Annotated in this window: 52 protein-coding genes (2 of these 52 running past the window's edge); 13 read left to right on the top strand and 39 right to left on the bottom strand. The window is 38.7% G+C overall.

Annotated features, from left to right (window positions below):
* The 4 genes from recD2 to IGK91_RS01780 all read right to left on the bottom strand — a co-directional run.
* Positions 1 to 1,221, bottom strand: the beginning of a protein-coding gene (recD2, locus tag IGK91_RS01795) for an SF1B family DNA helicase RecD2 (protein WP_081123490.1). It extends 1,395 nt beyond the left edge of the window; 1,221 of the gene's 2,616 nt are visible here — the first part of the coding sequence; its start codon is at positions 1,219 to 1,221; its stop codon lies off the left edge, out of view.
* A gap of 19 nt (positions 1,222 to 1,240) precedes the next feature.
* Positions 1,241 to 1,897 (bottom strand): histidine phosphatase family protein, encoded by a 657-nt coding sequence (locus IGK91_RS01790; RefSeq protein ID WP_081123489.1) that lies wholly within the window; start codon positions 1,895 to 1,897, stop codon positions 1,241 to 1,243.
* Between the two features lie 263 nt (positions 1,898 to 2,160).
* On the bottom strand, positions 2,161 to 2,664 hold the full coding sequence (gene trmL, locus IGK91_RS01785; protein WP_010720164.1) for a tRNA (uridine(34)/cytosine(34)/5-carboxymethylaminomethyluridine(34)-2'-O)-methyltransferase TrmL: 504 nt from the start codon (positions 2,662 to 2,664) through the stop codon (positions 2,161 to 2,163).
* Positions 2,665 to 2,886: 222 nt separating this feature from the next.
* Positions 2,887 to 3,744, bottom strand: coding sequence for a methyltransferase domain-containing protein (locus IGK91_RS01780; RefSeq protein ID WP_010720165.1), 858 nt, complete (start codon positions 3,742 to 3,744; stop codon positions 2,887 to 2,889).
* A 140-nt stretch (positions 3,745 to 3,884) separates the two neighbouring features.
* Between IGK91_RS01780 and IGK91_RS01775 the strand changes: the two genes are divergently transcribed.
* Positions 3,885 to 4,523 (top strand): copper homeostasis protein CutC, encoded by a 639-nt coding sequence (locus IGK91_RS01775; RefSeq protein ID WP_010720166.1) that lies wholly within the window; start codon positions 3,885 to 3,887, stop codon positions 4,521 to 4,523.
* A gap of 104 nt (positions 4,524 to 4,627) precedes the next feature.
* Here IGK91_RS01775 and mgtE read toward each other — a convergent pair whose 3' ends face one another.
* From mgtE to IGK91_RS01755, 4 genes are read right to left on the bottom strand one after another with little or no spacing between them, the layout of a single operon-like run.
* Complete coding sequence (gene mgtE, locus IGK91_RS01770; RefSeq protein ID WP_010720167.1) at positions 4,628 to 5,989, bottom strand: magnesium transporter; 1,362 nt, start codon at positions 5,987 to 5,989, stop codon at positions 4,628 to 4,630.
* 17 nt (positions 5,990 to 6,006) lie between these two features.
* Complete coding sequence (locus IGK91_RS01765; RefSeq protein ID WP_010720168.1) at positions 6,007 to 6,906, bottom strand: RluA family pseudouridine synthase; 900 nt, start codon at positions 6,904 to 6,906, stop codon at positions 6,007 to 6,009.
* A gap of 1 nt (position 6,907) precedes the next feature.
* Positions 6,908 to 7,705: an NAD kinase gene (locus tag IGK91_RS01760; protein ID WP_181934177.1), complete on the bottom strand. Its 798-nt coding sequence runs from the start codon at positions 7,703 to 7,705 to the stop codon at positions 6,908 to 6,910.
* Complete coding sequence (locus tag IGK91_RS01755) at positions 7,683 to 8,384, bottom strand: GTP pyrophosphokinase (protein ID WP_034866094.1); 702 nt, start codon at positions 8,382 to 8,384, stop codon at positions 7,683 to 7,685. Before IGK91_RS01755 ends, IGK91_RS01760 begins: the two co-directional genes overlap by 23 nt.
* A 130-nt stretch (positions 8,385 to 8,514) precedes the next feature.
* Here IGK91_RS01755 and IGK91_RS01750 point away from each other — a divergent pair, with 130 nt between their 5' ends.
* Positions 8,515 to 9,090, top strand: coding sequence for a CYTH domain-containing protein (locus IGK91_RS01750; protein WP_025480558.1), 576 nt, complete (start codon positions 8,515 to 8,517; stop codon positions 9,088 to 9,090).
* A gap of 117 nt (positions 9,091 to 9,207) precedes the next feature.
* A complete protein-coding gene (locus IGK91_RS01745) occupies positions 9,208 to 9,879 on the top strand; it encodes a ClpXP adapter SpxH family protein (protein ID WP_034699468.1) in 672 nt (223 codons plus the stop codon).
* 283 nt (positions 9,880 to 10,162) lie between these two features.
* Here IGK91_RS01745 and IGK91_RS01740 read toward each other — a convergent pair whose 3' ends face one another.
* The 10 genes from IGK91_RS01740 to IGK91_RS01695 form a co-directional block, all read right to left on the bottom strand.
* A complete protein-coding gene (locus IGK91_RS01740) occupies positions 10,163 to 10,675 on the bottom strand; it encodes a type 1 glutamine amidotransferase domain-containing protein (RefSeq protein WP_010738518.1) in 513 nt (170 codons plus the stop codon).
* A gap of 116 nt (positions 10,676 to 10,791) precedes the next feature.
* Entirely contained in the window at positions 10,792 to 11,637 is an 846-nt protein-coding gene (gene pheA, locus IGK91_RS01735; protein WP_081123486.1) for a prephenate dehydratase, read from the bottom strand.
* Complete coding sequence (locus IGK91_RS01730; RefSeq protein WP_181934176.1) at positions 11,609 to 12,139, bottom strand: shikimate kinase; 531 nt, start codon at positions 12,137 to 12,139, stop codon at positions 11,609 to 11,611. The genes pheA and IGK91_RS01730 overlap by 29 nt, the downstream gene beginning before the upstream one ends.
* On the bottom strand, positions 12,136 to 13,422 hold the full coding sequence (gene aroA / locus IGK91_RS01725; RefSeq protein WP_010738521.1) for a 3-phosphoshikimate 1-carboxyvinyltransferase: 1,287 nt from the start codon (positions 13,420 to 13,422) through the stop codon (positions 12,136 to 12,138). Before aroA ends, IGK91_RS01730 begins: the two co-directional genes overlap by 4 nt.
* 4 nt (positions 13,423 to 13,426) lie before the next feature.
* Positions 13,427 to 14,506 carry a prephenate dehydrogenase gene (locus IGK91_RS01720; RefSeq protein ID WP_034866089.1) on the bottom strand — a complete coding sequence of 360 codons (1,080 nt, stop codon included), beginning with the start codon at positions 14,504 to 14,506 and terminating at the stop codon, positions 13,427 to 13,429.
* A 12-nt stretch (positions 14,507 to 14,518) separates the two neighbouring features.
* Positions 14,519 to 15,682 carry a chorismate synthase gene (aroC, locus tag IGK91_RS01715; RefSeq protein ID WP_010720178.1) on the bottom strand — a complete coding sequence of 388 codons (1,164 nt, stop codon included), beginning with the start codon at positions 15,680 to 15,682 and terminating at the stop codon, positions 14,519 to 14,521.
* A complete protein-coding gene (gene aroB / locus IGK91_RS01710) occupies positions 15,683 to 16,747 on the bottom strand; it encodes a 3-dehydroquinate synthase (RefSeq protein WP_181934175.1) in 1,065 nt (354 codons plus the stop codon).
* A 15-nt stretch (positions 16,748 to 16,762) separates the two neighbouring features.
* On the bottom strand, positions 16,763 to 17,782 hold the full coding sequence (aroF, locus tag IGK91_RS01705; protein WP_010738525.1) for a 3-deoxy-7-phosphoheptulonate synthase: 1,020 nt from the start codon (positions 17,780 to 17,782) through the stop codon (positions 16,763 to 16,765).
* A 638-nt stretch (positions 17,783 to 18,420) separates the two neighbouring features.
* Positions 18,421 to 19,725 (bottom strand): DUF438 domain-containing protein, encoded by a 1,305-nt coding sequence (locus tag IGK91_RS01700; RefSeq protein WP_081123483.1) that lies wholly within the window; start codon positions 19,723 to 19,725, stop codon positions 18,421 to 18,423.
* Positions 19,722 to 19,955, bottom strand: coding sequence for a DUF1858 domain-containing protein (locus IGK91_RS01695; RefSeq protein WP_010738527.1), 234 nt, complete (start codon positions 19,953 to 19,955; stop codon positions 19,722 to 19,724). The genes IGK91_RS01700 and IGK91_RS01695 overlap by 4 nt, the downstream gene beginning before the upstream one ends.
* 383 nt (positions 19,956 to 20,338) lie before the next feature.
* On the opposite strand from IGK91_RS01695, the gene IGK91_RS01690 reads away from it, so the two are divergent.
* Genes IGK91_RS01690 through IGK91_RS01680 form a run of 3 tightly spaced genes read left to right on the top strand, consistent with a single transcriptional unit; the run spans position 20,339 to position 22,492 of the window.
* Entirely contained in the window at positions 20,339 to 21,727 is a 1,389-nt protein-coding gene (locus tag IGK91_RS01690) for a Y-family DNA polymerase (protein ID WP_010738528.1), read from the top strand.
* On the top strand, positions 21,690 to 22,187 hold the full coding sequence (locus IGK91_RS01685) for a hypothetical protein (RefSeq protein WP_181934174.1): 498 nt from the start codon (positions 21,690 to 21,692) through the stop codon (positions 22,185 to 22,187). Before IGK91_RS01690 ends, IGK91_RS01685 begins: the two co-directional genes overlap by 38 nt.
* Before the next feature lie 59 nt (positions 22,188 to 22,246).
* Positions 22,247 to 22,492 carry a hypothetical protein gene (locus IGK91_RS01680; RefSeq protein WP_010720185.1) on the top strand — a complete coding sequence of 82 codons (246 nt, stop codon included), beginning with the start codon at positions 22,247 to 22,249 and terminating at the stop codon, positions 22,490 to 22,492.
* Positions 22,493 to 22,756: 264 nt separating this feature from the next.
* On the opposite strand, the gene IGK91_RS01675 is transcribed toward IGK91_RS01680, so the two are convergent.
* From IGK91_RS01675 to IGK91_RS01655, 5 genes are all read right to left on the bottom strand, one after another.
* Positions 22,757 to 24,337: a family 78 glycoside hydrolase catalytic domain gene (locus tag IGK91_RS01675; RefSeq protein WP_081123481.1), complete on the bottom strand. Its 1,581-nt coding sequence runs from the start codon at positions 24,335 to 24,337 to the stop codon at positions 22,757 to 22,759.
* 18 nt (positions 24,338 to 24,355) lie between these two features.
* Positions 24,356 to 25,687, bottom strand: a complete 1,332-nt coding sequence (locus tag IGK91_RS01670) for an MFS transporter (protein WP_181934173.1) — start codon at positions 25,685 to 25,687, stop codon at positions 24,356 to 24,358.
* Between the two features lie 302 nt (positions 25,688 to 25,989).
* On the bottom strand, positions 25,990 to 26,961 hold the full coding sequence (locus IGK91_RS01665) for an AraC family transcriptional regulator (protein WP_010738531.1): 972 nt from the start codon (positions 26,959 to 26,961) through the stop codon (positions 25,990 to 25,992).
* A 111-nt stretch (positions 26,962 to 27,072) separates the two neighbouring features.
* Positions 27,073 to 28,413 carry an MFS transporter gene (locus IGK91_RS01660; protein WP_010720189.1) on the bottom strand — a complete coding sequence of 447 codons (1,341 nt, stop codon included), beginning with the start codon at positions 28,411 to 28,413 and terminating at the stop codon, positions 27,073 to 27,075.
* 17 nt (positions 28,414 to 28,430) lie between these two features.
* Complete coding sequence (locus IGK91_RS01655; RefSeq protein WP_081123480.1) at positions 28,431 to 30,422, bottom strand: amylo-alpha-1,6-glucosidase; 1,992 nt, start codon at positions 30,420 to 30,422, stop codon at positions 28,431 to 28,433.
* A gap of 463 nt (positions 30,423 to 30,885) precedes the next feature.
* Between IGK91_RS01655 and IGK91_RS01650 the strand changes: the two genes are divergently transcribed.
* Positions 30,886 to 31,851 (top strand): AraC family transcriptional regulator, encoded by a 966-nt coding sequence (locus IGK91_RS01650; protein ID WP_034866085.1) that lies wholly within the window; start codon positions 30,886 to 30,888, stop codon positions 31,849 to 31,851.
* Between the two features lie 180 nt (positions 31,852 to 32,031).
* Here the strand turns inward: IGK91_RS01650 and IGK91_RS01645 are convergent, their stop codons facing one another.
* A complete protein-coding gene (locus IGK91_RS01645) occupies positions 32,032 to 33,411 on the bottom strand; it encodes an FAD-dependent oxidoreductase (RefSeq protein ID WP_010738534.1) in 1,380 nt (459 codons plus the stop codon).
* A gap of 459 nt (positions 33,412 to 33,870) precedes the next feature.
* Here IGK91_RS01645 and mazE point away from each other — a divergent pair, with 459 nt between their 5' ends.
* Positions 33,871 to 34,101: a type II toxin-antitoxin system PemI/MazE family antitoxin gene (mazE, locus tag IGK91_RS01640; protein ID WP_010738535.1), complete on the top strand. Its 231-nt coding sequence runs from the start codon at positions 33,871 to 33,873 to the stop codon at positions 34,099 to 34,101.
* On the top strand, positions 34,101 to 34,442 hold the full coding sequence (locus IGK91_RS01635) for a type II toxin-antitoxin system PemK/MazF family toxin (RefSeq protein ID WP_010738536.1): 342 nt from the start codon (positions 34,101 to 34,103) through the stop codon (positions 34,440 to 34,442). Before mazE ends, IGK91_RS01635 begins: the two co-directional genes overlap by 1 nt.
* Before the next feature lie 163 nt (positions 34,443 to 34,605).
* On the opposite strand, the gene IGK91_RS01630 is transcribed toward IGK91_RS01635, so the two are convergent.
* The 14 genes from IGK91_RS01630 to IGK91_RS01565 all read right to left on the bottom strand — a co-directional run bounded on the left by IGK91_RS01630 (position 34,606) and on the right by IGK91_RS01565 (position 52,342).
* Positions 34,606 to 35,772, bottom strand: coding sequence for a pyridoxal phosphate-dependent aminotransferase (locus IGK91_RS01630; RefSeq protein WP_081123479.1), 1,167 nt, complete (start codon positions 35,770 to 35,772; stop codon positions 34,606 to 34,608).
* A 29-nt stretch (positions 35,773 to 35,801) separates the two neighbouring features.
* Positions 35,802 to 36,911, bottom strand: coding sequence for a M20 family metallopeptidase (locus tag IGK91_RS01625; protein WP_164907387.1), 1,110 nt, complete (start codon positions 36,909 to 36,911; stop codon positions 35,802 to 35,804).
* Complete coding sequence (locus IGK91_RS01620; protein ID WP_010720195.1) at positions 36,871 to 38,220, bottom strand: aspartate kinase; 1,350 nt, start codon at positions 38,218 to 38,220, stop codon at positions 36,871 to 36,873. Before IGK91_RS01620 ends, IGK91_RS01625 begins: the two co-directional genes overlap by 41 nt.
* Complete coding sequence (locus IGK91_RS01615) at positions 38,217 to 39,218, bottom strand: aspartate-semialdehyde dehydrogenase (RefSeq protein WP_034866081.1); 1,002 nt, start codon at positions 39,216 to 39,218, stop codon at positions 38,217 to 38,219. Before IGK91_RS01615 ends, IGK91_RS01620 begins: the two co-directional genes overlap by 4 nt.
* Before the next feature lie 14 nt (positions 39,219 to 39,232).
* Positions 39,233 to 39,928 carry a 2,3,4,5-tetrahydropyridine-2,6-dicarboxylate N-acetyltransferase gene (dapD, locus tag IGK91_RS01610; RefSeq protein WP_081129630.1) on the bottom strand — a complete coding sequence of 232 codons (696 nt, stop codon included), beginning with the start codon at positions 39,926 to 39,928 and terminating at the stop codon, positions 39,233 to 39,235.
* A 14-nt stretch (positions 39,929 to 39,942) separates the two neighbouring features.
* Positions 39,943 to 40,650, bottom strand: coding sequence for a 4-hydroxy-tetrahydrodipicolinate reductase (dapB, locus tag IGK91_RS01605; RefSeq protein ID WP_081123476.1), 708 nt, complete (start codon positions 40,648 to 40,650; stop codon positions 39,943 to 39,945).
* A complete protein-coding gene (dapA, locus tag IGK91_RS01600; protein WP_010738542.1) occupies positions 40,647 to 41,528 on the bottom strand; it encodes a 4-hydroxy-tetrahydrodipicolinate synthase in 882 nt (293 codons plus the stop codon). Before dapA ends, dapB begins: the two co-directional genes overlap by 4 nt.
* Positions 41,521 to 42,327 carry a diaminopimelate epimerase gene (gene dapF, locus IGK91_RS01595; RefSeq protein WP_010738543.1) on the bottom strand — a complete coding sequence of 269 codons (807 nt, stop codon included), beginning with the start codon at positions 42,325 to 42,327 and terminating at the stop codon, positions 41,521 to 41,523. The genes dapA and dapF overlap by 8 nt, the downstream gene beginning before the upstream one ends.
* Positions 42,324 to 43,571 (bottom strand): diaminopimelate decarboxylase, encoded by a 1,248-nt coding sequence (lysA, locus tag IGK91_RS01590; protein ID WP_010738544.1) that lies wholly within the window; start codon positions 43,569 to 43,571, stop codon positions 42,324 to 42,326. The genes dapF and lysA overlap by 4 nt, the downstream gene beginning before the upstream one ends.
* Before the next feature lie 374 nt (positions 43,572 to 43,945).
* On the bottom strand, positions 43,946 to 44,593 hold the full coding sequence (gene trhA, locus IGK91_RS01585; protein ID WP_025480259.1) for a PAQR family membrane homeostasis protein TrhA: 648 nt from the start codon (positions 44,591 to 44,593) through the stop codon (positions 43,946 to 43,948).
* Positions 44,594 to 44,691: 98 nt separating this feature from the next.
* Positions 44,692 to 45,519, bottom strand: coding sequence for a class C sortase (locus IGK91_RS01580; protein ID WP_034866078.1), 828 nt, complete (start codon positions 45,517 to 45,519; stop codon positions 44,692 to 44,694).
* 33 nt (positions 45,520 to 45,552) lie between these two features.
* Positions 45,553 to 47,430: a SpaH/EbpB family LPXTG-anchored major pilin gene (locus IGK91_RS01575; protein ID WP_010738546.1), complete on the bottom strand. Its 1,878-nt coding sequence runs from the start codon at positions 47,428 to 47,430 to the stop codon at positions 45,553 to 45,555.
* Positions 47,427 to 48,836: a SpaH/EbpB family LPXTG-anchored major pilin gene (locus tag IGK91_RS01570; RefSeq protein ID WP_081123474.1), complete on the bottom strand. Its 1,410-nt coding sequence runs from the start codon at positions 48,834 to 48,836 to the stop codon at positions 47,427 to 47,429. Before IGK91_RS01570 ends, IGK91_RS01575 begins: the two co-directional genes overlap by 4 nt.
* A complete protein-coding gene (locus IGK91_RS01565; protein ID WP_430605319.1) occupies positions 48,836 to 52,342 on the bottom strand; it encodes a SpaA isopeptide-forming pilin-related protein in 3,507 nt (1,168 codons plus the stop codon). Before IGK91_RS01565 ends, IGK91_RS01570 begins: the two co-directional genes overlap by 1 nt.
* A 354-nt stretch (positions 52,343 to 52,696) precedes the next feature.
* Here IGK91_RS01565 and IGK91_RS01560 point away from each other — a divergent pair, with 354 nt between their 5' ends.
* Positions 52,697 to 54,187 carry a helix-turn-helix domain-containing protein gene (locus IGK91_RS01560; protein WP_081123472.1) on the top strand — a complete coding sequence of 497 codons (1,491 nt, stop codon included), beginning with the start codon at positions 52,697 to 52,699 and terminating at the stop codon, positions 54,185 to 54,187.
* A gap of 53 nt (positions 54,188 to 54,240) precedes the next feature.
* On the opposite strand, the gene efp is transcribed toward IGK91_RS01560, so the two are convergent.
* Positions 54,241 to 54,804, bottom strand: coding sequence for an elongation factor P (efp, locus tag IGK91_RS01555; RefSeq protein ID WP_010720208.1), 564 nt, complete (start codon positions 54,802 to 54,804; stop codon positions 54,241 to 54,243).
* Positions 54,805 to 55,161: 357 nt separating this feature from the next.
* Between efp and IGK91_RS01550 the strand changes: the two genes are divergently transcribed.
* The 3 genes from IGK91_RS01550 to IGK91_RS01540 form a co-directional block, all read left to right on the top strand.
* A complete protein-coding gene (locus tag IGK91_RS01550) occupies positions 55,162 to 56,079 on the top strand; it encodes a PLP-dependent cysteine synthase family protein (protein ID WP_010738550.1) in 918 nt (305 codons plus the stop codon).
* Between the two features lie 55 nt (positions 56,080 to 56,134).
* Complete coding sequence (locus IGK91_RS01545) at positions 56,135 to 57,283, top strand: cystathionine gamma-synthase (protein ID WP_010738551.1); 1,149 nt, start codon at positions 56,135 to 56,137, stop codon at positions 57,281 to 57,283.
* A gap of 163 nt (positions 57,284 to 57,446) precedes the next feature.
* Positions 57,447 to 57,671 carry the 5' portion of an S-ribosylhomocysteine lyase gene (locus IGK91_RS01540; protein ID WP_010720211.1) on the top strand. The gene runs 234 nt beyond the window's last position, so the window shows 225 of its 459 coding nt (coding positions 1-225); its start codon is at positions 57,447 to 57,449; the stop codon falls past the right edge of the window.

Raw genomic sequence — 57,671 nt, 5'->3', positions numbered from 1 at the left:
CATCCGTTTGGCTGCTCGACCAGTTGGTGCAGCCAGTAGAATCGGAAAAATTTCTTGGGTATATTTGTTTGGATCTAATTCTAAGCCATTTAATTCTGCAAACAAGTTGACGATCCCATTGATAACTGTTGTTTTCCCTGTGCCGGGACCCCCAGTTAAAATAAATAAAGGTGACCGGATTGCTTCCGAAATTGCTTTTTCTTGCGATTCTCCATATTGGATACCAATTATTTTTTCAATTCGCCGAATGTTTTTCTGCACTTTTTTTTCGTCATAGTTGATTTCTTTTTTCCGACTAAGTAACCGTTGGATCGAGTTACCGATCCCCCATTCTGAGAAATACAGACTATTTTCATAGAGATTGGTTTCTTCTTGTTGGATCTTACCTTCTTCCACAAGTTGAATAATGACCGTCGCCACTTGATCAGGTTGGATCTCGATTGGTCGACTGGTTTCCAAAATTTTGATTGTTTGATGAAGAAGCGTTTCAGCTGGTACATATGTATCGCCAGTTTGAACAGCATGTTGAAAAATCTGATGTAAAACTGCAGCTCGAATCCGTCTTGGTGAATCAGCCGCGATCCCTAATTGTTCTGCAAGATTATCTGCTCTTTTAAAGCCGATCCCTTCCACATCTTCGACTAACTGATAGGGATTTTCCTGGATGATATCTAAAGCTTCATTTTTATATGCTTGATAGATACTAAAAGCTAACTGACTACCAAAGCCATAACGATTCAAGCCCATGATCACTTGATCCATCCCATGGTTCAAACGAATCGTCTCAACGATCATATCTCTTTTGGCCTGATTCAAGCCTGCGATTTGTTCTAATACGGACGGCTCTTCGATGATTTTTTCAATCGCTTCTTCACCTAGTTGCTCCACGATCTTCTCAGCTGTTTTCTTGCCAATCCCAGGAAATTTTTCACTGGATAGATAACCCACGATCCCGTTGACTGTTGTTGGTTTCTCCTGCTCATAGCGTTCAACCTTTAACTGTCGCCCATATTTAGGATGATCGACTAATTCGCCGTAAAAACGATAAAGCTCATTTTCTTGGATCTCACCAAAGCTTCCAGTGACCACAATTTCTTTTTCACGATAGTCAGCTGTTGTTTCAGTGAGCCGAACCAACAGTACTTTATAAAAATTACTTGGATTTTGAAAAAAGATTGCGGCAACTGTACCAACAAAATAAGGCATTTCTTCTGGCTGCATCTTGCCGCCTCCTTTCCAATTAGAGTAATGGTTCTGGTTTTGTCTCTTTTCCTAAAAAGTCAATTTCGTTCCAAACTTTTAATTCATAAGACAACAAATTGTTGGGTTCTCCTGTTTCTAAAATCGTCAAACTACTATTATATAAGCCACCCATTTCTCTTAGTTGACTCAGTTTTTTTCCTGTCAACCATTGGATCGCCGCAGTTAATGATGCCCCATGCCCAACAAACAAGATCGGTCCATCATGTAAAGCAACGGCATCAGCCACAACTGTTTCAATACGAGTAATGGCACATTCGATCGCTTCTCCTTTAAAAGGTGTCGGATCATAACGATCTAAGTGGTTACGTAGATTGGGAAGGTTTTCCGGATATCGTTCGTACATTTCATCAATTGATTGACCTTCTAATTCTCCTAAACCCAATTCTCTTAATTTATCAGTATAAATAATTTCGACTGGATGCGCTAATTCCTGATTGATCCCTTCGGCTGTGTCACGGGCACGCTTAGCGGTACTTGAATAGATTGCTTTAAATGGTACATACTTCACTTTTTTACCAAATGCTTTGATTTCCTCATAGCTTTCAGGTAAAAGTGGTGAGTCGCCTTGGCTTCCTTGAAAACGGCGTTCGAGATTCCATTGTGTTTTTCCATGTCGGGTAAAATATAATTCCATTTATATCGGACTCCTTATAGGCTCATTTAGACAAAGATGATGCTACTATTTTATAAAATTTGTTCCTTAAAAACAAAGAACTCCTTCAATAAAAAGTCCTTGTGATTATTCGTATTGAATCAGAGCACTTGGAAAATGGCCTCTTGATAAACGGTATTTTCCAAGTTGATTCTGTGCATTAAGTCTAAACCAAGTAAAACATGAAAAGCTGTTTTTCTTTGTTTCTCCTTAATGCTTGAATCAGAGCACTTGAAAAATGACCTCTAGTCTAGTTTATCATTTTCATAATGGTGCGTTAACTCTAAATTAGGAAATCCTTGTTGGCGCAATGCTTCATAGACGATCATTGCAGCCGTATTTGAGAGATTCAATGAACGGACATGTTCGTCATTCATTGGGATTCTTAAACATTTTTCTTCATTTTCACGCATAAATTCTTCAGGTAATCCTGTTGTTTCCTTGCCGAATAAAAAGAAATGGTCTTCTCCATCAGCAAAATTTTCGTCACTATATACTTTATGGGCAAACTTCGATACCAAATGAAGTTTACGTTCCCCTAAATAAGCCATAAAAGCATCTAAATTTTGATGATAGGTAATATTGACATCGTTCCAATAATCCAATCCTGCACGTTTTAGATGTTTATCATCTGTTGAAAATCCTAACGGTTCAATCAAGTGCAAGGGCGTGTTGGTTGCTGCACAAGTTCGGGCAATGTTTCCAGTATTTGCTGGAATCAATGGTTCAAATAAAACGATATGGTTCATTAAGATCCATCCTCTCATCTATATGTTAACTAACTAGTAGTGATTTTGGCATAAAAAAAAAACGTATCAACTCGGTGTCAGTCACTGCGAGTCGTTACGTTAGTGAAGCTCTTCTCACTAACTTTTATCAGAACAGGAACCTGATAAAAACCAATGAAAAAACAACTTGTCGTTACTATATCATCAACAAACTCTTTTTGCAACCTTTAGAAATGAATAATTTCATTGCAATCGTTTTCTCTTATTTCCTTTTAATAATTCTACGTCAATTGTAATCTTTTTCAAAGGATTCTGGTACACACGCTCTTTGACGTCTTGACTGACTTGCCATTCGAGCGGAGACATCGCTAACAAATCTTGCCGATTTTTTTCTGGGATATCAAATTCGTAAGTAACACGCCGACGTTCAGTCAATTCTAGGGACTCCGCAAACTTAGCCACCACTCGTTCATTTGAATACTGTTGTTTCTCAGGCTGGTCTGGATAAAACGCTTGGCGTAATTCTTTTAAATAATCTTGTTGCGGAACGATTTTCAAGACTTCCCCATCATCGGTTAGCACACGTTGAAATTCTTTATAGTGAGAAGGCGAAAAAATATTTAGAATCGTAGTAAATGTTTGGTCTTCAAAAGGAAGATTGGTTAAATCTGCTACACACCAAAACGCCTCGACCGGCTGAGCAGTAGCCGCATAAACACCTTCTTTAGAAAGATCAAAACCTACGGCCTTTTTCAACGGTTGCAGTCGTGCTAATTCATTTAAAAAGCTTCCTTCGCCACAGCCAACATCTAAGACCTCTGATCCCTGCGATACTTGTTGTGCTAACAAGTCGATCACAGGCTGATACATCCCTGCTTGGATCATTCTACGTCTGGGATCAAACATACTCTGATCATATTCCGTTTTTACCCCATGAGATAAAAAGTAAAGCGTGCCTTTTTTGGATAAGTCGAAGCGATGGTTCTGATGACAAACCAAACCGTTCTCAGTGACTGCTACTCCAGCATGGCAAAGTGGGCATCGGAACAACTGTTGATTTCCCTTTAAAAATTGGCGACCTTGATCAATTTTTTTTAACATTTTTTTTGCTCATTTCTTGTTTTAATCGTTGAATATTGCTTTATTCCCTTTTCATCTTACCGTTAGAAGAAAACTTTAGCAACTACAAAAAATATGGTACAATTTTAGAAGAAGAAGGCGAATGATAAAGGAGCAGGCAAATGATCAAAGAATTTTGTGCAGAAAATTATACTTCCATTCCTCTAGCAATTGCTAAGGGAGCGAACCGGATCGAATTATGCGATAACTTAGCTGCTGGCGGAACCACACCTAGCACCGGAGTGATCGAAGAAGTTTTAAGCTATGCCAATGAAAAAGAAGTACCTGTAATGACAATTATCCGACCACGAGGTGGCGATTTTGTCTACAATGATATTGAATTAAAGATCATGCATACTGATTTAATCGAAGCAAAGAAATTAGGTACAGATGGCGTAGTTATAGGCTGTTTGACTCCTTCAAATTGGATTGATGAAGAGGCAATGGAATTATTGATCGAAACCTCAGAAGGTCTACAAATCACGTTCCACATGGCTTTTGATTGTATCCCGCAAGAACGGCAATTTGAAGCAATTGATTGGCTGGTTGAACACGGTGTAGACCGTATTTTAACTCATGGTGGAGATGCGAACGCACCAATTGAAGCCAATTTTGACCATTTAAAAAAATTGATTGCTTATGCTGACGGACGTCTGATCATCTTACCTGGTGGCAAGATCGATTACAAAAATGCAGAACATGTTGCCAAAGAACTAGGCGTGAATGAAGTTCATGGAACAAAGATCGTTTCATTCGACTAAATTTTTTCTAGTAATAATAAAAACGTAAGAAGCAAGTTGATTACTTTGCTCCTTACGTTTTTTATTTTTATCACAGACTTGTTGCACCATCTCAAAAGGAATGGCTACATAAAATACCCCATAAACAATGAAGCGATGTTGAAATAGATCAAGACACTAGTCAAATCACTCAAGGTGGTAATAAAAGGACCACTAGCCACGGCAGGATCAAACCCTAAGCGATCCATCAACATCGGAATCAAGCTTCCTGCCAAGTTGGCTACAGTAATCGCAAATAACATGGCAATCCCAATTACAAAGCCTAAAATAAAGTTATGCTTCCAAATTCCTACAATCAAAAAGATCGTCAAGCCAGTGATTGCCCCTGTCACAAGTCCTGTGAGTACTTCAGCTAGAATCAAACGGACAAAACCAGCATCTTTGTCGTCAGAAACAGCCAAACGGCGAACTGCAACCGCCAATGATTGGGTGCCAGCATTCCCCGCAGTTCCGGTGATCAACGAAATGAAGACGGCTAAAATACTTGCTTCACTCACCAGTTCTTCGTAATGGCTGATCAACGAAGCCGTAGACATCCCTAAAAATAATAAGGTGATCAACCAAGGAAGACGTCTAGCAGCTGACTTCACGGGATTTTCATTGATTTCCTCAACATTGACCCCTGCCAAACCAGAGTAATCACTTGCAGCCTCATCATCAATAACATCAATAATATCATCAACTGTTACGATCCCCAGTAGATGGTCATCGTAATCTGTTACGGGTAATGCTAGAAAGTCATAATCACGAAAGGTTTGCGCGACATCTTCTTGGTCATCCCCCACATGGACGGATAACACACGTTCGCTCATCAAGTCAGAGATCATTGCATCATCATCATTAACGATCAAATCCCGCAATGAAATAACTCCAACCAATTGTTCTTCTTGATTGACGACATAGATATAGTAAATGGTTTCAGCTACATCTGCTTCGTTTTTTAAGACATACATCGCAGAACGAACCGTTTGATTCGCCACGATCGAAACAAATTCTGTCGTCATGATCGCGCCAGCTGTTTCATCTTCATAGTGTAACAACTCTTTGATTTCACTAGCATCGTCAGTAGTCATTAAACTTAAATATTTAGCGACTTGTTTTTTATCTAAGGTATTTAGCAAATCTACCGCATTATCGGTATACATCTCTGAAAGCATTTCTGCAGCATAACTCGGACGCATCTCAGCTAAATACTCTTTCATATATTCATTGTCTTCTTCAATCACATCAAACATATCTGCCAATTCTTTAGGAGATAAGTAGGAATAGATCAGTTGACGATCCTCTTCGTTCAGAGATTGATAGAATTGCCCCTGCTCGTAAATATGCATTTCCAGGAAACTATTTCTAAATTCCTGTAGGTTATTTTCTCTTAAATCCTGTAGTAACTGGGCAAATCGTTCCTCTAGTTCTTGATTTTCATCCAACTCTATCTCACCTCACCCTAACTTTCAAAATGCTGGAGAACAGTCGCCATATCTTTAGCCAAAGGCTGTTTAAATTCCAATCGTTCCTGTGTAAAAGGATGATCAAAACGCAGGTCGTAACAATGTAAAGCTTGTCTTGCTATTCCAAGATCCATACGCCCACCATACATTTCATCTCCTAATAGCGCACAGCCAATTTCTGAAAAATGAACTCTGATTTGATGGGTTCTCCCCGTATGCAGTTGGATATCTACCAAAGCAACCTCTGCGGTGTTTTTCGTTAACCAATATTCGGTTTGTGCGCTTCGCCCAGCTGTCGAAACCATCCGTTTCAGTAAAGAAGATTGGTCTCTCGCAATTGGAAGGTCAATCCAGCCGTGGGGTGCCAATTTAGTTATTTCGCCACTCACAAGTGCTTGGTATTTCTTCACAAATCGTTTTTCTCGAAGCTGTACATCTAACTTTGCATGAGCAAAGCCATGTTTGGCAAACAACATCAACCCAGAAGTATCCCGATCTAGTCTTGTCACCACATGAATGACTTGATTTTCGTAACCTTGTCGTTTGTAATAAGCTTTTACTCGATTAGCCATCGTATAGTTTGGATGATATTGTGCTGGAATCGAAGAGACGCCAGCTGGTTTATTCACAACTAAAAGATGTTCATCTTCGTAAACGATCTCGATCGGTGTTTCATCTAAAAGCACCGTTTCATGTTCGCCTTCTGCTGGAATGACAATCGTTACCTTATCATTGTACGATAGAGAAAACAAGACATTTTCAGTTTGACCATTTACTTTGATCTCGCCACCTTGAAATTTGATTTTCGCTAACAAACCTTTAGAAATTCCTTTTTCTTTTAAAAAATATTTTATCTGCTGCGGATGATTTTTTTCATACGTCCACACAAATTCCATGTTATCCCTCACCAATAAAGGAATCTTTTACACGATGCCAAAAATGCATATGGCGATAAGAAGCAAAATGAATTCGCTCTTTTGCAATGCGATAATAGATGGAACGAATATTCGATTCCTTAATATCCAATTGGTCGACTGTAACAAGATAATCCTCTGTATTTTCTAATTTGATTTCCAGCCATTCGCCTTGTGCGATGACCATAGGCGAACCGAGTGTACGAAAGACTCGATTATTTAATGAAGCAATTTCAGTTAACTGAAAGGCATTGATACTCGGATGAATAACTGCCCCGCCGATACTTTTATTATAAGCGGTTGAACCTGTTGGCGTAGACACAGCCAATCCGTCCCCTCTGAAACTTTCAAACAATTCATTTTTGATATATACATCGGCAACCATCGTCCGATTTGATCGTTTAATCGTGGATTCATTCAAAGCCAAGAAATGTTTTGCCGGCTTATCATCTAAATAACTGATCTTTATATCGAGCAAAGGATAACTTACACTTTGTTCTTGATTGGTCTGTAAGCTATTGACTAATTCTTCCAATTCATAGTCACGCCAATCCGTATAAAAACCTAAGTGCCCTGTATGGACCCCTAAAAAACGAACTTCATTTAATAGATGGCTATACTTGTGAAAAGCGGACAATAACGTCCCATCACCACCTACGGAAATCACTAAATCGGGGCGTTGTCCGTCGATTTGAATAGCCGATTGTGTCAAAAGAGCTTTCAATCGTTCGGTAACTTCAATTGTTTTCGCTTCTTGGTTATGAACGATCGCTACTTTCATCCGTGGCCTCCTCTTTTTTCTCTCGATTTAATACGGTACGATAGTAAACGTCATCTCGTTTTCCTCTACCATGGGAAAACAGACGTTGAGCTTCTTGGATTTCTTCCCGAATATTGGACATTTCTTCGTCCAATTGATAAGCCGCTTCTGCCGCACGTTGGAGTCTTTCACTCATTTCTTCAGGAAACACGCCTTGATATTTATAGTTCAATGAGTGTTCGATTGTCGCCCAAAAGTTCATAGCTAACGTCCGGATTTGAATTTCAGCTAAAATTTTCTTTTCGCCACTGATCAACTGAACAGGATACTCAATCACTAAATGATACGAACGATACCCACTGGCTTTTTTATTTGTAATATAATCTCTTTCTTGAATCACTTTCATATCTTTTCTTTTACGAATGATATCTACTACTTGGTGGATATCTTCTACAAACTGACACATGATTCGTAATCCAGCAATATCAGACATTTCTTCTTCTAAACGGCTCATCGGAATATGACGCAGCTGTGATTTTGTCACAATGCTATCGACTGGTTTGACTCGTCCAGTAACAAACTCAATCGGAACATGTCGGTTTTGTTCTCTGAATTGCTTACGGATCCCGCGTAACTTTACTTTTAATTCTGATACTGTTTGTTCATACGGTGCTAAAAACTCTTCCCAATCTCGTTCCATCGCTGATCCCTCTACTTCGTTAACATTCTTTTCTATTTTAACATATAAATGAAGTTTTTTTGTACCTCTCGGCTTTTTGTATTGACCAAAAAGGAAAAATTAGGCAGAATGAATGAAAGGGGCGATCATTATGTCTGAAATGTTAGAAATTGAATACAAGTCCATGCTGACGCAACAAGAATATAGTCAATTGATCCAGTATTATCAACTAAAACCAGAAGATTTTACGGTTCAAACGAATATCTATTTTGATACACCAGATGGACAGCTAGCACAAAAAAATTGTGGATTACGCATCCGATTACTTGAAGATCGGGCAGAATATACACTAAAAACACCTGCAAAAGAAGGAAAACTTGAAACCACTGATACTTTAAGCAAAGAGGAAGCACTCTCTTTCATTGAGCAACGTCAATTACCACGTCAGGGTGCTGTTTTTCAAAAATTGTTAGAATTGGCTGTTCCTTCGGATGAATTGGGCAAAATTGGAGACATTACTACCAAACGTGCGGAATTTCACATTGAGGAAGGTCTTTTAGCGATTGATGAAAGTTTTGGAGAACAATTACATGATTTTGAACTGGAGTTAGAAGTATCTGATGCTACTCTTGGTAAATCTGCCTTTTTAGCGTTTTTGGAAAGACATTCTTTCCCTTATCGACCAGCTAAAAATAAAATTCAACGGATGCTAGCAGCGAAAAATTAAAGTTCTATCATTTTCACAAGGCACTTGAGTTCATTTTTTATCATTTTTCTGTTAAGTTATACGTTGTGAATAAAAGAATTCACGAGTTGTATAGAATCTATTTTGGGGGAGATTCATATGATCGAAATCTATTTATTTGTTAATCCTTTGGGGAAACATTGTTTTACACTAGAACAACAGTTATTACAATTTATTGAAGAAGAGTACGGAAAAACATCCAAAGAAAAGATGCAATTTCGTTTTCTGCCTTTAGTTAATTTGCAGACAATTGGGGATGTCATGCAACGTAACGGAATTTCTCAAAACGACCTCGTTACGCGTAACCACTTATTTTCAACTACCTATTCTGCTGCGTTAGACTGTAAAGCGGCACAGTTCCAAGGTAAGAAAAAAGGACGTCAATTTTTGATCAAAATGCAAGAAGCTGTAGGTTGTAATAAAGTACCGTATTCTCCAGAACTTGCTGAATCACTTTTTGCAGAAGTCGGCGGCGATATCGAGATGTTCAAAGAAGATCGTCAATCCGAGTTTGTTAAAGAAGTTTTTTTCTCTGATCAAAAAATTGCTCGAGAAATGGGCATCACCAAACATCCTTCTGCTGTAGTGTATAACTACTCCTGTGAACAAGACTTCGGTGTCTTAATTGAAGGCACAAATACAGTCCGAAAAATAAAAGAACTTTGTAAGACTAAAAATGATTCTTATCAAATTTTTGATGGTGAACATTTACATACAAATGATTCTCGCTTACAACCAGGAAGTAGCCATTTATATTTACTCTCTAACTAATCACGTCAAGAACCATTCGTTTCACTAACTAACCGTTTTTCAAGTACTTAGATCGCTAAGTATTCGAAAAACGGTTAGTTAGTGCTTGTAGAAAAACATGGGAATCTTTACCAACATGGACTAATAGCATCGTCTGAGGTTGAGATAAAAGTGTGTAGCATCAAGAAATAAGAAAGAGTTTTTCGAAAAACGACAAAAAGCAATCGCATCCTTCAGAAAATAGCTGATGCCATTTTCGACCGATACGACTGCTTTTTTAATGTTTAGAACTAAACTTTTCAAATTAGTTTGCTAGTGCTTCAACGATTGCTTCGTTAAATGCTGGAATATCATCAGGATTTCGGCTAGTAATCAAGCCTCGATCAATTACCACTGGCTCATCCTTCACGACGGCACCAGCATATTCGATATCTGGACGTACCGTATCATAAGCTGTCATTGTCCGTCCTTCAGTTAAACCTGTTTGAATAAATAGTTGTGGACCGTGACAAATTGCAAATAACGGTTGATCATTTTTTAAAAAGTAAGAAACAAAATCAACGAATCGTTGATCTGCTCGTAATTGATCCGGTGAAAATCCCCCTGGTATCAATAGCGCATCGAAGTCTTCAGGAGAAACATCTGCAATACTTTGTTCGACTGTGAATTCTGCGCCTTTTTTTCCTTTGATTGTTTGATTTCCTTCAAACCCAATCAAAGTCACTGTATGTCCAGCCTTTTCTAGTGCTTCTTTCGGTGACGTTAGTTCCACATCTTCAACTAAATCTGTAACGATTGCTGCAACTTTTTTTGCCATTTGTTCTCTTCCTTTCTTATCGCTTAATTCAAGCCTAAAGGAATTTATTCAAGTGTGCAAATCATCTGTTTGGACTAAAGAGCGGTTTTTGTCTCCGTCCATCTTGTTGCTTTTAGTCATTCATCGATGTGATAAACCGGATAACAACCAACCAAATGCGTAGGATAGCCTTGCTCTTTTAGCACTTCCATCAGCTCATTCACCTTGTCGATCTTGTCATCGATAGCAACATCGATAACAAAAAAGTATTCGCCTAACCGCGTTTTTTGTGGGCGTGATTCGATTTTTGTTAAATTCACTTGATTATTAGCAAAGACCGAAAGAACTTGATAAAGCGCCCCAGGTTTATTTTCTGGCAAATCCACAAAGAATGTCGCTTTATGACTGTTTTTTTGTAATTTTGCATCAACAGGCGCGGCACTTAGAACCCAAAAACGGGTCTCATTAGTTGCAATGGACTGGATATCTGATTGCACGATGGTCAACCCAAATTCGTTTGCAGCTTCTTTGGAGCCGATCGCACCTAGACATTCTTCTGGATGGGTTGCTACTTGCCGGGCTCCTTGGGCAGTGGAACCTACTTGTTCAATCTCGACCTTTGGAAAATTTGCCCGTAGAAAAAGTTGTGATTGGGCTAATGCTTGCGGATGACTACAAATCTTTGTGATATTTCGCCAGTTGGCTTGTTGGGTCGGATGGACCATCAATTGTTGTCGGATCGGCAGAACGATTTCTCCTTGAATAGAAGGTAATGTCTCATACACATGATCAAGTGTTGGCAAAACAGAACCTTCAATCGTATTTTCGATCGGCACCATTGCATAAGTAATCTCTTTTTCTAATTGTGCCTCGATCAAATCAATCAAGGAATCATAAGAAAGAAAAGTACCTTGTTTGAAATAACGTGTGGCTGCACTATAAGTAAAGGAACCTTTAGGACCTAGATACCCAATTTTCATCATTATTTTCTACCCACTTTATGATTTCTGTGATAATTTCGTCTAGCGATTTCTTAGACGTATCTATCGTGATTTTTGCTAAACTTTTGTATATTTTTTCCCGTTCCCACATGATCTCACGTAGTTTTGTGTCACTATTCTTTAACGCTAACGGTCGAATATTTGTTTGATCTTGTCGTATCCGTTCGATCAAGATATCGGCTTCTCCTTTTAAATAAATGACTTGTTGCTGTTTTAATAGTTCCTGATTTTCTTTCTGTAAGACAACCCCGCCACCAGTAGCGATCACTGCCTTTTTTTGTAAAATTGTTTTTAAAAGAGCGGTTTCGTGGTCGCGAAACGCGGCTTCTCCGAAGGTAGCAAAGTATTGCTCAATGGAACAGCCTAATTGTTGAACTAAATAGTCATCCATATCGATGACTGGTTGATCCAATCGAGCCGCTAATTTTTTACTGATCGTCGTCTTACCAGCGCCCATAAAACCGATCAATACAAGTGACGTCATGATGGGTCCTCCTGAACCAATTTGGCTAGATCCGTAAAAAATTCAGGATATGAAATATTGACTGCTTCAGGATTGAGTAGTTCGACAGGTTCTGCGGTTAGTAAAGCGGCGATTTGTAACATCATCCCAATTCGATGGTCCCCATGGCTATCCACTGTCGCTCCATGTAAAGATGTTGGTCCGTGAATAATCAAACCATCTTCTGTCGGTTCAATGTTCGCACCCATTTTCGTTAATTCTTCCGCAGTTGCATCAATCCGATTCGTTTCTTTGACTTTTAATTCCTGAGCATCACGAATGATGGTTGTGCCTGTTGCTTGAGTAGCAGCTAATGCAATGATTGGTAACTCATCAATCAAGCGTGGGATGATTTCTCCCTGGATCTCACAAGCATGGAGTTGCGCAGAACGGACAATCAAATCTGCTGCTTGATTTTGCTCATCCAGCTGTCTTTCTTCAATATTAGCACCCATTTGCATCAACACATCGAGAATCCCTGTCCGTGTCGGATTGATTCCTACTTGTTTTAAGAGGACTTCACTGTTTGCTAAAATACTTGCTGCGACGAGATAAAACGCAGCCGAAGAAATATCCCCTGGGACAGTGACTTCTTGTCCGATCAACTGCTGTGGTCCAGTGACTATAATTTCTTTTCCTTCCACTTGGATCTTCCCACCGAATTGTTTGATCATCTCTTCGGTATGGTTCCTTGACTGTTCTTTCTCGATGATTTTAGTGGTCCCTTCGGCTTGTAAAGCTGCAAAAAGGATAGCAGACTTCACTTGCGCACTAGCAATGGGCATGTGATACTCGATCCCGTGCAATGTATTTCCAGTTACTTTTAGTGGAGGAAATTCAGCTTCGGCCGTTCCTTGTAAATCAGCACCCATCTCACGCAATGGCTTCATCACACGTTCCATCGGACGGCGATTCAAAGAAGCATCCCCTGCAATCTCAGAAGTAAATGGACAGCCTGCTAAAATTCCTAATACTAAGCGCATCGTTGTGCCAGAATTTCCTGCATCTAGCCTAGAAGATGGTGCTGTTAATCCTTCAAATCCTTTTCCTTCAATCATGATTTGTTCATTTTTTTCGGTAATACGTACCCCTAATTGCTTAAAAACTGCAATCGTACTTAAACAATCTTCAGCTTTTAAAAAATTGTTGACGATCGTAGTTCCTTTGCTGATCGCACCAAACATGATGCTGCGATGGGAAATCGATTTATCAGCAGGAATCACTAATTCTCCATTGATCCCATTTTTAGCTGTCAATAGTTTCATGACTTCAACTCCTTATCCAACAATGAAATTTTTCGGCTTCGATCAGCTTCTGTCCTTTAAGTAAATCCGCTTGATTTTTAAAAGACAACTCTAACACACCAAAAATATCTTCTCTTGTTTCTTGGATGCTCAAATTAATAATGGAAAGATTTGCCTGACTTAGTACGTTAGTAACTTTTGCGACAGCACCAGCGATATCGGGAATATCGACATATAAATCATAAAAAGCTGGAATCGCTCCTTGTTTTTTCCGGGGCAACTGATCCCGTGTTTGTTTTGCCTGCACAAAGAACTCTTGAATTGCCGATTGGTTTTGATCAATCAGTTCCTGTTTTAACGTTTCCATTGCGCCTTGCCAGTCTTCCATCAACTGAATCATCATTTCTTGGTTCGTCATTAAAATATCCGTCCACATTTGGGGATCTGATGAAGCAATCCGTGTAATATCCCGGAATCCGCCAGCGGCTAATTGTGAGGCACGTGGATATTTTTGATTCAGCTGCTCACTGATTTGTACTAATCCTGAAGCGACAATATGTGGCAAATGACTTAGCACCCCAACGATCTCATCGTGATCTTTGGCAGTTAAGCGAACAAACTTTGCTCGAGTAGGACGTAGTAAAGCGATCAGTTCTTCTGTACGTTCACTTTGACAGTCATCCGTTACGATATAATACGCTTCTTCAAATAAATACGGATTGCCTGCTTTTACTCCTGATTTATGTGAACCAGCCATCGGATGCCCACCAATAAAATCAAATGGGAGTTGCTTCGCTAGCGCCATTATCGTCGCTTTCGTACTTCCGGTATCACTTACTAATACTGTTTCTTTCAAGGGAAGTGTCGCCAAACAGTTGAGATACTCCAAGCTAACTTGAACTGGAACGGCAAGGATAATCACATCCATTTGACTAGCTGCCTCGATCCCTGTGACAACCTGATCGACTAACTGTGTTTTTTCCGCTATTTCTCTTGTTTCTTCTGAATGATCCCAGCCATAAAGGGTAATTGCTGACCCTTTGATCGCTCGGCATAAGGAAGCGCCAATCAGACCCAATCCTATGACAAACACCTTTTTTTTCATCGCTACCTCCGATTAGAATTCTTTGGTCATTTGGCGGTGATTTGCAACGGCTTTTTTTAATTCTTGCATATTATCTGCTGGAAAATGCTCAAGTATCTCGCGAACAAGAGTGGTCGCAATCACATGCTCTGCGACGACTGAAGCTGCTGGAACTGCCGTACTATCGGAACGTTCCACACTAGCTTTATAAGGTTCTTTAGTATCGATGTTCACGCTCATGAGAGGTTTATATAAAGTAGGAATTGGTTTCATCACGCCCCGAACAATAATCTGTTCTCCGTTGGTCATTCCACCTTCAAAGCCACCTAAATGATTACTTGCTCGGTGATAGCCGCTTTCGTCCCAAGTGATTTCATCCATCACCTGTGATCCTGGTAACGAAGCAGCTTCAAACCCAATTCCAAATTCGACTCCCTTAAAAGCATTGATGCTTAACATCGCTTGAGCTAACTTACCGTCTAATTTTTTATCCCACTGTACATAGCTCCCTAACCCTGCTGGCACATTTTCGACCCGAACTTCCACTACACCTCCCAAAGTGTCTCCTGCTTTTTTAGTAGCATCGATCAAGGCTTTTACTTCCTCTTCAATCATTAGATCTACCATGTTCACTTCGGAGATAGTCGTCTTTTCTTTGATTTCTGTCACGGTCAAATTCTCTGGCACATTCGCTTTGATTCCTCCAAGGATCGCTACATGACTAGCAATCTCTATATCTAAAGCAGCTAAAATCTGTTTTGCTAGTGCCCCGATTGCTACTCGCATCGTCGTTTCTCTTGCGGAAGAACGCTCTAATACATTTCTAAGATCATGGTGTTGATACTTCATACCACCAACTAAATCGGCATGACCTGGTCTTGGTTTAGCCACTCGTCGTAGATTTTCTTCTTTTTCAGAAACTGGAGTAACTGACATCACCGTTTGCCAGTTCTTCCAATCTTTGTTCGTGACAGTCATTGTGATCGGTGAGCCTAATGTTTTGCCGTGACGAATACCCGATGTGATTGTCACTTGATCTTTTTCAATCTTCATGCGCCCACCTCGACCATAACCACCTTGTCGTCTAGCTAATTCTTGATTGATTGCCTCAATCGATAAGGTTAAGCCTGCTGGAACTCCTTCAATAATCGCTGTCAAATTAGGCCCATGTGATTCTCCTGCTGTTAAGTAACGCATTTACTCACCTTCTTCTAAATAATTTTTGATTGCTTCGATTGGAATCGATTGGATTTTTGCCTGACCGATTTTTTCTAATAAAATAATTTTCAACTGTTTTCCCCGGGCTTTTTTATCATGAGTGATCGCCTGGAACAACGCCTGTTCATCCCATGGTTCGTAAGAAATGGGCAACTGATACTTTTGGATCATCTTGATAAGTTGTTGCGTCGTTCCTTCAGGTATTTCTTTCCTTTTTTCAGCATTCCGACTGATTTGTACCATGCCGATCGCCACTGCTTCTCCATGACTAATCTGTCCATATCCTGCTGTTTGCTCGATAGCGTGTCCGATCGTGTGACCAAAGTTGAGGAACAAACGACTGCCTTGATCAAATTGATCTTCTTCTACCACTTCTTTTTTTACACGTAAAGCTTTTTCGATCACTAGCTCGCTATGTGCTACTAAATCAGCTACATCAATAAAACGAGCTAACTCTCTCCAAAGACTTTCATCCTTGATCGCACCACACTTGATGATTTCTGCAATTCCTTCTTGGATCCTTTTTACTGGTAATGTCGTCAGCGTTTCTGGATCAATCAACACACCGTCTGGCTGTGCAAATGTGCCAATCATATTTTTAGCGTTTGGTGCATTGACTGCTGTTTTGCCACCTATGCTTGAGTCTACTTGTGCCAATAAGGAGGTAGGAATCTGTACAAAAGAAATTCCTCTCATGTAAGTTGATGCCACAAAACCAGCTAAATCGCCTACAACACCGCCACCTAGAGCAATAATGCCATCACTTCTCGTCAATTGTTCAGTGGCTAGAAAATCATATAATTTAGCAGCCATCGACAGTGATTTACTTTCTTCGCCAGCCGGAATAACATAATTCACAGCCTCATACCGATCGGCTAATTGTTGTTGTATCTTTTGACCATAAAGCGGAAAGACATTTTCATCACTAATGATCGCAATTTTCTTTTCTTGCCATAAACCGGAAAGCCAATCTGCGACTTGATCTAGTGCGTTTCGCTGGATGATGATCTCATAGCTTTTTTCGGGTAAGACAACTTCTAACATCCGTGTTTCTCCTCTCTATAAAGCGTTTATTTTCTTCATCGCTTCTACTAAGATGTCCACTTCATTCATCATTTTCAGGTAGTTTTTCTCATTCAATGACTGCTGTCCATCAGACCAAGCATGAATCGGATCAGGATGGATCTCTACAATCATTCCATCTGCCCCACTAGCAACACCTGCTCGTGCCATTGGTGTCACTAAGTCCCAGACACCCGTTCCATGACTTGGGTCAACGATGATCGGGAAATGACTTAATTTTTTGATCAGTGGTACGGCACTTAGATCGAATGTATTTCTAGTAGCTGTTTCGTAAGTGCGGATTCCGCGTTCAATGAAGATGATGTTTGAATTGTTTTGAACTGCAATGTATTCAGCGGCATTTAACCACTCTTCGATCGTACCTGATATGCCACGTTTTAAGCCAATTGGTTTTCCTGTTCGTCCTACAGCTTCTAATAAACGGAAATTTTGCATATTTCGTGCGCCGATTTGAATGATATCTGCGTATTCACTGACCACATCGATATGCGCTTCATCCATCACTTCGGTAATCACTTTCAAGTCATAATGATCCGCAGCTTTACGCATCATTTTCAACCCTTCTTCACCTAATCCTTGGAAAGCGTATGGTGACGTTCTTGGTTTGTAGGCACCACCACGTAAGATTTTAGCACCACCAGCCTTAGCCATTCGTGCTGTCTCCATGATTTGCTCTTCCCCTTCGACAGAACAAGGACCAGCCATTGTCACAAAACTCCCATCACCGATTTTCACTCCAGCTACATCAACGATCGTATCTTGAGGATGAAATTCTCGTGACGTCAATTTGTACGTATTGGTAATCGGTACGGCACGTTCTACGATATCGTAGCGTTCAAACGGAACATCCCGAATTACCTTTGGATCTCCTAAAAGCCCTAAGACAAAACGATCTTTACCATGGTTGATCTGTACATCTAGCCCTTCTTCTTTAATACGTTCAATCACTTGTGTTAACTCACTTTCTTGGATACCTGGTTTAATGATTAGGATCATACAATAACTCCCTTTGTTTTTTATTTTGTGTTTCGCTTCATCGATTTCCTCGCTGTTTGATTGGATTACATAAATTCTTGCAAATCAATCGTTACTTTGCTTATACCTTGTTTGAATGCGTTTAGTTCCCCCTTTATGTAACAAAAAAAGCCCACCGTAGAAAATCCATCTACAGTGAGCCCCTGAATCAATCAAATAAAAAAGCCACTATAGATTTTTCATCTATGCGGCGAGCAAGTCATCTCAAACATCCTTAGCCATCATAGATACAAACAAACGCTGATGTTTGCACCCATAATCGTATGAATACAAACTTATCTAAAATAGCTAAAGTAATAATTATTCAGTTGTGAACTATGTGTGATTTTCATAATAATCGCTCCAAACTGATATAAGATTGAGTTTAAGTATAGAGATGTTTTTGAAAGAAGTCAAACAATTTCTTGAATAAAATGATCAAAGGGTATGAAAAAAGGGCTTTTACCTGATAAAAACTCCAATTTACCCACTAAATAGTCGCAGGAGAATGCTGAAAATACCATAGAAAAGTATCAACAGCATGTCCGGCTTCTACTTCTATAATCAAACGAGCCCAAAAGTGAGCTGAAATTGTTCTTTATTTTGAAATTTGCCCGCTCTTACAATCGTTTTTGTCCGTCTAACTTTTGGATCTCAGTAATATCTTGCGTGACTTCTAAGCACCCAAGATAATCACCTGTCTCATTTTTTAAAGCAAAGTAGCGAATATAAATTTTCCGTCCTCTCATATCAATCCAAAATTCTGCTGAATCCCTTGTTCCTGTACGGAAATCGTCAAGTATTTGTTGGACAAGATGCATGCTTTTTGGTGGATGACAGTTGACGACTTCACGACCAATGACAGAAGTAGTTCTTGGAAAGACCCGTTTCTTTCCTTCTGAGAAGAAACGAACCCGATCCTCATGATCAACAAATGTCAAATCCACAGGCAACACTTGAAACAAGGCAACTAATTGCTCCAACTGTAACGCTCCTGTCGGAAATTGCACAACTAAATCAGTCATAGGTGCTGTTTCGTCTTGAACTGCCTCTGACGTAAACTCTTCGATCCCAAGACCAGCAGCAATACCATCGGTCGTTTCTTTAGCTTTTTTAATGGCTAATTGACGAGCTGGTTCCCGTTCGCTTTCTTTTTCGAGTGATTCTTGGCTTGGCTTCCATGGAAGTGGTTCAGGGATAAACGCAAAACCGATATCAAAGCTGTCATGAGCGATTTGTGCCCAATCTTTAAGGCTAAACACATCTAAGGTCATGGGTACCATGATCTCCTCTTCCTTAAAAATCATCTCTTCAACTTCTGTTTTTACTGCTTCCCATTTTTCGGATAGCGGATTATAAGCCGCTTTGTCTGTAGCTAAATAAGCATTCAGCGCTTTGATCATTTCACGGATATCATCATCTACACCCCACATCACTTTAGGTGGGGCTGAGATTCCGTATTTTTCCATATAAGAAAAGATCAACGTTTCTTTTCGTGCATAATGCTTGTCGATCTGCAATAAATCAGTCAAAGCGTGTTGCAATCGTTCCTTTTGTGACCAATCTCCTTTAGCCATTTTTGCCAATAACCCGTCAATTTCATCCGTCAGTAACGACTGCAACACTTGGTTTTCTAACTTTAAGGTATGGATCGGGTGTCCTGGTTGTGCGTGTTCATAATTGGAATGATGGATCTCATTGATCGCTCCTTTAAAAACAGCTGCATGGATATTACATAACTTTTGGATTTCTGACGGATCAAGACCGCTTTGAATCAATGCTTTTTCCGCAGCAGTGATTTCTGTAACATCGACTCCCTCAAATTCTTCATTGAACAATCGTTTTGCTTCTTCAAAAGAACCACCTTTATGTAAAAGTGACAGGATTTCAACAATCCGTTCTTGTCGTTGATTCGTGGGTTTCATTTTACCAATCCTTTCACAATAAATCCTGATGTTTCAAAAGCAGTAACAATTTGTTCTAAAGGAATTTTTTTCATTTGAGCCCCTTTAGGAATCGTCATATAGCGACCAGCAGTTTGCAACATCCCAGGTTGGTTGATGGCATTAAATCCTAGCTCTGACATGATTTGTTTGACTTCTGGATATTCAGTAACTAATTCAAATAATGTTTTGGAAAAATCGATTTCTCTCATTTTACTTCCTCCTTCATTGAGAATCGTTCTCATTCGATCGGATTCATTATAAACGATTTTGTGCACTTTTACACGATAATTTCAAAGCAAATCTTTTTTACCATTCTAACGATGAGTATACCTAGGCTCATTCTTTTTTTGAGAGTAAAACTTATTAATGACTTTCTGATCAGCAAAAAATAAAATAACATTTTTTATTAAACGAGGAGGTCATCTAGCAATTTTTTCTTTCAATCTAATTTTGCTCCAGATACTACCTATTTCTCTAAACGATAAAAAGACAAATGTCTTCTTTTCTATTATTTTTTTACCCATTCCATCACGTTTTTTCGTTGACACAAAACGCGAACATGTGTTCTAATCAATAGGAAGAGGTGGCGAATATGATTCGAAATCAAAATCCAGTCTTTGATTACACAAAAGAACCTTCGAGAGATATTCTTTGCATCGATTGTAAGTCGTTTTATGCTTCTGTTGAGTGTGCCGAACGTCATTTAGATCCTCTAACAACCAAACTCGTCGTCATGTCCTATCCGTCAGGGAAAACCGATGAACGAGGTAGTGGCTTGATCTTAGCTGCTAGTCCAGCTGCAAAAAAAGCCTATCATATTACAAATATCAGTCGAGCAAGGGATTTACCCTTTCCCTATCCCGACGATCTTTATATGGTCCCTCCACGAATGGCTTACTACATGAAAAAAAATACCGAAATAAATGCTATTTATAAAAAGTACGTGGATGAAGAGAATCACCATGTCTATTCTGTTGATGAAAGCTTTCTTGATGTCACCAACAGCTTGAAACTTTTTAAAGTCAAAAGTGCTTGGGAATTAGCTGAAATCATCTACCGGGATGTCTACCAACAAACAGGAATCCATACAACTATTGGGATTGGTGATAACCCACTACTAGCTAAGTTAGCGTTGGATAACGGTTCTAAAGGAAAAGAGCGAATGGCCGAATGGCGCTATGCAGATGTAGCAGACAATGTTTGGCGTATTCCTTCTCTCACCGATTTTTGGGGAATTGGTCATCAGACAGCGAAACGGCTCAAACGACTGGGGATTCATTCTGTTTATGATTTAGCTCATGCGGATTATTACCAATTAAAAGAAAAATTCGGAGTGATTGGCACCCAGCTTTTTGCCCATGCTTGGGGAATTGATCGAAGTTTTTTAGGAGAAGACTATACCCCCAAATCAAAAAGTATTGGGAATAGTCAAATTTTGAATCGTGATTATACAAGGCGTGAAGAACTTGAAATCGTTCTTAAAGAAATGGCTGATCAAGTCGGAACTCGTCTGCGGCGTGAACATGCGAAAGCGCAAGTTGTTAGCTTGTGGATGGGCTACTCTTTAGGTTATCGAGATCGTCTAGGGAAAACTGGATTTCATCAACAACTAAAAGTGGAGCCGACAAATTCTAGTCATGAACTCAGTCTCATTTTATTGAATCTTTTTCGTAAACATTACCAGCATCAAGACATTCGCAGTGTCGGTGTCAACTGCTCCAAACTAATTTACACAGACAGTCTGCAATTGAATCTATTTGCAGATCCCGATGAACAAGTCAACGATGCCAAAATCGATTTTGTCGTTGATCGTATTCGCCAAAAATATGGGTTCAGTGCAATTGTCCATGCCCATAGCTTATTAGAAGGTGGCCGTGCGATCGCAAGGAGTTCACTCGTTGGCGGACACGCTGGTGGTCATGCCGGTATTGAAGGTGAGGGCTATGCGTCGAACAAAAAAAGAATTTCTCGACTACAATGAATACCGAGATCGCCCATTCGGATTAAAATGGGGCACCGCATTCGCTATGGAAGAGCTAGTCACTGGGATCAAAAAAAATGAAGCGTGGGCAGTGAAAGAGATTCGTCCGTTGGAACAAATGTCTCGAGAAGAAATGGATAGTGTTTTATTAGAGGCTTTTCTTTACCATAAAAAAGTAAGTCTGCAATTAAATACCAAAGATGAATTTGGCCGCTACTTAGATAGCATCGAGGGTTTCTTTACTGGTGAAGCTTATCACGACTATTTTATCCTTGAAGAACAGACCGTTCACTGGTGTGACGTCCGACATGTTCAAATAAAACAGGAAGATAAGTGGTTTGATGTTTCCTATTTTCCCCAGTCAGTCACACAACATGAAACGTTAAATAACCGAAGTCTTAACGAAGAGATCGTTCCGATCAAAGATGAATTTTACCAAAGTTTTCCTGAAGAAGAGTAGCGTTTTGTCATTGATCAGCATAAAATGCCTATTTCATTAAACTAGAAAGAAGTGATTTTTTGAAAACAGTCCATCAACATTTTGAAACGATCGCTATCACTGCGTTTATTGCCAAACAAGAAATCATTGTCCGCTGTAAGGATAACAACACTTATCGAGGATTTGTCCAACGAGACATGACAGAAAAAGGATTTTCCTTAGATGAGCAATTGATTCATTGGGTGGACATCGTTGAAATCCAATTGACCGATCAATACTTTCACTTTTGGGAAGATATTTTACATCTAAAGGAACCGACATCCTAACAAAGCCATATAATTGGAACACCTAATCCTATTATATGGAACGCATGGACTCCCCCCAAAAAACGTACAAGTCTTCTCGTAAGCGATAAACCTTTGATTATACGGATAAACTGCTCGTCCGTTTCATACTACAGCAAAAAATCTCAAAACCGCAAAAATGGTTTTGAGATTTTTTGCTTATGTCTAGGATGAATCAGTGAATCATTACTTAACGATCCAACTGTCTTTTTTTCAGTTGACAATGTAAAGTAACTGACTGCTTTTTCAATTTAGATATTTTTCGATCAAGTACGCTGGCGTACAGCTCCACGCATGGCAATAACTACTGATGATCGGGCTGCCATAAGGAGAAAAATCTGGTTCTTCTGGTTTAAAAGCTTCCCAAAAAGTGTCTGCTCCCAGCTGAATCATTTTGCCCCAATAGTTTTTCATTAACTGGATAGCTTCTTCTTGAAGTCCAGCTACAAATAACGCTTCGACTACATGATGATACATATAAGGTGTAGCAATCCCTGTGATCGGAAAATGATGAGCAATCATCGTCTCCAAAATTTCTCGATTCATTGGTTGATCAAAGACCTCTGCTAAAACCATCCAAACTTGACTCGCCACATTGATTTCTCCGGTTGTTTCAATAATAAACTGCTTTTGTTCTTCATCAAATAATTGTTGCTTCGCAAACGCAATCAGTTTCTCTGTTGTTTCTTGGTAATGACTCAGTTGTGGATCTTTCATTTGTTCTGCCAACTGGTTGAATCGTTTCATCGCATAGATCAACACTGCTTGCCCTGCTGTACTCTTTTCAAACTCATTCGACCAGTCAATAAATACTGGCCACTCTTCTAACAAATTCAGGCGTCCCTCTTCATCGACACATGTCAGTGCTAGTTCCATCTGCTTTTTCGCTACTGGATATAAATCCTGCAAGACAACTGAATCTTTCGTCTGATGGTAAAAATCAGCTAAGATCACTGCAAAAAACAAACTATAGTCGAATAAAAACGTATCATCTGGCGTCAATTGCGGGGCTGTGAAAACATTGGCTGGAATCTTCCCTTCACTGGTCGTCATCCCACCAAATAAATAAAGACAACGTTTCGTTAAAGCTAAATCACCGAAAGTCACATAATTCGCTAACGCTTGTAAACGTAAATCACCAATCCATAATCGGCGATCTCGTTTGGGCCCATCTTCAAAGACTTCTTGCATGCAATCAAATAATGTTTTAACAGAAACTTGGTAGATGGAAGCAAGTTCTTCATCAGCGATCACAGGCTTTGGTAATTGGTCGAGTGACACACAACTTTCTGCGATAAAAAGCGGATCAGAAAAACTAGCTTGCCACTTGGGTGAAGTATCTAACACCTTTAGCTCAATATAACGACAGCTATATCTTCTTGGTAATTCTAAACGTGCCGGTAAAACATCTAGATGGATAAATTCTTCTTGAATCCAAGACTTTGACAACCAACCATCATATGCACTAGAATCTGCCGCAAGTTCAGCGGGTACTTCTGCAAATTTCAGTTGTAAATATAAGGGCGCATCCATTGGCGAACCAACCGAGTCAATGGACAGACTAAAATGCCCAACATAATGATCCCCTAAATCTAAGATAATCGCTTCATCCCTTTTTAAAGTATAATCAGCTAGTTGTGTGATTTCTTTGTCACTGTTAATTGCTGAATACCCATTCAAACCATGTGGGTCTTCAACGACTTCAGTGATTGCTACTGGTTCGATCTTCGTTTTCAGGAGATTTGGTACATGTTGTTGTGCTTTGGTTAACAGTGCCTCGTCCTTTTCCCAACGCACATCTTGATTGATTTGAAAAGTAAATGCCATTTTGCTTTCTCCTCTTCTTTACTTGGTGAACGATGCAGTCATTTTTCCTTCAGCCAACTCTTTATCCACCGGATCAATCACTGGGTATTTTTTCTGTAGACGCATCATGATTACTCCAGCAATTGTTGCTACTAAAACGATTCCCGCAAAGCCAAACATAGACGTCTGGATACGATCAGGAGCAACTAAGTAAGGGGTAACAAAAGCAAATAATCCACAACACATTCTTGAAAAACCATTGATGAACCCTTGAAGTGAAGCTCGTGTTTCTGCTGGGAAAGATTCTTGTGTCCACACTTTGTAGATTGCTTCTCCGGCTAGTGGATTCCCAAAATTATAAAAAGCAATTGTGATCGCTAATGCAATAAATCCTGCACCACCACCGATCAATGCCATACCTAACATTGCGCCAAATTGAACGACTGCCCCAATAAAGAAAGCTTTGTTTCTAAATTTACCACCTGCAACAGAGGCAAATGCAATCGTTGTTGCTAAAGAAATCACATTCAACCCGATCCCTAATCCTGTAGCTTGTGCTTGACTAGCTCCGGCATTTGTCAAAGCATAGGTTTGAAATTGTCCCCAAGTATTCGCTAAGAGGTTCCAACACACATAAAAAATCAAGATAGCGGCGAAAAAGCCAAGGTATTTTTGTTTGTTTTCCCCAAATAGTACTGTCTTGAAAGAAACTTCTTTCGAGTCGCTTGTCATTTTGGTCATTGCTTGTCGAGCAGCTCCGGCTTCATGAAATTGTCTAAACTTAGGTGAAAGTGTCCGCCATAACCAAGTGATCACTGCAAACGTAAATAAGATGGCAAAAACAATTCTTGCTCCTAACACACCTTCGATTCCCGATAAAAGAAACGAACAGATGTAAGAAATGAATATCCCCACCTGCCAAAAAATCTGTGTGGAAGAAATCAAACGAGCAGAAGTATGCTCATCAGGTGCATCATGAGAAACAACGGTCAAACTTAATGGTAAGTCTGCTCCAGATGCTACGCCCATGATAATCACGCCTAATAAGAGCATTGGGAAACTTGTGGCTAGAATACAGACCGCAGCTCCGATCGCGTAAAACAAATTGATCCAGTTAAATGAACGGATCAAGCCAAATGCTTTTGATATCTGTCCGGTAAACAGCGATCCGAAAGCGATTGCAAAAGTTAGCCCGCCAGAAACGATCCCGACTTGTCCAGTTGTCAGCTCTAGTCCCTTTTGCCAAACGGGAATCGTCGCTGAGAGTCCAACAATACAGCCAGATCCAAGCATGGAGCCAATTCCAGCAGCGACAGCTAGAGGCGAATACTCTTTGACCGTGGTAGTAGTTGATGCCTGTTGTTTCTTCATAAAAAACACTCCTTAAAATAAGTTTTATAAGTTCGAACAGTTAGAATTGTAAACGTATGAATTACTCAGGACTATAGCAAAAAAAGTGTTCTTTTTATCCAAATCACATTCGTATGCTTCAGCGAATCAAACAAGCGATTCTTTTTCGAACATTCAGGAAACGAAAAGAAGGTTCACACTTATCCAATACATTTGGAATACGCTTTCGTTAATCTTCGCTTTTCATTGCCAGTTCATAATTGGTCAAATCTTTTTTACAGATCACCTGAGAAAAAGGACTCGTTGCATCACAACTGCCTATTCTATTTTTTTAACAGACTATCTTTGAGTTCTTTAGGTGTCAGTTCTGTGTATTTTCCGACTAATTTGTACAAAGAAGCAAGAGTTTCAAAACCAAGTTCATACGAGATTTCTTCAAAAGTTTTATTCGTTTCTCTCATCAACTCGATCATCGTTTTATACCGCAAAGAATTGATCAATTCTTGGAAAGAACTCCCTGTTTCTTTTTTCAATTTATTACTTAAATAATTTGCATTATAACCAAAATGTTTCGCTAGATTTTTCAGTGTCAGTTTTCGAAAATGAAGATCGATATATCGTAAAATCTCTAATAATTCCTGATTCTCACGTTGCGTAACATATTCTTCTAAATCACGGGTAAGTTCGATCAATAGTAAAGACAATCTCAGATTCAGTGCCCGCATATAATAGTCTTGTTTGTTGTAATATTCCAAAATCATTTTGTGCAATAACCCTTGCACTTCTAAGTTATCACCACAATGAAAATGGATAAATTCATCATGTTTTCCTTTTTCCTGCGAAGCATTTAATAGAAATTCATTGACCAATCCACGTGACTTCACCATATTGATCACGATGTCAGTCGTAATCGATTCCCCTTTCAATAAAATATTGATCAAAAGGTCTTCCTCTTCTAAAGGATCGATACGCTGAACGATTTCTTTGTCTAATAACAGCAATTCACCTTCTTTCAAGTGAATTTTCTTATCGTTGACATATTGGACACATGAACCAGACAACATATAGTTAAATTCAACAAATCCATGCGTATGTGCAGGCATTTCAGCGTAACGATGATGTTTATTGATAAAGATATTACCCTCTTTGAAAAATTGGTTTTTGGGCATTTTAGGTACTGCGACTGTCTCATAGGGCAACTGTTGGTCATTGATATTTTGACCATCAATTTGTTGTCGACATTCAATTTCGTTATTTTCCATCAAAAATATTTTTAGTTGCTCAAAGGTAAACACTGGCATCCTCCCCTTTTTCTTCATTTTCAGTTAGCTTTTCGTCAATAGCAACCAGATCTTTTAGGTAATTAGGTAACTATCTTTCAGTCTAACGAACGAAAAAGCAGCAAATCAACCAATGGAAGGTTTTTCCTTAGTCGTAACAAATAAATAGTTCGCTGGATAACCGATTTGGAAAACACCGAGCGTGATTAGATAAAAAACAAGTGGTACTACAAAAGTAGAGAAAATAATGCCAAATGATGCGCTAGATAATTGCGCCTGATTCGCTACATAGCCTGTATAGCTCAAAACAAATCCTGGGATAGCTCCACCAATCGCCATCGCAAATTTCATGATAAAAGAATTCAATGAAGCGATCAGCGCTGCTGTTTCAATTCCCAACTCGTGTTTTATTTGATCCACGTTATCAGCAGATAAACTATACTGCAAAGTATTGGTTAGCCCTAAGCCAACTTGGACAGCAAGATAAGCCCCTAAGAAAATCATTTTCGATTGATGCACGCCGATCATCACGATCATCGCTAAACAGAGTAAAGATAATGCGCCAACATATACTTTTTTCTTCCCCCATCGCTTAGATAAACTAGGGACCAACACACCTGCTCCTAAAGCACCAAACAGTCCTAAAAAACTAGCGAAACTTAGCAATTTTGTGTCATTCAAAATATAGTTCAAATAATACAAAAGCGATCCACTAAAGATATTGCTTGCGGCGGTAATAAAAAGCATACTGATAAATAGGGTCATCACTGGACGAATTTTTAAGATAGCAAGCGCTTCTTTATAAGAATAGCCGCGCTCTTGCGATAATTCAGCGGGCTCTTCATTCCCTCTTTCTTTCAGTGCTAATGTACCAAAAATCGTGAAGAACAAGACGACTAGTACCGTTCCGACAATCAACAAGGTATACCCAGAAAGCCCATTATTGTAAGCGGAAAGGATCAACGGTGCCAAAATATTCAAACAAGTAGGTCCTACTGTATACGACACACCTTTTATGGACGACAAGATGTTTCGATCGGCTTCTTGATCGGTTAATACGGGGATCAAACTATTTAATGGGATATCCATTAAATCAAAAGTGATACCTAACAAAATATAAGAAATATAGATAACGACGATTTTTTGACTAGTAAAAAGTAACGGTGCAAACCAAACGAGTAAATAGTTGATACAACAAATCACTGTTCCCAGCACCAAAATCGGGCGATATTTGCCAAAGCGTGTCACTGGGAAACGATCGATCAAAAAACCTAATAAAGGATCACTGAAACCATCAAGTAGTCTGGAGACCAGAAAAAGCGTACTAACTACAGCAGGATTAATGCCAATTACATCGGTATAAAAAATCAAAAGGTACGTATTCAACAACGTCATCACTGGGATATTTCCGAGATTTGTTAAAGCAAAACCAATTTTTTCCTTTACACTGATTCGTGTTTGTTGCATTCCAATCCTCTCCTTTTTCAAATCAGTTGTTTGCTCTTAGTTGTTTCAAGGGAGATATCATAATTTTTTCCTGGCTCTAAATGAACCACTTGCTGGTTGATACGGAGAATCCCTCCTTCTCGTGTCGTTGAGATGTGTAGCTGTTCTTGTTCTTTATTGATTGTGACAAGTCCATTTTTGATTGGTATTTGCATGTTTAGACTTTCAAAAGCAGCTAGATTAGGTTCAACAACGAAAGTTTGATATCCTGGTGAAAGTGGTCGGACACCTGCGAAATATCTGCCTAATAGATAGATCGGGCTTGCTCCCCAAGCATGGCATAAGCTTTTGCCAAAAGGATCCCCATACATTTCATACACTTGTTCGCCCGTTTCCTCAGGGATATATTCTTCCCAGAATGTCACTGCCCCTCTTTCAACCATTCCGCCCCAGTAATCACAGATGATTTGATACACTTGGTCTGTTTGACCCATTTTACATAGAGCATCTTGCTCGAAAAATTTGAAATAAGGTGTCGTGATCTGGGTAATTTCAGGGTTTAACAATACATGGGTTAAAATCTGTTCTTTCTTTTCTTGTTCTACTAAATCGAATAAAATGGCAAAGATATTGGCATGACGAGTTACGTGGCGCTTTTTCGATTCATAGGAATCAATAAATGCCTGCTTTTCTTCGTCCCAGAAATAGCTCATGACGTTTTCTTTTAGTTGTTGATACTTCTGTTCATAGTCATCTACTTCACCCAAAACAGCTCCACAAGTCATCATCGTTTGGTAAGCTTTAAGCAATAGAATTTGTTCTGCTGCCAAGGTTCCTTCTCGATCCATCTCCGTCCAGTCAATAAACAACCAATCTTTTTCTCGCCCATAAATAAAGCCAAGTTCATTCGTTTGTGCTTGGAGATAGTCCATCATCGTCTTCATCTTAGGATAGATTTGTTTCAAGAAAACCGTGTCACCCGTCATTAGATAGTGATTCTCAACAGCGATGATCCATAAAATCGAGTAGTCAACGATCGTATTCATATGTTGCTTGATTTCATTTTGCCCACGAAGCGCTAACATCGTTCGGGTATTGATTTCTTCATCGAAAAAGAGATATTGGTTGATAAAATAGCTTTGGTAAGCATCGCCTGACCAGATCCACCGATCTCGCTTGATCCCATCGATAAAGAACAATCCACTACATAGGGTAAATGTTTCCACAGAAACTTCCCAAATCTTGTTTAAAAGGACATTGTCTGAAGAAAAAGCAGCATGATTGGTTAAAGGAAGGGATTCATGGATCGCCTCGATCTCAATTTCTTCCTTCGCAACATCTGGAACAAACAAATACCGAAAAGCACGCTTTCTTGGGATTGTTTCAACAGTAGCTGCTTTTTCTTTGTAATAGCACATCTCCACATCCAATGCTTCTGATGCAGATTCACCATAGCAAATCATGATCGGTTGCCCATGTGTCATTTTTTTGATCGCCAGTGTTCCGTAAACCGCACGACCATAATCAATCAATACCCCATCATTCTGTTCGTTGATTGAAACAGGTGTAACCACTTTTTTTTCAAAATAGACATGATTTGGATCGTTTGCTTTATCCAAATAAAGTGAGCTCCAACCAGCTGGTAGTTCTTCAATAAAGTTACTTGCTCGCCAACCTACATCACTCTTGATAACCTCTCCTTCGACAAAGACAGCGGGTAATCCAGTTGCGTTGCCTACAAAAATCCTGATTTTATTCTTTCCAGGCTGACAATTGATTGTTTCTTTAAGTGGATACTTTTTCCCATTCACTTCCACATAGCCAATCCCTGTTGCATAAACAATAAAAGAAGTTGGTTCTGTCAGTTCGTAGTAACGTTTGAATTTCACATTTTTATGACAATCATCAACGTTCCAATAAGCAGGCCAGTCATAGCCTCTTTCTTCTCTTGAAAAATTTTGTAATAATCCTTGTCTGATTTCAAAATCTCCTGGGTACCATAACCATCTTGTTTGTTTTTCACTATTCATCTTCCACACTCCTTGGTTTTGGATCGTAGCAATGGTAATCATGCACGATTCTTTTTTCTCATTGTCAATAACTGATAGTCTAAGCCTTTTGAACACATTGATTAATAACAAATGAAACAGCCCCGTACGTCTCACCCAAACTAGCGAAAGTTAAGCCAAATGAACACATTTGTTTAGTCATTTTGATAGCTCACTCTTCTTCAAAAATAAGTTAGAAATTTCCGTTTTGTACTTTCCATCACTTAAAAAAAACAGGAACGGCCGTTATCAATCAATAGTTAAATAGATTTAAGTTCTCCTTCCTAAACACTTATGCTTTTTCTCCCTCTACATATTAACCGCTTTCATATTCAGGGAACAATTTCCAAAATCCAGAATGTTTATATCAAATCTACAGGTTTTTTGGTTAAGAAGTTGTGTTACATTAATAGCAAGGTAAGATGATCATTAAGAGGTGAAGTTCATGGAGAAATGGATCGCAGAGTTATTCAAAGAAACGGAAATCGAAAAATTGCAAAAAAAATCAGGTAAAAATATTAATACGATGAACCTCAACTATCATCGTTCGATCGTTCCAGAAATTCCTAAAAGTAAGTTCTTTGAGTTTGGATCAATCGCAATTAACAAACATCCAAGATTTTCTTACACACCCGCGCATACCCATCATTTTATTGAGTTGAATTTTTTATTCAATGGGCAGTGCACCCAGCGTTTGAACGGTGACGTTTTTCATTTAGAAAAAGGACAGTTACTTCTGTTAGATAGTAAGGTTATCCAACAAATCGATTATGTAGGAGCAGAGGATATCTTGATCAATTTCCTCCTTGATATTCCAGCTATTCAAAATATTCTATTGCCTAATCTACCAAAATCCAATAATCTAATCACAGATTTTTTCTTTCAAGCAACCCGTTCGCCTACTGAACATACTAGTTATATCCTACTAGACTTATCAATGAGTCCCTTAGCGTATCAGCTAATTAAAAGTCTGATGATGACCACTTATCAAAAAGAGTCTGTGCATAAGCAACTTTTGCTGAATTTATTATTTTCTTCACTGATGGTAGAAAGCGCGCAAGCACCAGTGATTATCACGAATAAAAAAACGATTCGTAATGAGCCGCTGATTCAAATCTTAGATTATATCAATGATCACTATGCAGAAATCACCTTACAGCAATTAGGAGAAACTTTTGGCTATAACAAAAAATATTTAAGCAACTTGTTAAAAAATAAAACCGGTAGTAGTTTCCAAGAGTTGATCGATCAAAAACGCTTATCTGAAGCAAAGCGACTCATGCTAGAAACAAACGATAGTTTAAGTACGATTGCCTTAAAAATCGGCTATAAAAGTGTCCCTTCGATTTTCAAACTTTTCCAAAAAGAAACCGGAAAAACACCTGATTATTTCCGAAAAAAACGGATGTAAAAAGAGTAGTTGAAACATGAATGGTACAACTCTCTAATTCCAACTGTAAAACAGTGACGAAAAGTTATTAACAAAAAAAAATAACAAAAACCGCCTGAAACAATTGATATGTTTCAGGCGGTCCATTTATATTTTACGTAAAATACCACGTTTCTAACGAATGTCTCTAATTGTTTGATTTTATTCTACAAATGGTTCTTCTCCCAATGCTTGTTGCGCGGCTAGATTGATCATATTCCATTGGCGATCAAAACCAGGTTGGAAGAAAAAGTCAGCTTCTGCTAAATCTTCGATCGTCAGTTTTTGTTGGATCGCTAGCGCTAGTACGTTGCCTTGAGCAGTCACATCATAAGTAGATAAAACAGCTCCGCCAAGGACTTGATGTGTCATTGGGTCAAAGAATAATTGGATTGAAACTTTCGTGTTCCCATATTCTTCAGGTACATATTTAGGACGAATAGTATCTTCATAATAAGCTGTGCGAATGGCTACGCCTGCTTTTTCTGCTGTAAAACTATTCAAACCACTAGCTGCAAAGTGATAATCAAAAACACTTAATGCCGAAGAACCTACAACGCCTCCAAATGGTTGGCTTGGTGTATCCTCAAATAGATGTTTGACTACATATCGTGCTTCTCTTCTTGCCACTGTTGCTAGTGCAATCGGCATTTTTGAGCGGGCAGGTATCGAATAAGCAAGGGTTGCATCCCCTACTGCATACACATCAGGTAAATTGGTTTGCAAATATTCATCGGTAACGATCCAACCACGATCATCTAAATCTACGACTCCTTTTAGCCATTCCGTATTCGCTTTGACTCCAGCTGCTTGAATCACAAGATCTGTCGCGATTTCTTCATCTGCTGTTTGAATCGCAGCGACTTGTTGCTCACCAGTGAAAGCAGTGATTTTCGCACCCGTCACGACTTTGATACCCTTTTCTTTTAAATGTTCGGTTAAAATATCCGTCATTTCCGGATCTAAATAAGTGCCTAATGGTCGATCAATCACGTCTAATAACGTCACTTCTTTCCCTGCTTTTTGAAAAGCTTCAGCGGCTTCGATCCCGATATAGCCTGCACCGATAACAGCTACATTTTTGATCGCTGGATCAGTTAATTTATCTTTGATTCTAGTAGCCCAATCGTACCCACGCATCAAATAAACGTTCTCTAAATCTGTTCCTGGTACTGGCAATGAATTTGGTTTTACTCCTGAGCTTAAGATCAATTTATCATATTCATACTCTTTGGTACTCTTATCTAAGATACTAGTCACCGTTACTGTCTTTTGGTCTGCATGAATCGCTTTTACTTCATGATTGTTTAAAATGTGAACATTGGGTTGTGGAAAGTTTTCTGGTCTGAAATTTCGTACATCATTAACATCTGTCACTTGGTCCTCTAAATATAATTCCATGCCACATGACATGAACGAAACATAATCCCCTGCTTCAAATAAGGTGATATCGACATTTTCACCATATCTAGATAGCAATTCTAAAATCGATTGATGTCCGCCATGAGATGCGCCGACAATAATAACCTTTGTTTTCTCCATTGATGAAACCTCCTTGTTCAATTATTTAGAATAACTCTAAACAATTCAAACATAACACTCGATTTTTTATAAATCAAAAGAAATGCCCAAATATTGGACAGAAAAAATAAGACTTTCTCTATTAAGTTTTTGACTTAAATGTTTATCAACTTTCTTTTTAGATGGCAATACTTTTTAGTAAGAAATAACTGTACAGAAAAATAAAACGGTTATGCTATTATTTGTCAATTATATCGCTTGACTTAACTTGTAAAATTTATATAAAAAACATTTTCCATACTAATAAAGTTAGCTGGTACTATAGACCTCCTCAGCCATGAAATTAGAAAAAAACATACCAAAAATAATAACTGTACAAAAAAGATCGTTTCAGAACACTTAACATTTACAAATAAATACAGGAAAAACTTTGCGTTACTTAATGTTGTATAGTATTATAAGAGTAAAGAGGTGGTATATATGCTCATTACAAAATCTAGATTACAAGGTAGTTCTGTAGTAATTACACTACCGTCTGATAATGGTAAAAAACCTTCAGAAAATCAAGAATATATTGTTGTCTACTCTGAAGATGGGACAATCACATTAGTTCCTAAAATCGAAGATCCATTTAGTGCTGGACAAGAAGCTGAGTATTACGAAAAAGATGAATGGAAAGACTTAACTCCTGAAGGGAGAGAAATTTTATAGTGCCTAAAGCTAGAAATTATATTCCTAAAAAAGGGGATATTGTTTGGATCGATTTTGATCCATCCACAGGCAAAGAAATTCAAAAGAGAAGACCAGGCTTGGTTGTATCTCGTTATGAATTTAATTGCACAACAATGTTTGCAATAATCTGTCCAATTACTTCTACTATAAAAAATCTACCGACACGCTATTCGCTTCCCAAAGATTTAGATACAAAGGGACAAGTACTTATTTCTCAATTAAAATCACTTGATTTCAAGGAAAGAAAACTCAAAAAGGTCGAAAATTTACCTTTACAAGATATGGCTAAAATTGATCAGATTATCCAGTATATATTTTAAGCACCTTAAATTGGATCATAATCTTTCGTTATGCCAAATAAAACTAAAAAATGTACACCATTAAAAAAGAAAAATGACAAATGTTCCTCTTTCAATCAACAAAGTAAACAAAAAATGAAAAACTTCGTTCAATAAAATGAACGTAGCTTTTCATTTTTTTTGATTACATATCAGCTAAAAAAAGGCGAATCCGTTGGCAAGCTTCCGTAAGTTCTGCCAAACTACTTGCATAAGAAATCCGAATATAGCCTTCACCCTCTGGTCCAAAAGCTGAACCAGGGATACAGGCGACTCTGCCTTGTTCTGCTAACTGTAAGCAAAACTCCCAAGAATTCAAGGTAACTTCTTTTGGCAGTTTACAAAACAGGTAAAAGGCGCCATCAGGTGGTATGATTTCAAACCCTAACTCACTTAATTGACCTAAAAGATAATCTCTTCTCTTCGCATACTGTTCTTTCATTTTTTCCCCATCATACATTCCGGTAGTAAGTGCCTCAACCGCAGCTTTTTGAGCCATCGTAGTGGCTGAAGTGACTAAATATTGATGGACTTTGATGATTTCATCAATCACATATTTTTGAGCAAAAATAAAGCCGATCCGCCAGCCGGTCATCGCATGAGATTTGGATAAACCGCTAATCACAATTGTTTGCTCCGGAAGATAAGACGCTGGCGAGACATGGTCTCCGACATAATTCAACTCTGCATAGACTTCATCACTGATCACGAAGACCGATCGTTGTTTGATGACTTCAGCTAATTTTGCCATTTGTTCTGAAGTTAACAGTGTTCCTGTTGGATTGCTTGGATAGTTCAAGATAATTGCTTTGATCGAGTCGCCATAAATAGCAAAGGCTGCTTCTAACTGTTCTGGTTGGCAAATAAAGCCTGTTTCTGACGTATCGATCGTGATCAATTCCGCTCCAGCAAGATCCACTATCGGCTGATAGCCAGGATAAGCAGGCGCAGGAATCAATACTTTGTCGCCTTCTTCTAAAATCGCTAGTAAAGAAGCAGCGATTGCTTCTGTGGCACCAACTGTCGTTAGTACTTCAGTTTGAGGATCGTATACCAACCCATAACGTTCTTTTTGAAATAAACAAGCAGCTTCACAAACTTCGGGTAGTCCCCTCATCCCCGTATAATGGGAATAATTTTCTTCAATAGCAGTGATCCCCGCCTGTTTGACATGTTCGGGTGTTGGAAAATCAGGCTCTCCTAAGGTTAACTTGATGACATCGGGGATAGCAGAAATTTGTTGGTCAAAACTTCTGATTTGTGACACTGCTATTTTTGCAAGCCTGTGATTAAAACGATTGGTTAAATTCATGTGGTTTTCTCCTTTTTATCACTTCTTTGTCACTGATCCTTTTTTAGCAAAAGTCCTTTTGTATGAAGGATCGTTTGATACCAAGCGACACCCTTTTCTAACACAGCCATATCAAAATCAAATCGTGCATCATGAAGTGCTGGTGTATCACCGACACCGAGAAAGAAAAAAACACATGGATACTTCTGGGTATAAACACCGAAATCCTCTGCTTGCAAGACCGGTTGTTCAAGCTCATGTAATTTTTCTGATTGCTTCAAGGCTGTATATATGTGAGGATCATTGATGACCGCTGGATATCCATCATTATAACGGAATTGGATCGATACCTGCGAATTTTTTTGAAATTTCTCTGCTAAATCAGCCAGTTGTGCTTTGATCGAATCTTGGATTTGCTGATCATAAGAACGGATGCTGCCTGAAATAGTTACTTCATTTGCTAAAACATTTCGAATCGTACCACCAGTGATCTGTCCAAACTTTATTAAACGTCGCCATTCTTTAGGTAAAGATTGTTCCAACTCGTATACTTCATCCATAAAACCAATGGCTCCTCGGATACTGTCGATCCCTTGTTCACTAGAGGCAATATGGGCAGATCTCCCTTTGACAATGATATCTGTCTCACTACTTTGTGCCATAAAGGCGCCCGATCGTGAATAGATCTCGCCTTTGGGAAGACCTGGCCATAAATGAAATCCGAAAATCGCTTGGACTTGATAGTACTCTAACAAACCTGTTTGAATAACACTTTCCGCTCCGCCAGATATTTCTTCCGAAGGTTGAAAAATCAGAACAACGTTGTACATTAACTGTTCTTTATGATCTGCGATATATTCCGTTAACCCTAATAACATTGCCATATGTCCATCGTGACCACACGCATGCATCATCCCTTCATGAGTAGAAGCAAAGGGAAGATTTGTTTCTTCTTGGATCGGTAAGGCGTCAATATCTGTCCGAAAAGCAATCGTTTCGTTTTGTTGATGATCAAAATAAAGCAATAAACCAGTCTCGCCGATCTCATGCAGGACTCCCCCAAGATCCTTGATTTGTTCATGCAAATACGCTTTGGTTTTAAATTCATGAAAGCCGATTTCAGGAATTTGATGTAACGCCATGCGATGTTTTGCTAACATCGACATTCACCATCCCTTCATAGAGCCCTTTAACGACTGTTTCATATTCTTCATTTTTTACCCCAATGATCAAGTTTAATTCTTGTGCCCCTTGGGATAAGATCGATGTCCGAATCTCTAGTTGATTTAAGATGGATAAGACTTTGCCAGAAAGTCCAATCAGTTCTTTATGTGGTCCGCCAACAACTGAGATCAATGCCAGATTCTCGATAATTTCGACTTCCTCGACACCCAAATTTTCTTTTAACTCTTTGGTAATCAAAAATAATTGATCTGCAATGGCTTCTGCTGAAACGACTACTCCAATATTGTCGATCCCCGAAGGAATGTGTTCGATCGAAATACCATGATTCGCAAAGACACTCATTGCTTTCCAAATAAACCCGATTTCATCAGACATATGTCGTTTAAATAGTGTTAGCGAAAGAAAATCTTTTTTTCCAGCAATCCCTGTTAAGCCATTTTCTTTTTCGACTTCTTTGCTGGAAATTCTAGTGCCTTGCGCCTCTGGATCGTTCGTATTTTTTATTTGAATCGGGATACCTGCTTCTTGTACTGGGAAAATAGCTGATTCATGGAGAACATTTGCCCCCATATACGCCATCTCTCGTAATTCTCTAAATGAAATTTCTTTGATGATTTTTGGCGTGTCAATGATTCGTGGATCAGCCATCATAATCCCAGAAACATCCGTCCAATTCTCATAACAGTCGGCATTCAATAGTTTGGCTAAGATTGCGCCAGTGATGTCGCTCCCACCTCGCCCCATCAATTTTTCTTTTCCAACTGGATTAGCACCATAGAATCCTGGGACTACTAGTGGGCCTTTTTCTTGATAAATAGTTATTATTGCTTGTTTCGTCCGTTCTTCATCGATCTCACCCGTATAATCAAAGAAAATCAGTTCTTTCGCATCTATAAACGTATAACCAACATATTCAGCTAATAACTTCGCAGTGAGATATTCTCCCCGACTGACCAAAAAATCTTGCGAGACTTTTTCTCGCTGTAATTTTTTTTGGATCTCTAATAATTCATCTTCAATCGGAAAAGTCAACGACAAGACATCTCTCACTTGAATGAATCGTTCACAGATCCTTTCCCACAAAGGTGTCCAATCGACTCCATGATGAAGATAGGCATGGATCAAATACAAGAGATCCGTGACTTTGTCATCTTCTTTTGTTCGTTTTCCTAAAGCGGAAACAACGATCACACTTCGTTCAGGAGCAGCTAAAATAATAGATTTTACCTTTTTGAATTGTTCTTCATGAGCCATCGATGAGCCACCAAATTTTGCGACTTTCATTGGATCACCTCCCTGATTGGTGATAACAATGCAGAGGCGATTTGTACAGCATTCGCAGCTGCGCCTTTACGGATATTATCCGCTACGGTATACAGCAACAGCCCATTTTCCAATGTAGGATCATGCCGGAGTCTGCCGACGTATACCTCATCTGTTCCTTTAGCAAGGATACTGGTCGGGTAACTATGGTTGGGCAAATCATCCACGACTGTTATTCCCGGGAAATGTTGCAAACATTGACGGACTGCTGCAAGTGAAAATGGCTGCGCCAACTGGACTGCGATTAAAACACCATGACCAACTTCGATGGGGACACGTACACAAGTAGCCGAGACAGGTAAGTTAGGCAAATGTAGGATCTTCCTTGTTTCAGCCATCATTTTGTGTTCTTCTTTCGTATACCCATCAACCAACGGTGCATCAATTTCGGGGATGACTGTTTGACTGATATCATGCGGATAAAGCGAAGGTTCCTGCCCTTTTTGAGTGGCGTGAAGATCAGTTAGCCCTTGTTGCCCCGAACCAGAGACCGCTTGATAGGTGGAATAGTTCACGCGGTTGACACCAAATGTCTGTTGCAATGCCTTTAACGGTAAAATGGCTTGGATCGTGGAACAGTTTGGATTGGCAATCAATCGGTTCATTTCATGATCTGCTAGATTGACTTCTGGAACGATCAACGGAATCGACGGATCTTCTCGCCAAGCAGAAGAATTATCAATGACGACCAACCCATGTTCTCTAGCAAGTGGCGCAAATTCAAGTGAAATTTCTGCTCCGGCTGAAAAAAGCGCTAAATCATACCCGTCAAATGATGTCTTTGTTAATTCTTCTACTGTGTATTCTTTTCCCTTAAACACACAGACTTTTCCAGCTGAACGCTTGGATGCTAATAATTTCAAACGACCTACTGGAAAATCATATTCTGCTAACACGTTCAACATCGTTTGACCAACTAAACCAGTTGCTCCAACGATACAGGTATCTATTTTGCGCATCTTTTTCATCCTCTCTATAATTCCCGTAATGCAGCGATCAATGCGGTGTTTTCCCTCGTTTGTTCGTCTTTGATTTTTAATACTCGGGCAGGTGTTCCACCCACTACGGTATCAGCGGCTACATCTTCTAAAACAACTGCTCCAGCCGCTACGACTGCATTTTTGCCAATACGGACACCTTCAACAATGACAGCATTCGCACCAACCAAGACACCGTCTTCAACCACCACTGGTTGAGCGGAAGCCGGTTCGATCAAACCCGCCAACACTGCCCCCGCACCAATGTGACAATTTTTGCCGACAATCGCTCTTCCGCCTAAGATTGCCCCCATGTCGATCATCGAGTTTTCCCCAATCTCCGCACCGATATTGATGATCGCTCCCATCATGATGACCGCATGATCACCGATCGTTACTTGATCCCGAATAATTGCTCCTGGCTCGATCCGAGCATCGATTTCTTTTAAATCAAGCAGAGGTATGGCACTATTTCTAGCTGTTTCTTCTATTTCGATCTCAATGATTTTAGCGGATTCTTTTGCGAGGATTGGTGCGATTTCTTTGTAATCACCGAAAATAATTTGGCTATTCCCCTGACCAAATACTTTACACTTTTCAAATTTAATTGGTTCAGTGACATTTAAATACACTTTAACCGGTGTTTTTTTATCAGCTGTTTGAATCAAACGTATAATTGCTTGTGCGTCCATTTGCTTTCTCTCCTTTATCCACCTAAAGTATCTGCTAATTGATAGTATCCAGCTGGTTGATTGCTTAACCAAAAAGCTGCACTTACTGCTCCTTCTGCAAAAATCTGATTGGAAAACGATTCATGTTTGATTGATAATACTTCATCCGTAGATGCAAATAAAACTTCGTGCTCTCCAGGTAGAGAACCAATACGTAAACTGTGTACTCCGATTTCATCGGTTTTTCTAGGTTGATCTTTCCATTGGAAAACAGGCGATAGTTTACGGACTTCTTGCATACTAGCGAGTAGTGATTGAGCCGTTCCAGAAGACGCATCTTTTTTTTGGTCATGATGTTTTTCAATCAATTCGATTTGCCATGTTTTCAATAATTCAGCAGCCTGCTTCACTAATTGATTCATGACAAAAATCCCTAAAGAAAAGTTCGCACTGTATAAAATGGGGAAACGTTGCCCAAACGCTTCGATTGCCTGGAATTGTTCCTCACTATAGCCAGTCGTTCCGATCACGACTGGAAGTTGGTGTGCTGCTCCATAATCTAGCACTTTTTCCAAATTATCTGCGTGAGAAAAATCAATAAGGAGTGAGATATTACTCGGAAAAGATAAAGTAGTCGCTTCTTTAAGGGAGACCTTTGGAAAAACGACCTCATGTTCATAAGATTCAATGACTTCTTGGATTTTTTTGCCCATTCGTCCATGTCCGACTACACCAATTTTCATACCTGTTCTCGTCCTTTCATAGGTAATAATTCCTGTAATACTCCTCGCTTGTCCTCAGACAGAGGAACAAGTGGTAGCCGTAACACACCTGAAGGAAGAGCCATCATCTCCATTGCGGCTTTTATTGGGATCGGATTTGTTTCACTAAACAAGGCATGGATCAATGGTAAGGCAGTTAATTGGATTTGTTGCGCTCGTCGAAGATTCCCTTGCTCAAACGTTGCGACTAATTCATGGACTAATCTAGGCTGGATATTGGCCCAAACACTGATAACCCCACTTCCACCCACACTTAATATCGGCAAAATAGCATCATCGTTGCCACTATAAAGGACAAACGAGTCTGTCAAAAGACGACCAACTGCCATCACATAAGCAAGATCACCTGATGCTTCTTTGATCCCGCTGATTTGTGGATGTGTCGCTAATTTTTCCAGGACTGGAATTGGGATCGTCATTCCAGTTCTAGATGGTACATTGTATAAAATGATCGGTCGTGGTGATTGGTCAGCAATTGCAGTAAAATGCGCCAACAAACCTGCATCACTTGTCTTATTATAATAAGGCGTGATCACTAACAATTGATCCGCCCCAATCGCTGCTAAACGTTGGACTCTTTCAATTGTTTTTTTCGTATCGTTTGTTCCTGCGCCTGCGATGACTGGGATTCTTTTATTTACTTTTGCTACTGTAAAACGTAGAATCTCCTCTTCTTCTTCTGGCGTTAACGTCGAAGATTCCCCAGTTGTTCCTAACACTAACAGGCCATCTGTACCTTCTGAAAGATGAAACTCAATTAGTTTCTCTAATCCTTGATAGTCAATTTCGCCAAGCGCATTCATCGGTGTAATCAATGCAACGATCGAACCTTTAATCATACGACATCTCCTTTTGTGACCATTCATGAACAGCTGGTCCCGTCATTTGTATTTGTGTCTCCCCAGTAATCATTAACTCTCCTTGCTCTAAGTGAATCATGGCCTTAGCACTTGCTAAGTATCCATGATCTCTAGCTACAACATAAGCCGCACAACAGCCAGTACCACAAGCCAATGTCCAACCAACACCACGTTCATACGTGCGTACGATCAGTTCCTGTTCATTGACTCGTTGGACAAAATTAACATTGGTTTTTTCTGAGAATAATGGATGGTGACAAATCTGTTCCCCTAACGCTTTCATTTGTTGCGCTTTTGCATCCTCTACAAAAACAACGGTATGGATCGTGCCCATAAACAAACTAGTTAGCTGGACATCCACTTGTCCAATACATACTATTTGATCCACGATGGGTTCTGTTTGATTGACCGCTAACTTTTCTGTCGAATAATCGGGTTGTCCCATCTGAGCGGTACAATAAAAAGGTTCTTCTGTCAAAATTTCAATGGAAATCACACCCGCTAATGTGTGTACGTCGAAAGGTGAAGTTTCTACCATAGCTTTATCCCATACATGCCGAGCAAAACAACGAATTCCATTCCCACACATCGGCGCCTGACTGCCATCTTTATTGAAATAAAGCATCGTTAAAGGTTGCTCTCGAACGACAATCAACCCATCTGTATCAAATCGATCCTGTCCACACCACTTGCTGGCTAATTGGTGATAATCGATTCCTTCTTCATAGTCCATTAAGATAAAATCATTGCCGCAACCATTATATTTATGCAGGATCATTGAACTTCACCTCGCAATAAATCCTCATATTCTTGCCTACGTACCACTAATCGAGCAGTTTCACCGTTGACGAATACCACAGCAGGCGTCAAAGCTCGGTTATAGTTGCTACTCATTGAATAACCATAAGCGCCTGTGGCATATACCGCTAATATATCTCCGGGTTCAGCGATAGGCAAAAGAGCTTCTTGAATAACCACATCACCTGACTCACACATTTTCCCAGCGATCGTGACTTTTTCGGTTTTCTTTTCCCTTAATTTGGTTGCCAGATCACATTGATAGCTCGCTTGATAGAGTGCTGGACGGATATTATCGGTCATTCCCCCATCGACAAAATAATATTTTTTATTTGGCGTTTGCTTAATAAATCCTACCGTATAAAGCGTCGTTCCTGCTTCCCCAACGATACTTCTTCCGGGTTCGATCAACAATTCATTGATTACTAATCCTTGTTTTTTTAAAGCTTCTTCCGTAAAACGTACTAATTCTCGAACAGATTCTTCAATGGGTAATGGCTGATCACTTTCGGTATAACGAATACCGAACCCTCCCCCAAGATTTAGCGAAAGTACTTCATCAAAATCTTTAAGATAACCAACCAGTTTATGGATTTCTGCTATCCAGGCCGATAATTCAAAAATCTGCGAACCAATATGTGCATGAAAGCCTTCTAACTGTAAAAATTCACTACCCTGAATAAATTGGATCGCTTTTTGACACTCTTCACTTTCATAGAGTAGACCAAATTTTGAATCAATATGAGCGGTAACGACATATTCATGCGTATGTGCTTCGATCCCTACATTCAACCGGATCATTACCTGGAGTTCTTTTTGATATTCTTGGCTAAGTGCGACTAACAATTCAACTTCCATGAGATTATCCGCTACAAAATGAACAAGTCCATTTTCAATAGCATAACGGATTTCCGCAGGTGTTTTATTGTTTCCATGAAAATAGACCTCTTCCATTGGAAAGTCAGCACACACAGCTGTATAAATCTCACCACCACTAACTACATCTAAACCTAATCCTTGTGATTGAATCAGTTTTAACATGGCGACGGTCTGAAATGCTTTTGATGCATATAAAATCTTTGTCTTAAAATGATCTGATTGAAATCCTTGTTTAAATGCCTTGATGTTCTCCACCATTTGCTTCTCATCGTAAACATAAAGGGGTGTTTGATATTGTTTTACTAATTGACTAACAGGAATTTCACCGATCATTAATTCTGACATTCGAGACTACCTCTTTTCCGCAATGTTTTTTAAAATTTCTCTCATTAAGATTTGAATTTTATTTGAATAATATTAAACAAATTCTCAGTGATTGTCTACTATATTCATAAATTTAATAAAAAAAAGTGCATTCATACATTTTTTTGTATAAATACAAAACTAGCGAATAAAAGATTAAAAAACAATGGATATGCTCATAAATCTCACTATTTCAATCATACAATCTAGTGAAAGCAACTACTCCATCAAATAAAAATACGTTTGGTTGCGATCATTCCATCGAAACCAAACGTATTTTTTAATTTAATCCTTCGTTGTAAAAAGGAGAGCTATTCCTTTGTTCATCAGAAAATTCATTCTTAAATTGATTTTTTTTAAACCACATACCCAAAGTAAACGGCTAAAAACATCAATGATGCACCTAACATCACAAATAAGTGCCAAATAACATGTGTGAATCTCTTACTTTTCATGCTATAAAAAATTGAACCGATCGAGTAAGCTAACCCACCAGCGACCAATAAAAGTAAACCGGTCAAATTGATGTTTTGATAAAGTTTTGGTAAAACAATCACGATTCCCCAGCCCATCACATTATAAATAATCGTTGATACTTTAGAAACCTGACTGGCTTTCGCTAAAGTCAAACACTTGTAAATGATCCCGATAACTGCTGTTGCCCAGATTACACTAAGTAATAGTACACCAGAAAGTCCCTGAACGATTAACAGGCAAAAAGGCGTATAGGTCCCGGCAATCAGTAAATAGATCGAACAATGATCGAATATTTGAAACACTTTTTTTGCTTTTGTAAAAATCAAGCTATGGAACAACGTAGAACTGAAAAAAAGCAAAAACAGCGAACTGCCATAAATGATAAACGCAACATAATCGAGGGTTGAATGAGCTTGTTCCATCAGCAAGTCAAAACAAATGAGACTTAAAAACGCTGCAATCCCATGGGTGACGGCATTCAACACTTCATTCACTATTTGATACTTCCGACTAAATTCTACTTCCATTTTTGTATTTCCTCCAATCATTGATGCCTTCTTCTTATAAACCTATTATATACTGTTTGTAAGACTTTTACATCTAGTTTTCAAAACTATATTAAAACTTAATGTTTAAAATAGCAAATGAAACACACTATCCCGACCACTAGCAATTCAATCAATACGAATCCAAGAATCAAAAGAGATCGTTTTTTTTGGCTATCAATTTTCTTGACTTCTTTTTCAATGTCTTGATCTTCATAGGGAATACGGTGTCCTCGTACCAGCAACCGGTGACTATTGACCATATAAGGGGTACATGTTAATAATGTAACTAAATCCTGCCCTTTTTCAATCATCAGATCATCAAGATCTGTAGGCTCAATAATTTTGATTTGATCCACTTGATACGCTAATTTACCATTCTGACTTTCGATAAAAAACAAATCGTTTTTCTCTAGTTGATCTAAATCCGTAAATAGTTTGGCTTTGGGTAATCCACGATGACTAGAAAGAACGGCATGAGTACTTTCACCCCCAACTGGATAAGAGGTTTCTGCCAATAAAGAGGCACCTTTTTCCAGAAAAAAAGAAGTCGTTTGGTCAAAAATCGGTAGTCGCACATTGATTTTCGGGATTGATAACACACCAATGGTATGTTTTTGGATCGTTGATTGTGTTACCTTCTCCGGTTCTTCTTCGGCGAATGGGTCAGAGCCTGGGGAAGAATTACTTTTTGCAAGTTCTCGATTTTTTTCTAGATATTCTTGTTGGATTTTCTCTAACTCTTCTGTCTTTTGTTGTTGTGCTTGTTGTTGGTATTTTCTAATGATTTGCTGATCCAGGTAATCATTGATACGATCACTAACAAAAGGATACATAAAAATTACGATTCCTGTGATGAATAACAAGGTCATGAAACTATCCAAATATCGCCGCTTTTTGTTACTCATTGATCGTCATCCTTTTTTGACTCGTTTTTCCTTTTATTGATGGGATTTTTTTACTTTTACAAAATAACCAATTCCCATGATTAATAAGACTGTACCAATTGTTAGGTAAAGGTAAATCCCTTTGCCACCTGTAGAAGGTAATGTTCCTTTATGCTTGTTTGGTACCTTTTCTGGTGAAATGACTTGTCCAGACAAATGATAAGATTGTTCATCGACTACAAATGAAAGGCGGTTAGTCAACTGTACATAATTTTCTGGTGCCTTGATTTCTTCTAAATAGTAGGTTCCATAAGCTAATCCAATGATGGTAATCAACCCATCTTTTTCAGTAGTAAAAACAGTCGCTTTTCCTTGCTCTTTCGTCCAATTAACGGCTTTCGTTTGAGGATCAATCAACAAATAGTTCGCCTCACTTGAATCTTGGTCTCGAACGACAAAGCTAGCACCTGCTAACGGTTGGTTTGTCGAAACCGCTCCATCAACTTTGATAAACTGCTTACCACCTGTAACTACTTCAACAGTTGGTGGTGTTTGGTCTTTCGTATAGTCGTTTTCTACATTTGCTTCATTTTGGTATCCTGTAGTTGGATTTGCTTGGTCATTCAAATACATATAATAAATAAATTTCAATGTTCCTCCAGGCGTTAAAGAAGGAATGTACGCTGGATCAACTGCCACCGTAAAGCCATTTTCTTGCTCAATCACTGTATAATGACTTGGATCGATTGTTGTTTCTCCATCGTAAAGTGCATAGCCATTGGTGCCATTGACTGCATGATGAAAAGTCAATGCTGCATCGTGTTGATCGATTAAATTGAATTTCGTGTATTTGTTCATTGAACCTTCTTTATCAGCAATTCCTTCGGGAAGATTGACCTTGATTTCATACTGGATCATTTCGCCAATTGCTACATCTTTGCCATTTAATTTTGGCGTACTTTTTTCAACTTTTGATGTATCATTTTTAATCGTTTTTTCGACAGGCGTTTGATTATTTTCGGTAATTTCAAATGCTGTTTTCGTTTGACTCTCAATCAATGCGGCGTTATCTGGTGCCTTCACTTCTTCCAAAAGGTAGTGGCCAACTTCTAACCCGTAAATTTCCATCTGACCTTTTTCACTGTTTTCTTCAATGAAGTCAGCTGTCCCGATATGATACGTTTTCCCAGTCAAAAAAGATTTAGCAGCGGTTTGATCAGTTGTCCAAGTATAAAGCCCGTCTTTCACACTATGAAGGTATTTTTTTACTGCTCCTTCGGTTTTTGAAATGTTAAAGACTGCGCCATTCAATGGTTCATTTTCGGCTGTCCCCACTTTTTTGACTTGCAATACCCCATTATTAGAAACAAGATTTTTAGGATATAAATGAATCGTGTCTAATTCTTCTGTACCATACTGATAAGAGCCGTCTGGTTGTTTGATCATTTCATAAACAGGAAAAGCCAATACCATATTGCCAGCTGCGACTACCCCTGCTTTCGGTTCTTCTTTGATGACATAAACCGCATCTTTTCCGTTTTGAGATTTTGGCAATTCCAGCGTTACGCTTCCTTGTGCATCTGTCGTTCCCGACGTGATAGGTTCTCCAGGAGTCAGCTCTTGAACTGCTTGTTGCGCTTCTTCGACTGATTTACCATTATTTCGTTGTTCATAAAATTGATTCGTTACATTATAAACAGTAAATGATACATCTCCTAGACCTTGATATTGGTCAAACTCTGTCATCTCTTTCCCACTGTTTTGAATAACATTGGGTAAAGAAAGTGCTTTTTTTTTATGCAAGATCACTTGTGCAACTTCTTGATCGGTAGCTGCAAAGACAGGCGATTGCCCTACCCAGCTACCTAAAACAGCTGATAACACGAATAATATTCCCCAACAAATGTCGATTGCTTTCCACTCTTTTTTCATTTATTTTCACCTTTCTTTCTCCATTTCCACAGACTGATACTAACTAGTATTAGCCCAACGATGACATAAAACTGGCTATTTTTTTCATTTGTTTTAGGCAGCAAACCGAAATCTGCTTTACGATTCTTTACCTTCAAAGGATCCGCCTGTTGTCCGTTTTGCTGAAACGAATTTTTTTCAACTACAAAAGGAATTAGCTCTTCACTTTTGATATAACCTTTCGGTGACTGGATCTCTTCAAGGTAATAATTCCCGTCGGTCAACCCTCGAACTGAAAAATTCCCTGATTGGTCGGAAGTTAGTCTATACGCTCCTTCACTACTCATTCGCCAAGTAACGCCTTCCTTCGTTTGATGAAGGTATTTACCTCTTTGATTTCTTACTAGAAATACAGCGCCTTGTAGAGGTCTTTGATTTCGACTATCAATTTTCAAAAAATGCTTTCCTCCCGTACGGATGGCAGTTGATCGTTGGAGGTACTCACGTTCTGTAGTGACCGTGACGTTATTCTTCAATTCCTCGTCTGGAATTGCTGTCGCTGATACTTGCATCTGATAGGTAATCGAAAGTGGTTGTCCAACCATTTTTTGGAGTGTCTCTTTGGCCAATGTCAATTCAAAGCCATTTTGATGAGAAACCATCTTATACCCGGAATGTATTTCTTGTCCGCCAATTTTAAGTTTCCATGTATCAGGTAAGAAGAACAAATGATCATCAGCTTCATCAATGAGTTGATAGCTTTGACAGTCAGAAACAATGGTATCTACTGTATAAGTGACGATTTCACCAAACGAAACACTGGAATCTCCTTGGATCTTTTTTTCCAAAAAAGAAAGTGGAGGCGTTTCTTCGTTCTTAGGATATAAATGAATCGTCTTCAATTCTTGACCTTGCTCATTATTAATTGGGAGTACCACAACTAAATTGGCTGATTTTTCTTTGACGTTTACTGGTGTCTTCGTTTCTTGAAAAAGATACACTTGATCTCTTCCTTGTGCATCTTGCTTTGGTAATTGAAATTGAGCGATACCAGCTTCGTTACCAACGGTTTTGGTGATTTGTTCTGTTACAAACGTTCCGATCTCTTGTCCCTTTTTTGCTAACTGTTGTTGCGCTGTTGTGACATCGATCCCTTGTTCTCTCAATTGATAGAAAGAAGCTGTGACATCATAAACCGAAAAACTCACCTCATTTAGCCCCTGAGCTTCTTGGAAGAATACTTGCTCTTCACCCGTATTTTTTTGTGGATCAGGTAAATTCCCTTCCGTAAACAGAAGTTTATGCAAGATAATCTGTACCTGCTCATTCGAAGATTGGTTCGGAATATTTTGAGCCGCACTTCTTTGCGATCCAATCGTCAACAACAGCGGAATGAGGAACAAGATATACCAGATTCTTTTTTTCATTACGCCACGCCCTTTCTTTGTTTTTTGAAAAAGGCAACGAAACATGTGCTGCTTATCGCAAGGAAACCAGCTAAATAGAACCAGATACGACCCATTCCGCCAGTCTCAGGTAAAGGAACTTTGACTTGATTGGTAATCGTTAACGTAATTTGATTATTTTCGGCTCCAGCTACTAATCCACTTTCTTGTTTGGACCCATCCACGGTCACTGTTCCATCTTCCTTCACAACGATCAAGACTGGCTTTTTCAATCCTTGATACCCATCTGGTGTTTTGGTTTCTGTTAACGTGTAAGAACCAGGTTGAAGGTTTTCAAATGTAAATGTATCCGTTGATTCACCTGCTTGAGGTAGTTCGACACTTGACCCTTCTCCCTCTAGTTTAAAGCTAGCCCCTTTTAATGATTGCCCGTTATCTTGTTTTTTATAGACCGTAAGATTAAAAGGTTTGAGATGGTTTTGATGCTGTAATGTCCACTGCGGATCTACCTCAACATTTTCATGTTCATAGTGGAACGTGCCATATTGATCAATCGTCCATTCATAATTCCCGGCAATCGTATCATAGCCAACGGGTCCTTTCCTCTCTACCATTCGATATTCTCCTGGTTCCTCTACTGTAAATTGAGCCAGTCCCGTTAGTTCCGATACTTTTGTCGCTACTGATCGATAACTATCAGCAGCATCTTTTTTCTGTAATTCAAAAGTAGCACCTGCTAAGTGGACTTTTTCTGACCCATGAAGCGTATATTTGTGAATCGCCAAAGGAATTTTTTTGAAAGGATTTTCGATCGTTAGAAGAATCGCCTGTTCCTCGATTTTTGCGGATTGTCCGTCGATCGTTACCTTTCCTTCGGCTGATACCGCAATCTTCCAAGTGTTTTTTTGAGCAAGTTCATGTCCGTCTGGTGCCTGTACCTCTGTAAGCGTATAGGTTTCCCCTTTCATTAATCGAACATCAGCAGGCAAGTGATAACTGCCATCTTTGTTATCGATCAAGCGGATCGTTTTAGATTGACCAGTTAATTCGAAAACTGCTCCTACAAGATTTTTTGCTCCAGATGAAGAATGTTTGGTGATGTTCAAATCAAATGGTGTAAACTTTTTAGTATTTTTCCAAGTCGTATCGTTGACTTTAGCAGCCTCATAACCTTCAACGGTCATTTCGTTACTTGCTTGATAGTTAAACGCTTGTCCTTGGTTATTAAATTTTGGCAACATCATGTTTTCATGATAGTCAGCGCCATTACTTGCTGAGAGTAACTTGATGTCTTCACGTCTCCAAGTTCCCTCGGTATCATTAGTTGGTTTATTTAACTGGACAAATCCAGTTTGCCAACTATTTTTATCTGTTGTTGGTGTTCGTTTTATTTCATAAGTGATGTGATCTGGTCGTAGGCTAGTATCATGATCATATTCTTCCCATTCTTTTGTGAAAGACAATGTTACGCCTGGTGCTTTTGCGGAAGGAACGCCAAATTCAACAATTGTTGAAGCATCCGCCGTCGGTTGCAAGGTTGTTTTTTCATTCATTTGGTACCATACATCGGGTTTAAACGTTTTACTTTCAGTTTGGATTCGTACCTGATAATGGATTTGGATTTCCTGATCTTTCCCTAAATATAGTTGATTGCTTTGGATCGTTGAACCAGAAATACCAATCGTAGGCATTACTGCGACAGCATTTTTCCCTACATCTTTGATCGTGAGAGTATTTTCTTCGTAAACAAAGGGTTGAGCAATCGGATCAATCACTTTTCCATTACTGATGGTTCCAGCAATATGGACCGCTTTTTTCGCTAAATAATCAGAAATATCTGTGGCGCGATCAGCCGATTCGTAATAGAATTGACCAGATTCATCCGTTGATACCATTTTCTTCATATTTGTTTCCACATCAGCTTTTGATAAGCCTGCTGGAATATCTGATTGCAATTGGATTCCTAAGCCATGGATCTTGATTCCTCGTTCTTTCAGCGCTAATGCTTCGCCAATCGTCGCTATAAACGTACTCCGAATTTTCTTCTCTCGATTGTTTTGATCTGGAACATTGTAATATCTACTTAAAAGAGAAGTATTTCCGGCTCCTTCTCGTACATCGCTAAATTCAGTTCCATAATAACTACCATCTTGTTCTGTAAACACTTTGTTCACGTGATAGGAGTAGGTTGGCACACCATCCGTTAATAAAACAATCACTTTTTCATGATTATTTTGTTCAGCCAACATCTCACCAGCTTCTCTCAACGCTTTTTGAGTAAAGGTTCCCCCTTGTGTCGTTGAAGGTGTGATCGCTTTAATCTTATTTTTTACAGAATTGAATGAACTTAGTGGGATTGAACCGTTGTTATAACCCACACTAGAATACCCAATATAGCCAAGATTGATTTTTTCAGCTATACCACTATGATCAAGGGTATCTACAAAACTATTGACCCCTCGTTTCACTTCTGCCAAACGATTGTCTTCATTCATACTGCCTGACCAATCGACTACTAATACAACGTCTACAGGCGAAAACTCTTTTTGAACGTTCCCACGTACATTTAAAAAAACATCGTATAATCCTGGTGTAGTCGTTTCTCGTGCATATTTGCGAATAGCATAAGAGGATTCTTCTCCTGTTCCCCCGTATTCAATATAAGAATTTGACCGATTAGATGGGTCGCCATTCCATGACGTCACACCATCCCACTGACCATTTTGATTTCCTTGATAATTGAGAACCGTTTCGTTTCCTGTCGGCTGCCACGCTGCTTGTGGGTAGACCCCAGTAGAATCGTTGGTATAATTTGGTACGATAGGTGTGACAGTTTGTTTATTATTTCCAGCAGAAAAGAGAGCGGGAAATTCAAACGGACGTACAACCTCTTCTTTTGTATCTTCTTCAAGATCTTGTTCCTTTGCTTGCTGTTCTTCATTTCCTCTTTCTGTTGATTCCTTTGTGTCTGCTTCGTTAGATTTAGTCGATTGCTCCGTTGTTTCCAGCGAAGACTCCTTACTACTTTGTTGCTCTAATGTATTATTTTCCAGAAACTTAAATGATTCCTTCACAATCGGCGTGAGTGCTTTTCCTTGCTCATTTTCTGCCGTTTGTTGTTCCACTAAAACTTCTACGTCAACTGACTGATTCTGCTTGATGCCTGCAAAAATCCACTTCTCGTGATACTCTTGCTTGAAAAATTGGCTAGTTGTGAGCCATTTTCCACTAGTTTCATTAAGGTATTCCGTATATTCAGTTGTTGGAATTGGTAGAAGCATTTCTTTTGTTTCTGAATCAATAACCCGTACCAAGTATCTATGTCCTTGGTCATTCTCAGAAAGCCCTAATTCGACGGTCAATTGTTCCGCAGATTGATGAGCTTGGACTTGGCCATATTCATTAGCCATTATTTCCATAGTAGCCTCATTACTTGCTTCGACAAGTTTCCTATTCTGAAAGAAAAAATTGAGTACAACAATGATTCCTAAAGCCCCTAACAAAAAGAATAATTGTTTCTTTCTCATAGATATCCTCCTTAAAAATTATTTAAAATTCAGTTAGATAATATAAAAAAAGAGAAAAAACCTCTATTTTTTCTCTTTTTATTCTCATTCAATTTTTAAGTGGTTTTTTTAGTTATATTAAATCTATAGAAGATATGTAAGTAAAAAATATATCTATAAACTTTCTGTTATTTTTATATAATGATATAGTTTATATTTTCAAAATAACTGATCGAATAGACTTGGTTTTGAAACACTGACTTTCTTCTCATTTCTACAATTACTGAAAAAATATAAAAATCTGAGATACATATTTATAAGATGATAAAAATGAGTTAATAATAATAATACTAAATTAGAAAAGATGGTGATTTATTGATCGAGCAATTATTGTTAGATGATCATTCGCGAGGAAAATTAGCTGTTTATGGTCAACTATTGACGTTATCTCCAGGAGAGCACTTGATCGATAACCTAAGAGAAAACTTAGAAACAACAATCAGTATGGTTAAACTAAAAAAAATCCTTGTTTCTATTCAAGAAGACTTGGAAAAGATAAGTAATAAACAATTATTAACGGCTAAAAATAAGTTGATCATTCGTGAAAGAATGATCCATTACAATCAATATCAAAATTTTTTAACCACACAAAGTATCCCTTATCAGTTATTGCTTAGTATCATCAAGAAGCAAGATGAAGATCTTGCTTCTTTTTGTCAACGCAACTATATTAGCCGTTCCACTTGTTTTCGCCAAACCAAAAAATTAGCGCAGTATTTTAAAGACTATCATATCACTTTGAACTTAACGAACTTAACACTAACAGGTTCGGAAATGCTGATCCGGATTATGTTTTTTAACTTTTTTTGGTTTGTTTCATTAGGTGAAAGTCTAGATGATCTCTATTTTAGCGATGATTTAAAAGCACTATTTGAGTTATACGAAGCGGAACACCTGAAAGATAAATATGCAATCGGCAAGAAGCAAGCTATGCTCCATTGTAAAATCAATCTTTTACGAATTAAAGAGGGTCATTTCACTGATATTTATGAATTAACTCCCACTTCTTTTATCCCTAGTGGAACAGATCTTGAATTTTTTTATGATTTCTTTCAACTTGCTAATTTGAAGCTCGATATTTTAGAAATCAATTCCCTTTTTTATTTGTTCTATTATTGGCCTTTTCTAAATTCCAAATCAGATGTCCAATTACCAATCGTGGAACATTCTTATCTGCAGGCGAACAACCATTTAAAAAAAGTCTTGGAAGAGTTTGAAACGCATTGTCAAAAATATATTAGTAATTTCAACTTTCATGAAGAGCCTTCCCTTCATGCGAATATCTACCTTTCATTGTTGAATTTTACTGTATTCAAACAAAAAATCCCTTTAACAACCTTTTTTATTTCTACGTATATCCAAAAGAAATATCCTATGATCCAAATTTTAGCTACTAAAATCGAAAGTTATTGGAAAAAGATTGCGAATCGTAAAAACTTCCTTTGGTTAAAAAATTGTAGTAGTGAATTAGCTTTCATCCAAGCTTGTTTACTTTATCCGTATTATACCAAGCTAGAAGAAGACTATAAATTGAAAGTTGGCTTTATCAACGTTTCAGAATACTTGATCACTTATGAGATATTTAATCTAGGTGAAAAGATTCCTTTTATCGAGATTGAAAAAGCCCATCTGCCACTCACGAAACAGTATGATTTTTATATTATTGGTTCACCCTTGCTTATTCCTCCAGAGCTAGACCCAGCAAAATATGCGGTCATTGATTTTTGTCGTTACAATGATTTTGAAACGGCATTGTATCAACGACTTTCACATGCCCACCATGAAAAATTAAAAAAACAGCTATAAATAAAGGCTTTTGCTCAAGTATCCTACTGGATCTTGAACAAAAGCCTTTATTGTTATTTTGATGCACGTTTTACGTATGTGCCTTCTGTTGTATTGATTTCAAGTAGTTCATCTGTTTCGATGAAGTCTGGAACGTTAACGACTAAACCTGTTTCCATTGTAGCTGGTTTACCAGAACCAGTCACGGTTGCTCCTTTAATTGAAGGTTGTGTTTCAACAACACGCAAAACAACCGTTGTTGGAAGTTGAACACCAATCACTTCGCTGCCGAAGAATTGAATTTTTACTTCCATATTTTCTAAAATATATTTCATTTCTTCTTCTACAGTCTCTACTGGAATTTCATATTGTTCATATGTTTCAAGATCCATAAAGAATGCTGTGTCGTCCATTGTATATAAATATTGTACTGGTTTCGTATCAATATGTGCTTTTTCAAACTTTTCTTCTGGTCGGAAAGTTGTGTCATATGTTGCTCCTGAACGAACATCTTTTAGTTTCATACGCATCACAGTGTTTCCTTTACCAGGTTTGTGGTGGCTTGCGTCTAAAACTTTAATTAATTTACCGTCTTGAACAAATGTCATACCGGCTCTTAAATCACTTGCTGAGATCATTATTTTTGCTCCTTCTTAACTTAATCATAATCAACTTTATTGTATCAGACAACCGCTTAGAAAACTAGGGAATTATCTATTTTTAAGTTTTACTCTTTGACTTTCTCGTTTAATCATGCTATTTTTAATGAAATTCATTTTTGGAGGGACTTCACATGACAAACAGCAAATCAAAACAAATGAATATTTGTTGTTGTATGGTGCATAAAAGCAGCATACGATTTGTCATGTCTATTAATAGCCCTTCATAAATTGGTATTGCCTTCTTCCGTTTTCCAATACTTATTTCATGATTTTTTCAAGGAGCTGATTTAATAGTCAGCTCCTTTTTATATTCTATTTTTTTAGGAGGGAATTATGATCATTACAACAATCACCGAAGCAATTGGTTCCACCCCGTTTTTTAAATTTACTGCTAAAGATTATCCTATGCCCCAACATTCAGCTATTTATGCAAAATTAGAGTATCTGAACCCCGGCGGAAGTATCAAAGATCGACTCGGTCATTATCTGATCCAACAAGGGATTCAAACCGGACAGATCACAAAAGAGACAACAATTATTGAACCTACTGCTGGTAATACTGGAATTGGTTTAGCATTAACTGCTTTAAGTTATTCTATCAAAACAATCTTTGTCGTTCCTGAAAAATTCAGTATGGAAAAACAACAAGTGATGAAAGCATTAGGCGCAATAATCATCCATACACCAAGTGAACTCGGCATCGTTGGTGCGATTGAAAAAAGTAAAGAATTAGCAAAAACTATTCCTCACAGCTTTCTACCAATGCAATTTGAGAATTGGGCAAATCCCATGGCCTATTATCAGACGATTGGTCCAGAAATCAGTCGAGAACTTACCGAACCAATCACTAGCTTTGTAGCGGGGATTGGTAGTGGCGGTACGTTTGCGGGCACCGCTAAATATTTAAAGGAACAAAATGCAGACATTCGTTTAATTGGTGTCGAACCAGAAGGCTCAATTTTGAATGGTGGTACTGCTCATAGTCACAAGATCGAGGGAATTGGCGTTGAATTTACCCCACCATTTCTTTCTGGAATCACCATAGATGGGTTTGAAATGATTTCTGATCAAGAAGGCTTTGCTTACACAAAGCAACTAGCCAAGCAACAAGGTCTATTAGTTGGTAGTTCTAGCGGCGCTGCTTTTGCGGCAGCCTTACATGAAGTCCAACGATTACCTTTAGGAAGTTCAGTGGTAACTATTTTCCCAGATGGAGCAGACCGTTATTTATCAAAAGGAATCTATTCATAAAACAAATAGTCGTTTTGACCGAAATACAGATATAAAAAATTAGGAGGAACAAATAATGCATATTCAAACAAAACTAATACATGGCGGAATCAGTGAAGACCCTACTACTGGAGCAGTTAGTGTTCCGATCTATCAAACATCCACTTATCGACAAAATAGCGTGGGAAATCCCAAGCAATATGAATATTCTCGTTCTGGGAATCCCACACGTTTTGCCCTTGAAGAATTGATTGCTGAGTTGGAAGGTGGAATCAAAGGATTTGCTTTTGCCTCTGGATTAGCCGGTATTCATGCAGTCTTCTCTCTTTTTCAATCAGGAGACCACATTTTATTAGGCGATGATGTTTATGGTGGTACTTTTCGACTCTTTGATCAAGTCCTAACCAAAAGTGGTCTGGAATATACAATTGTCGATACGAGTGATTTGGCACAAGTAGAGCAAGCCATTCAACCCAATACAAAAGCACTTTATTTAGAAACTCCAAGTAACCCGTTATTAAAAATCACTGATCTCCAAAAAAATAGTCAACTAGCAAAAAAACACCAACTGATAACAATTGTTGATAATACTTTTGCCACCCCTTATTTCCAGAGACCACTTGACTTAGGGGCAGATATCGTCTTACACAGCGGGACAAAATATCTCGGAGGACACAGTGATCTCGTTGCAGGTTTGGTTACTACAAATAATGAAACCTTAGCGGATGCTATCGGCTATTATCAAAATGCCATTGGCGGTGTATTAGGGCCACAAGACAGCTGGCTACTTCAAAGAGGAATCAAAACATTAAGTGTACGAATGGCAGAACATCAAAAAAATGCTTTTGCGGTCGCACACTTCTTAAACGAACGCCCTGAAGTTGAACAAGTCTTTTATCCTGGTTTAGTCACTCATAAAAATCATGAAATTGCGCAAGCACAAATGAGTGGTTATAGTGGCATGGTTTCTTTTACACTAAAAAATGAACAGGCTGCGATTCCTTTCGTTGAATCTCTCCGATTGTTTATTTTGGCAGAAAGCTTAGGTGGTGTGGAAAGTTTAGTCGAACTTCCCGCAGTGATGACTCATGCTTCCGTTCCTAAAGAAAAAAGGGAAAAAGCAGGTATCAAAGATGGATTGATCCGCTTATCCGTGGGAATTGAGTATGAGGATGACCTTATTGAGGATTTAACTCAAGCATTTCAGCAATTAAAAGAAAATTAACGAATGAGAGAAAAGATAAATTTCATTTCAGATTGCTACACCTACAAAGCAATAAGTGTTAGAATCTAATTGGAAGCACTGTGTTTATCGAAGTTTCTTCTAGTAGATGTGTACTTGATTCCGATAAACAAAAATGATTACCAATAGTTAGGAGCCTTAAGTCATGAAAATGAACGTAGAAAGTTTTAATCTTGATCACACAAAAGTAAAAGCACCTTATATCAGAGTAGCTGATAAAAAAACTGGGGAACACGGCGATGTCATTATCAAATATGATGTTCGCTTCAAACAACCTAATAAAGAGCATATGGATATGCCAAGTTTACATTCTTTAGAGCATTTAACTGCAGAATTGATTCGTAACCATGCTGATTATATTGTTGACTGG

This window comes from Enterococcus sp. DIV1208 (assembly GCF_050530455.1).
GTDB lineage: Bacteria > Bacillota > Bacilli > Lactobacillales > Enterococcaceae > Enterococcus_B > Enterococcus_B hirae.
Note: the sequence above shows the minus strand (reverse complement) of the source record. Positions and strands in the feature narration are given on the sequence as shown.

Excerpts from the sequence above, each read along its gene's own strand:
- IGK91_RS01790 (WP_081123489.1), bottom strand. The coding sequence starts at position 1,897 with ATGGAATTATATTTTACCCGACATGGAAAAACACAATGGAATCTCGAA.
- trmL (WP_010720164.1), bottom strand. The coding sequence starts at position 2,664 with ATGAACCATATCGTTTTATTTGAACCATTGATTCCAGCAAATACTGGA.
- IGK91_RS01780 (WP_010720165.1), bottom strand. The coding sequence starts at position 3,744 with ATGTTAAAAAAAATTGATCAAGGTCGCCAATTTTTAAAGGGAAATCAA.
- IGK91_RS01775 (WP_010720166.1), top strand. The coding sequence starts at position 3,885 with ATGATCAAAGAATTTTGTGCAGAAAATTATACTTCCATTCCTCTAGCA.
- IGK91_RS01765 (WP_010720168.1), bottom strand. The coding sequence starts at position 6,906 with ATGGAATTTGTGTGGACGTATGAAAAAAATCATCCGCAGCAGATAAAA.
- IGK91_RS01760 (WP_181934177.1), bottom strand. The coding sequence starts at position 7,705 with ATGAAAGTAGCGATCGTTCATAACCAAGAAGCGAAAACAATTGAAGTT.
- IGK91_RS01755 (WP_034866094.1), bottom strand. The coding sequence starts at position 8,384 with ATGGAACGAGATTGGGAAGAGTTTTTAGCACCGTATGAACAAACAGTA.
- IGK91_RS01750 (WP_025480558.1), top strand. The coding sequence starts at position 8,515 with ATGTCTGAAATGTTAGAAATTGAATACAAGTCCATGCTGACGCAACAA.
- IGK91_RS01745 (WP_034699468.1), top strand. The coding sequence starts at position 9,208 with ATGATCGAAATCTATTTATTTGTTAATCCTTTGGGGAAACATTGTTTT.
- IGK91_RS01740 (WP_010738518.1), bottom strand. The coding sequence starts at position 10,675 with ATGGCAAAAAAAGTTGCAGCAATCGTTACAGATTTAGTTGAAGATGTG.
- pheA (WP_081123486.1), bottom strand. The coding sequence starts at position 11,637 with ATGATGAAAATTGGGTATCTAGGTCCTAAAGGTTCCTTTACTTATAGT.
- IGK91_RS01730 (WP_181934176.1), bottom strand. The coding sequence starts at position 12,139 with ATGACGTCACTTGTATTGATCGGTTTTATGGGCGCTGGTAAGACGACG.
- aroA (WP_010738521.1), bottom strand. The coding sequence starts at position 13,422 with ATGAAACTATTGACAGCTAAAAATGGGATCAATGGAGAATTAGTGATT.
- IGK91_RS01720 (WP_034866089.1), bottom strand. The coding sequence starts at position 14,506 with ATGAAAAAAAAGGTGTTTGTCATAGGATTGGGTCTGATTGGCGCTTCC.
- aroC (WP_010720178.1), bottom strand. The coding sequence starts at position 15,682 with ATGCGTTACTTAACAGCAGGAGAATCACATGGGCCTAATTTGACAGCG.
- aroB (WP_181934175.1), bottom strand. The coding sequence starts at position 16,747 with ATGTTAGAAGTTGTCTTACCCGAAAAAAGCTATGAGATCATCATCCAG.
- aroF (WP_010738525.1), bottom strand. The coding sequence starts at position 17,782 with ATGATCCTAATCATTAAACCAGGTATCCAAGAAAGTGAGTTAACACAA.
- IGK91_RS01700 (WP_081123483.1), bottom strand. The coding sequence starts at position 19,725 with ATGAAACCCACGAATCAACGACAAGAACGGATTGTTGAAATCCTGTCA.
- IGK91_RS01695 (WP_010738527.1), bottom strand. The coding sequence starts at position 19,955 with ATGAGAGAAATCGATTTTTCCAAAACATTATTTGAATTAGTTACTGAA.
- IGK91_RS01690 (WP_010738528.1), top strand. The coding sequence starts at position 20,339 with ATGATTCGAAATCAAAATCCAGTCTTTGATTACACAAAAGAACCTTCG.
- IGK91_RS01685 (WP_181934174.1), top strand. The coding sequence starts at position 21,690 with ATGCGTCGAACAAAAAAAGAATTTCTCGACTACAATGAATACCGAGAT.
- IGK91_RS01675 (WP_081123481.1), bottom strand. The coding sequence starts at position 24,337 with ATGGCATTTACTTTTCAAATCAATCAAGATGTGCGTTGGGAAAAGGAC.
- IGK91_RS01670 (WP_181934173.1), bottom strand. The coding sequence starts at position 25,687 with ATGAAGAAACAACAGGCATCAACTACTACCACGGTCAAAGAGTATTCG.
- IGK91_RS01660 (WP_010720189.1), bottom strand. The coding sequence starts at position 28,413 with ATGCAACAAACACGAATCAGTGTAAAGGAAAAAATTGGTTTTGCTTTA.
- IGK91_RS01655 (WP_081123480.1), bottom strand. The coding sequence starts at position 30,422 with ATGAATAGTGAAAAACAAACAAGATGGTTATGGTACCCAGGAGATTTT.
- IGK91_RS01650 (WP_034866085.1), top strand. The coding sequence starts at position 30,886 with ATGGAGAAATGGATCGCAGAGTTATTCAAAGAAACGGAAATCGAAAAA.
- IGK91_RS01645 (WP_010738534.1), bottom strand. The coding sequence starts at position 33,411 with ATGGAGAAAACAAAGGTTATTATTGTCGGCGCATCTCATGGCGGACAT.
- mazE (WP_010738535.1), top strand. The coding sequence starts at position 33,871 with ATGCTCATTACAAAATCTAGATTACAAGGTAGTTCTGTAGTAATTACA.
- IGK91_RS01630 (WP_081123479.1), bottom strand. The coding sequence starts at position 35,772 with ATGAATTTAACCAATCGTTTTAATCACAGGCTTGCAAAAATAGCAGTG.
- IGK91_RS01625 (WP_164907387.1), bottom strand. The coding sequence starts at position 36,911 with ATGTTAGCAAAACATCGCATGGCGTTACATCAAATTCCTGAAATCGGC.
- IGK91_RS01620 (WP_010720195.1), bottom strand. The coding sequence starts at position 38,220 with ATGAAAGTCGCAAAATTTGGTGGCTCATCGATGGCTCATGAAGAACAA.
- IGK91_RS01615 (WP_034866081.1), bottom strand. The coding sequence starts at position 39,218 with ATGCGCAAAATAGATACCTGTATCGTTGGAGCAACTGGTTTAGTTGGT.
- dapD (WP_081129630.1), bottom strand. The coding sequence starts at position 39,928 with ATGGACGCACAAGCAATTATACGTTTGATTCAAACAGCTGATAAAAAA.
- dapB (WP_081123476.1), bottom strand. The coding sequence starts at position 40,650 with ATGAAAATTGGTGTAGTCGGACATGGACGAATGGGCAAAAAAATCCAA.
- dapA (WP_010738542.1), bottom strand. The coding sequence starts at position 41,528 with ATGATTAAAGGTTCGATCGTTGCATTGATTACACCGATGAATGCGCTT.
- dapF (WP_010738543.1), bottom strand. The coding sequence starts at position 42,327 with ATGATCCTGCATAAATATAATGGTTGCGGCAATGATTTTATCTTAATG.
- lysA (WP_010738544.1), bottom strand. The coding sequence starts at position 43,571 with ATGTCAGAATTAATGATCGGTGAAATTCCTGTTAGTCAATTAGTAAAA.
- trhA (WP_025480259.1), bottom strand. The coding sequence starts at position 44,593 with ATGGAAGTAGAATTTAGTCGGAAGTATCAAATAGTGAATGAAGTGTTG.
- IGK91_RS01580 (WP_034866078.1), bottom strand. The coding sequence starts at position 45,519 with ATGAGTAACAAAAAGCGGCGATATTTGGATAGTTTCATGACCTTGTTA.
- IGK91_RS01575 (WP_010738546.1), bottom strand. The coding sequence starts at position 47,430 with ATGAAAAAAGAGTGGAAAGCAATCGACATTTGTTGGGGAATATTATTC.
- IGK91_RS01570 (WP_081123474.1), bottom strand. The coding sequence starts at position 48,836 with ATGAAAAAAAGAATCTGGTATATCTTGTTCCTCATTCCGCTGTTGTTG.
- IGK91_RS01565 (WP_430605319.1), bottom strand. The coding sequence starts at position 52,342 with ATGAGAAAGAAACAATTATTCTTTTTGTTAGGGGCTTTAGGAATCATT.
- efp (WP_010720208.1), bottom strand. The coding sequence starts at position 54,804 with ATGATCTCAGCAAGTGATTTAAGAGCCGGTATGACATTTGTTCAAGAC.
- IGK91_RS01550 (WP_010738550.1), top strand. The coding sequence starts at position 55,162 with ATGATCATTACAACAATCACCGAAGCAATTGGTTCCACCCCGTTTTTT.
- IGK91_RS01545 (WP_010738551.1), top strand. The coding sequence starts at position 56,135 with ATGCATATTCAAACAAAACTAATACATGGCGGAATCAGTGAAGACCCT.